The sequence below is a fragment of the Rhizobium sp. NZLR8 genome, assembly GCF_019685025.1.
GTDB lineage: Bacteria > Pseudomonadota > Alphaproteobacteria > Rhizobiales > Rhizobiaceae > Rhizobium.
Genome location: NZ_JABDVY010000025.1, coordinates 1 through 48,789 on the forward strand (window position 1 = coordinate 1; position 48,789 = coordinate 48,789).

The 48,789-nt window shown below is 61.3% G+C and carries 48 protein-coding genes and 1 tRNA gene; 23 read left to right on the forward strand and 26 right to left on the reverse strand.

Annotation, left to right across the window (positions count from 1 at the left end; all coding sequences use genetic code 11):
• Positions 1-479 precede the first annotated feature (479 nt).
• A complete protein-coding gene (locus HJB89_RS32135) occupies positions 480-2,420 on the forward strand; it encodes a M23 family metallopeptidase (protein ID WP_164007964.1) in 1,941 nt (646 codons plus the stop codon).
• A 103-nt stretch (positions 2,421-2,523) separates the two neighbouring features.
• Here HJB89_RS32135 and clpB read toward each other — a convergent pair whose 3' ends face one another.
• From clpB to HJB89_RS32170, 7 genes are all read right to left on the reverse strand, one after another.
• The gene (gene clpB, locus HJB89_RS32140) at positions 2,524-5,124 is read right to left on the reverse strand and encodes an ATP-dependent chaperone ClpB (protein WP_221150988.1); all 2,601 of its coding nucleotides are present in this window, start codon (positions 5,122-5,124) and stop codon (positions 2,524-2,526) included.
• 250 nt (positions 5,125-5,374) lie between these two features.
• Positions 5,375-6,121, reverse strand: a complete 747-nt coding sequence (locus HJB89_RS32145; RefSeq protein WP_221150989.1) for a DUF4167 domain-containing protein — start codon at positions 6,119-6,121, stop codon at positions 5,375-5,377.
• 342 nt (positions 6,122-6,463) lie between these two features.
• Positions 6,464-7,324 carry a peptide chain release factor N(5)-glutamine methyltransferase gene (gene prmC, locus HJB89_RS32150; RefSeq protein WP_221133181.1) on the reverse strand — a complete coding sequence of 287 codons (861 nt, stop codon included), beginning with the start codon at positions 7,322-7,324 and terminating at the stop codon, positions 6,464-6,466.
• Entirely contained in the window at positions 7,321-8,400 is a 1,080-nt protein-coding gene (gene prfA / locus HJB89_RS32155; protein WP_221133182.1) for a peptide chain release factor 1, read from the reverse strand. Before prfA ends, prmC begins: the two co-directional genes overlap by 4 nt.
• 29 nt (positions 8,401-8,429) lie before the next feature.
• Entirely contained in the window at positions 8,430-10,697 is a 2,268-nt protein-coding gene (gene ptsP / locus HJB89_RS32160) for a phosphoenolpyruvate--protein phosphotransferase (protein WP_207581948.1), read from the reverse strand.
• 89 nt (positions 10,698-10,786) lie between these two features.
• Positions 10,787-12,061 (reverse strand): aspartate kinase, encoded by a 1,275-nt coding sequence (locus tag HJB89_RS32165; RefSeq protein WP_003566987.1) that lies wholly within the window; start codon positions 12,059-12,061, stop codon positions 10,787-10,789.
• Positions 12,062-12,355: 294 nt separating this feature from the next.
• Positions 12,356-13,255, reverse strand: coding sequence for a LysR family transcriptional regulator (locus tag HJB89_RS32170; protein ID WP_207581949.1), 900 nt, complete (start codon positions 13,253-13,255; stop codon positions 12,356-12,358).
• A gap of 178 nt (positions 13,256-13,433) precedes the next feature.
• Between HJB89_RS32170 and HJB89_RS32175 the strand changes: the two genes are divergently transcribed.
• The 6 genes from HJB89_RS32175 to ubiG all read left to right on the forward strand — a co-directional run bounded on the left by HJB89_RS32175 (position 13,434) and on the right by ubiG (position 18,366).
• Positions 13,434-14,180 (forward strand): SDR family NAD(P)-dependent oxidoreductase, encoded by a 747-nt coding sequence (locus HJB89_RS32175; RefSeq protein ID WP_221150990.1) that lies wholly within the window; start codon positions 13,434-13,436, stop codon positions 14,178-14,180.
• Positions 14,181-14,244: 64 nt separating this feature from the next.
• Positions 14,245-15,093 carry an alpha/beta fold hydrolase gene (locus HJB89_RS32180; protein WP_221150991.1) on the forward strand — a complete coding sequence of 283 codons (849 nt, stop codon included), beginning with the start codon at positions 14,245-14,247 and terminating at the stop codon, positions 15,091-15,093.
• Positions 15,094-15,211: 118 nt separating this feature from the next.
• Complete coding sequence (locus HJB89_RS32185) at positions 15,212-15,958, forward strand: SDR family oxidoreductase (protein WP_221133184.1); 747 nt, start codon at positions 15,212-15,214, stop codon at positions 15,956-15,958.
• A gap of 35 nt (positions 15,959-15,993) precedes the next feature.
• Positions 15,994-16,626: a glutathione S-transferase family protein gene (locus HJB89_RS32190; RefSeq protein ID WP_221133185.1), complete on the forward strand. Its 633-nt coding sequence runs from the start codon at positions 15,994-15,996 to the stop codon at positions 16,624-16,626.
• A 403-nt stretch (positions 16,627-17,029) separates the two neighbouring features.
• Positions 17,030-17,554 (forward strand): amidase, encoded by a 525-nt coding sequence (locus tag HJB89_RS32195; protein WP_259672169.1) that lies wholly within the window; start codon positions 17,030-17,032, stop codon positions 17,552-17,554.
• A gap of 65 nt (positions 17,555-17,619) precedes the next feature.
• Complete coding sequence (gene ubiG, locus HJB89_RS32200; protein ID WP_221150992.1) at positions 17,620-18,366, forward strand: bifunctional 2-polyprenyl-6-hydroxyphenol methylase/3-demethylubiquinol 3-O-methyltransferase UbiG; 747 nt, start codon at positions 17,620-17,622, stop codon at positions 18,364-18,366.
• An 18-nt stretch (positions 18,367-18,384) separates the two neighbouring features.
• On the opposite strand, the gene HJB89_RS32205 is transcribed toward ubiG, so the two are convergent.
• Genes HJB89_RS32205 through HJB89_RS32225 form a run of 5 tightly spaced genes read right to left on the reverse strand, consistent with a single transcriptional unit; the run spans position 18,385 to position 21,323 of the window.
• Positions 18,385-18,963, reverse strand: coding sequence for a DUF3291 domain-containing protein (locus HJB89_RS32205; protein WP_221133187.1), 579 nt, complete (start codon positions 18,961-18,963; stop codon positions 18,385-18,387).
• A gap of 1 nt (position 18,964) precedes the next feature.
• A complete protein-coding gene (locus HJB89_RS32210; RefSeq protein ID WP_207581957.1) occupies positions 18,965-19,393 on the reverse strand; it encodes a DUF1178 family protein in 429 nt (142 codons plus the stop codon).
• Positions 19,390-20,247 carry a carbon-nitrogen hydrolase family protein gene (locus tag HJB89_RS32215; RefSeq protein WP_221133189.1) on the reverse strand — a complete coding sequence of 286 codons (858 nt, stop codon included), beginning with the start codon at positions 20,245-20,247 and terminating at the stop codon, positions 19,390-19,392. The genes HJB89_RS32210 and HJB89_RS32215 overlap by 4 nt, the downstream gene beginning before the upstream one ends.
• 10 nt (positions 20,248-20,257) lie before the next feature.
• The gene (gene grxC, locus HJB89_RS32220; protein ID WP_221150993.1) at positions 20,258-20,515 is read right to left on the reverse strand and encodes a glutaredoxin 3; all 258 of its coding nucleotides are present in this window, start codon (positions 20,513-20,515) and stop codon (positions 20,258-20,260) included.
• A 31-nt stretch (positions 20,516-20,546) separates the two neighbouring features.
• Positions 20,547-21,323, reverse strand: a complete 777-nt coding sequence (locus HJB89_RS32225) for a ComF family protein (protein ID WP_221133191.1) — start codon at positions 21,321-21,323, stop codon at positions 20,547-20,549.
• A 182-nt stretch (positions 21,324-21,505) separates the two neighbouring features.
• Between HJB89_RS32225 and HJB89_RS32230 the strand changes: the two genes are divergently transcribed.
• Positions 21,506-22,390, forward strand: a complete 885-nt coding sequence (locus HJB89_RS32230) for a methyltransferase domain-containing protein (protein WP_221133198.1) — start codon at positions 21,506-21,508, stop codon at positions 22,388-22,390.
• A gap of 14 nt (positions 22,391-22,404) precedes the next feature.
• Here the strand turns inward: HJB89_RS32230 and HJB89_RS32235 are convergent, their stop codons facing one another.
• The 6 genes from HJB89_RS32235 to HJB89_RS32260 form a co-directional block, all read right to left on the reverse strand.
• Complete coding sequence (locus HJB89_RS32235; protein ID WP_207581961.1) at positions 22,405-22,572, reverse strand: Flp family type IVb pilin; 168 nt, start codon at positions 22,570-22,572, stop codon at positions 22,405-22,407.
• A gap of 70 nt (positions 22,573-22,642) precedes the next feature.
• Positions 22,643-22,960 (reverse strand): hypothetical protein, encoded by a 318-nt coding sequence (locus HJB89_RS32240; protein ID WP_207581962.1) that lies wholly within the window; start codon positions 22,958-22,960, stop codon positions 22,643-22,645.
• A 228-nt stretch (positions 22,961-23,188) separates the two neighbouring features.
• A complete protein-coding gene (gene mutT / locus HJB89_RS32245; RefSeq protein WP_007632760.1) occupies positions 23,189-23,602 on the reverse strand; it encodes an 8-oxo-dGTP diphosphatase MutT in 414 nt (137 codons plus the stop codon).
• Complete coding sequence (locus tag HJB89_RS32250; RefSeq protein WP_207581963.1) at positions 23,599-24,405, reverse strand: N-acetyltransferase; 807 nt, start codon at positions 24,403-24,405, stop codon at positions 23,599-23,601. Before HJB89_RS32250 ends, mutT begins: the two co-directional genes overlap by 4 nt.
• Positions 24,386-25,627 (reverse strand): bifunctional glutamate N-acetyltransferase/amino-acid acetyltransferase ArgJ, encoded by a 1,242-nt coding sequence (gene argJ / locus HJB89_RS32255; RefSeq protein ID WP_221151002.1) that lies wholly within the window; start codon positions 25,625-25,627, stop codon positions 24,386-24,388. The genes HJB89_RS32250 and argJ overlap by 20 nt, the downstream gene beginning before the upstream one ends.
• A 114-nt stretch (positions 25,628-25,741) precedes the next feature.
• A complete protein-coding gene (locus HJB89_RS32260; protein ID WP_221150994.1) occupies positions 25,742-26,623 on the reverse strand; it encodes a peptidylprolyl isomerase in 882 nt (293 codons plus the stop codon).
• A gap of 245 nt (positions 26,624-26,868) precedes the next feature.
• Here HJB89_RS32260 and secA point away from each other — a divergent pair, with 245 nt between their 5' ends.
• The 3 genes from secA to HJB89_RS32275 all read left to right on the forward strand — a co-directional run bounded on the left by secA (position 26,869) and on the right by HJB89_RS32275 (position 32,459).
• Positions 26,869-29,586 carry a preprotein translocase subunit SecA gene (secA, locus tag HJB89_RS32265; RefSeq protein ID WP_221150995.1) on the forward strand — a complete coding sequence of 906 codons (2,718 nt, stop codon included), beginning with the start codon at positions 26,869-26,871 and terminating at the stop codon, positions 29,584-29,586.
• Between the two features lie 179 nt (positions 29,587-29,765).
• Positions 29,766-31,181: an oligosaccharide flippase family protein gene (locus HJB89_RS32270; protein ID WP_221150996.1), complete on the forward strand. Its 1,416-nt coding sequence runs from the start codon at positions 29,766-29,768 to the stop codon at positions 31,179-31,181.
• Positions 31,182-32,459, forward strand: a complete 1,278-nt coding sequence (locus tag HJB89_RS32275) for a GNAT family N-acetyltransferase (RefSeq protein WP_221150997.1) — start codon at positions 31,182-31,184, stop codon at positions 32,457-32,459.
• Between the two features lie 58 nt (positions 32,460-32,517).
• On the opposite strand, the gene HJB89_RS32280 is transcribed toward HJB89_RS32275, so the two are convergent.
• Positions 32,518-34,149 carry an AMP-binding protein gene (locus HJB89_RS32280; protein ID WP_207581968.1) on the reverse strand — a complete coding sequence of 544 codons (1,632 nt, stop codon included), beginning with the start codon at positions 34,147-34,149 and terminating at the stop codon, positions 32,518-32,520.
• A 250-nt stretch (positions 34,150-34,399) separates the two neighbouring features.
• Here HJB89_RS32280 and HJB89_RS32285 point away from each other — a divergent pair, with 250 nt between their 5' ends.
• The gene (locus HJB89_RS32285) at positions 34,400-35,380 is read left to right on the forward strand and encodes an aldo/keto reductase (protein WP_207581969.1); all 981 of its coding nucleotides are present in this window, start codon (positions 34,400-34,402) and stop codon (positions 35,378-35,380) included.
• Between the two features lie 86 nt (positions 35,381-35,466).
• On the opposite strand, the gene HJB89_RS32290 is transcribed toward HJB89_RS32285, so the two are convergent.
• Positions 35,467-36,045: a TetR/AcrR family transcriptional regulator gene (locus HJB89_RS32290; protein WP_221150998.1), complete on the reverse strand. Its 579-nt coding sequence runs from the start codon at positions 36,043-36,045 to the stop codon at positions 35,467-35,469.
• A 129-nt stretch (positions 36,046-36,174) separates the two neighbouring features.
• On the opposite strand from HJB89_RS32290, the gene HJB89_RS32295 reads away from it, so the two are divergent.
• On the forward strand, positions 36,175-37,470 hold the full coding sequence (locus HJB89_RS32295) for an MFS transporter (RefSeq protein ID WP_221117840.1): 1,296 nt from the start codon (positions 36,175-36,177) through the stop codon (positions 37,468-37,470).
• 124 nt (positions 37,471-37,594) lie between these two features.
• A tRNA-Leu gene (locus tag HJB89_RS32300) sits at positions 37,595-37,679 on the forward strand.
• A 185-nt stretch (positions 37,680-37,864) separates the two neighbouring features.
• On the opposite strand, the gene HJB89_RS32305 is transcribed toward HJB89_RS32300, so the two are convergent.
• Together HJB89_RS32305 and HJB89_RS32310 are read right to left on the reverse strand one after the other, a co-directional pair.
• A complete protein-coding gene (locus HJB89_RS32305; RefSeq protein ID WP_097622071.1) occupies positions 37,865-38,152 on the reverse strand; it encodes a hypothetical protein in 288 nt (95 codons plus the stop codon).
• 168 nt (positions 38,153-38,320) lie between these two features.
• A complete protein-coding gene (locus HJB89_RS32310) occupies positions 38,321-38,605 on the reverse strand; it encodes a hypothetical protein (RefSeq protein WP_207581972.1) in 285 nt (94 codons plus the stop codon).
• Positions 38,606-38,805: 200 nt separating this feature from the next.
• Between HJB89_RS32310 and HJB89_RS32315 the strand changes: the two genes are divergently transcribed.
• On the forward strand, positions 38,806-40,554 hold the full coding sequence (locus tag HJB89_RS32315; protein WP_207581973.1) for a cation:proton antiporter: 1,749 nt from the start codon (positions 38,806-38,808) through the stop codon (positions 40,552-40,554).
• A 38-nt stretch (positions 40,555-40,592) separates the two neighbouring features.
• On the opposite strand, the gene HJB89_RS32320 is transcribed toward HJB89_RS32315, so the two are convergent.
• Positions 40,593-40,883: a hypothetical protein gene (locus HJB89_RS32320; RefSeq protein ID WP_221150999.1), complete on the reverse strand. Its 291-nt coding sequence runs from the start codon at positions 40,881-40,883 to the stop codon at positions 40,593-40,595.
• 253 nt (positions 40,884-41,136) lie between these two features.
• On the opposite strand from HJB89_RS32320, the gene HJB89_RS32325 reads away from it, so the two are divergent.
• Complete coding sequence (locus HJB89_RS32325; RefSeq protein ID WP_207581975.1) at positions 41,137-41,727, forward strand: YqaA family protein; 591 nt, start codon at positions 41,137-41,139, stop codon at positions 41,725-41,727.
• A gap of 73 nt (positions 41,728-41,800) precedes the next feature.
• Positions 41,801-42,316: a disulfide bond formation protein B gene (locus HJB89_RS32330; RefSeq protein WP_207581976.1), complete on the forward strand. Its 516-nt coding sequence runs from the start codon at positions 41,801-41,803 to the stop codon at positions 42,314-42,316.
• On the opposite strand, the gene HJB89_RS32335 is transcribed toward HJB89_RS32330, so the two are convergent.
• Together HJB89_RS32335 and HJB89_RS32340 are read right to left on the reverse strand one after the other, a co-directional pair.
• Positions 42,317-42,874 carry an HNH endonuclease gene (locus HJB89_RS32335; protein ID WP_007632738.1) on the reverse strand — a complete coding sequence of 186 codons (558 nt, stop codon included), beginning with the start codon at positions 42,872-42,874 and terminating at the stop codon, positions 42,317-42,319.
• Between the two features lie 111 nt (positions 42,875-42,985).
• Positions 42,986-43,678, reverse strand: coding sequence for a DNA-3-methyladenine glycosylase (locus HJB89_RS32340; protein ID WP_221151000.1), 693 nt, complete (start codon positions 43,676-43,678; stop codon positions 42,986-42,988).
• Between HJB89_RS32340 and gluQRS the strand changes: the two genes are divergently transcribed.
• Positions 43,677-44,558 (forward strand): tRNA glutamyl-Q(34) synthetase GluQRS, encoded by an 882-nt coding sequence (gluQRS, locus tag HJB89_RS32345; RefSeq protein ID WP_207581978.1) that lies wholly within the window; start codon positions 43,677-43,679, stop codon positions 44,556-44,558. The two genes, HJB89_RS32340 and gluQRS, sit on opposite strands and share 2 nt — an antisense overlap.
• Here gluQRS and HJB89_RS32350 read toward each other — a convergent pair.
• Positions 44,523-45,446, reverse strand: coding sequence for a YihY/virulence factor BrkB family protein (locus HJB89_RS32350; RefSeq protein WP_207581979.1), 924 nt, complete (start codon positions 45,444-45,446; stop codon positions 44,523-44,525). The genes gluQRS and HJB89_RS32350 overlap by 36 nt on opposite strands.
• A gap of 76 nt (positions 45,447-45,522) precedes the next feature.
• On the opposite strand from HJB89_RS32350, the gene HJB89_RS32355 reads away from it, so the two are divergent.
• From HJB89_RS32355 to HJB89_RS32375, 5 genes are all read left to right on the forward strand, one after another.
• Entirely contained in the window at positions 45,523-46,356 is an 834-nt protein-coding gene (locus HJB89_RS32355; protein WP_207581980.1) for an SDR family oxidoreductase, read from the forward strand.
• Positions 46,357-46,370: 14 nt separating this feature from the next.
• The gene (locus HJB89_RS32360) at positions 46,371-46,574 is read left to right on the forward strand and encodes a twin transmembrane helix small protein (protein ID WP_207581981.1); all 204 of its coding nucleotides are present in this window, start codon (positions 46,371-46,373) and stop codon (positions 46,572-46,574) included.
• Between the two features lie 394 nt (positions 46,575-46,968).
• Positions 46,969-47,547 carry a cob(I)yrinic acid a,c-diamide adenosyltransferase gene (locus tag HJB89_RS32365; RefSeq protein WP_207581982.1) on the forward strand — a complete coding sequence of 193 codons (579 nt, stop codon included), beginning with the start codon at positions 46,969-46,971 and terminating at the stop codon, positions 47,545-47,547.
• 32 nt (positions 47,548-47,579) lie between these two features.
• Positions 47,580-48,365, forward strand: a complete 786-nt coding sequence (locus HJB89_RS32370; protein ID WP_221151001.1) for a rhomboid family intramembrane serine protease — start codon at positions 47,580-47,582, stop codon at positions 48,363-48,365.
• Positions 48,366-48,542: 177 nt separating this feature from the next.
• The coding region (locus tag HJB89_RS32375) for an electron transfer flavoprotein subunit beta/FixA family protein (protein ID WP_409201834.1) at positions 48,543-48,789 on the forward strand (247 nt) is incomplete at its 3' end.

Sequence of the window (48,789 nt, forward strand, 5' to 3'; positions counted from 1 at the left end):
GAACACAAACCAGCAATCGCCAATCCGCTTGAGTTTCTTTAGAACGAAAGACTTCGTCGCCAGCAGCGCCGCCGCCCTCGTTCAGTGAGTGGGCTTATAGAACTAACCCTCCCAAACAGTCAACAGCGCTTTTCGAAAAAACTGATTTTTCTTTCAAGCAATTGTTTTTACGGGATAAATTTCAGACCGCATGGAAATGCGGTCGTTTCCCGGATTCCGACCGACCTGCCGCGGCCAGGAAAATGAACCTCTTTCGACTTTTTGGGGGAGGAATGCTTTTTCCACTCCACCGCGCCCCGACATCATCACAATCTGCTGGTCTTAAGAGACACACGATTCACACAGGCAAATGCAGGCAGACTGCCTTTCCCGGTGCGATTTGACTTCCATGCCTATAATATGCACATCTTTCGCCCCAGCCAGGATGGCCGAGAAATGCTTCCAGAGACGTCGAATGTAAGGACGCGGACCCGACTGCCATGATGACGGAGAAAATGATGATCCGCTCGTTGGGCAACGAGCCTCCGCTTCTGGCCGACGGCAGGCGTGCGCCCGACCGCCGCGAGGTTTCCTTGCGCTGGCTCTCGGGCACGTTCCTCACCGGCATTACATCCTCCGTTCTGATGGGCGTCGCGCTTTTTGCCGCTCTTGACGGCCGCCAGCAACTGGCGATCCCCGCCGAGGCCTATGCAAGTGCTGCCGCGGACGCGCACGAGGATACGACAGTGGTGCGCGGCGGAAGGCTGATCGCGCCCGCCATCGCCGCAAAACCTTCCGACCGTGCCATCATGGAAGTTTCGACCGTCGTCCACGATGGCGAGAAAGAGGTCGTTCGTCGCCAGCCTTTCGCGCATGTGAAGATGACGCTGGCCGCCAACCATGTGGCGACCGAGGACTATCCCGACTTTGATCCCCTGGCGATCTTTTCCGCCGACGAGCCGCAGCCCGCCCCGCAAAGCCGCACTGGCGCGCTTTACGGCTCCGATGTCGAATCCGAAGTCAGCCTAAAGACCATTTCCTTCCCGACCGGCAAGAGCAGCATGAAGATGGCGTCCGGCCTGTCGCTCGAAGAGGTCGAAGAAAACGTGCGTTCCAATGGCTCGGTGCTGACTGATGGCAACACGCAGCTTGCAGCCCTTTATTACGTCGATCCACGCCGCTTCTCCAATGAGGATGCCGATGTCGATCTGACCGCCGGCCTGTCGGCTCGCGTGCTCGAACAGAACATGACCGTTTCCGCATCGGAATCGATCACGCCGCAGACCGAGGAGTTCGCCGACGACATCCTGCCCGTCCGCGTCGATACGCCGATCGCCAAGGCGCTGACGGATTCCGGCTATCCGCAGCAATATGCCGATGGCATTGCCGGGTTTATCTCACAGCAACTGGGTTCCGCCGATCTCGACAAGGGCGACGTGCTGCGGATCGGCATCATTCAGAAGGGCGAGCAGGCAAAGATCATTCGAGCCAGCGTCTATCGCGGCACGCGCCATCTCGTCACCGTGGCCGTCGACGACAAGGGCAGATACGTGCCCGGAAGCGAGCCGCCGATGCTGGATGCCATCGCCACCGCCTTCGATGACAATTCATTCGCGCCGCCACCCGGCCAGAACCTGCCGCGCGTCTATGACGGCATCTATCGCGCGGCCCTGTCCTACGGCATGACCAAGGATATGACGGCGCTGATCATCAAGCTGCTCGCCAGCAATGTCGATTTCCAGGCGCAGTTGAGGTCGACCGATAGTCTCGAGGCCTTCTTCTCCGTCGCCGACAGCGCCGGCCAGGCGACCGAGGATTCCGAACTGCTCTACGTCAACGCTCGTTTCGGCGATACGCAGACGCGCTTCTACCGCTTCCAGGACCCCGATGACGGCACGGTCGACTATTTCGACGAGAACGGCAAGAGCATCCGCCAGTTCCTGCTGCGCAACCCAGTTCCGAACGGCATCTTCAAATCGGGCTTCGGCATGCGCCGTCACCCGATCCTCGGTTTCGCCCGCATGCACACCGGTGTCGACTGGGCGGCCCCCCGCGGTACGGCAATCATCGCCGCCGGCAACGGCACTGTTGAAAAAGCCGGCTGGGATTCCGGCGGTTACGGCAACCAGACGATCATCCGCCATGCCAACGGCTATGAATCCTCCTACAATCACCAGAGCGCCATCGCCAAGGGCGTTATCCCCGGCGCCAAGATTCGTCAGGGTCAGGTGATCGGCTGGGTCGGCACGACGGGCGAGTCCACCGGACCGCACCTGCACTACGAGCTGATCGTCAACGGCACCAAGGTCGATCCCTTGCGCATCCGTCTGCCGGGCGGCAAATCGCTGCAGGGCGAAGCGCTGGCCAAGTTTGAGGACGAGCGCAAGCGTATCGATACGCTGCTGAACAATCAGACGGCAGATCAGGTGGCGAGCAAGTAATCGCCGCTATAGCCGGCAAGCTGATGAACCGTTCAGTCGTTTCGCCCCCGCCAAACAGAAATGGCGGCCAAAGCCGCCATTCTCATTCATCCGGAGAAACGGCTTAGGCCGCTTCGCTCACCGTCTGCCGCGTCCTGAACTGCAGCCGGTCCGAACCGCTCGTCACCTTCACCGTCGACCCATCAGGCACCTGGCCCGACAGGATCTGCTCGGCCAGCGGATCCTGCACGAATTTCTGGATCACCCGCTTCAACGGCCTTGCGCCGTAGACCGGATCGTAACCCTTATTCGCCAGCCAGTGGCGCGCTTCCTCGTCAAGGTCGATGACGATCTTGCGTTCGGACAGCAGCACCACCAGCCGCTTCAGCTGGATATCGACGATCGCGCCCATCTCCTCACGCTTCAGCCGGTGGAACAGAATGATCTCATCGATGCGGTTCAGGAATTCCGGCCGGAAATGCCCGCGCACAACCTCCATCACCTCCTCGCGAACCGTATCGCTGTCGTCACCGTCCTTGAGCTGCGTCAGATATTCGGCGCCGAGGTTCGAGGTCATGATGATCATCGTGTTGCGGAAATCGACGGTCCGCCCCTGGCCGTCCGTCAGGCGTCCGTCATCCAGCACCTGCAGCAGGATGTTGAAGACGTCTGGATGCGCCTTTTCGATCTCATCGAACAGCACGACCTGATACGGCCGGCGGCGCACGGCCTCCGTCAGCGCCCCGCCTTCGTCATAACCGACATAGCCCGGAGGCGCACCGATCATCCGGGCAACGGAGTGCTTCTCCATATATTCCGACATGTCCATGCGCACCATCGCCGTTTCGTCGTCGAAGAGGAAGCGGGCGAGCGCCTTGGTGAGCTCCGTTTTACCGACGCCGGTTGGGCCGAGGAAAATGAACGAGCCGATCGGCCGGTTCGGATCCTGCAGACCGGCGCGGGCGCGGCGCACAGCGCGCGACACCGCCTGAACCGCATCGCCCTGGCCGATTACCGATTTCGCCAGTTCATCCTCCATCCGAAGCAGCTTGTCGCGTTCGCCCTCCAGCATCCTGTCGACCGGAATGCCGGTCCAGCGGGAAACGACATGGGCGATATTGTCGGGGATAACAACCTCCTGCACCATCGCGCCGCGTTCGCCATCCTGCCTCTCAGCATCGACCAGCTGCTTTTCCAGATCCGGGATGACACCGTAGGTCAACTCGCCGGCGCGCTGGAATTCACCCTTGCGCTGGGCAATCGCCAGTTCGTTGCGGGCATCGTCGAGCTGCTTCTTGAGATCGGCGGCAAGGCCGAGCTTCTGCTTTTCCGCCTGCCAGCGGGCCGTCAGCGCATCGGCTTCCTCTTCGAGGCCGGTCAGTTCGGTCTCCAGCCGCTTCAGCCGGTCGGCCGAGGCAACGTCGGTTTCCTTCTTCAGTGCCTCGCGCTCGATCTTCAGCTGGATGATGCGGCGGTCGAGTTCGTCGAGTTCTTCCGGCTTGGAATCCACCTGCATGCGCAACCGCGCCGCCGCCTCGTCCATCAGGTCGATCGCCTTGTCGGGCAGGAAACGATCGGTGATATAGCGGTTGGAAAGCGTCGCAGCCGCCACCAGCGCGGCATCGGCGATGCGCACCTTGTGATGCTGCTCGTATTTTTCCTTCAGGCCGCGCAGGATCGAGATCGTGTCTTCGACCGTCGGCTCGTCGACGACAACAGGCTGGAAGCGCCGAGCAAGCGCCGGGTCTTTTTCGACATGTTTGCGATATTCGTCGAGCGTGGTCGCGCCGACGCAATGCAGCTCACCGCGGGCAAGAGCGGGCTTCAGAAGGTTGGACGCGTCCATTGCCCCATCGGCCTTGCCGGCGCCGACCAGCGTGTGCATCTCATCGATGAACAGGATGATCTCGCCGTTCTCAGCTTGCACCTCGTTGAGCACGGCCTTCAGCCGCTCCTCGAATTCGCCGCGGTATTTTGCACCGGCAATCAGCGCGCCCATATCGAGCGCCATCAGCTTCTTGTCCTTCAGCGATTCCGGCACGTCACCGTTGACGATGCGCAACGCCAGACCCTCGACGATCGCGGTCTTGCCGACACCGGGTTCGCCGATCAGCACAGGATTGTTCTTTGTGCGGCGCGAAAGCACCTGAATGGTGCGGCGGATTTCGTCGTCGCGGCCGATCACCGGGTCGAGCTTGCCGTCGCGGGCTTCGGCGGTGAGATCACGTGCGAACTTCTTCAGCGAATCGAAACCCTGCTCCGCATTGGAAGAATCCGCCGTCCGGCCCTTGCGGATGTCGTTGATGACCTGGTTCAGGCCCTGGGCCGTCACGCCTGCGTTTTTCAGTGTCGAAAACGTCGAGGCCGAGGATTCGATCGCCAGCGCCTGCAGCAGGCGCTCGACGGTGACGAAGCTGTCGCCGGCCTTCTTCGCCGCCTCTTCGGCGGTCGAGAGCACCTTGGCGAGCGGCTGCGCCAGATAGATATTGCCGTTACCGCCGGAAATTTTCGGCAGTTTGGCCAGCGCTGCGTCATTGGCGAGGCGTGCAGCCTTGGCATCGCCGCCGGCGCGCTCGATTAGCGACGCCGCCATGCCCTGATCGTCGTCGAGCAGCACTTTCAGCACATGTTCGGGCGTGAATTGCTGGTGACCCTGCGCCAGCGCATAGGTCTGCGCCGACTGAATGAAGCCGCGCACCCGCTCGGAGTATTTCTCGATATTCATATTCTACCTCCATGGATCGCCCTGCCCTGACGAGGCGCAGACCGATGATTGAGATCGACCCCCTGAAAAGGCAGGCCGCGCTTGGCCCATCTCAGATTTGGGCGAAGCAGTCGAGGAGAATATGGTACCCTGTTCTGCGAGTTTAAAGAGCCGACAAAACGAAAATCCCCGGCGCGAAGCCGGGGATTTTCGTCGCAATTCTAACAGATGGCATGAACCTCATACTCCCCCTGAAGGAGAAGCGAAATCCTCATTCCGATGCGGCGTCAGCCAGTACCGGCGCCTCGCCAGAGGAACCCTCGCCCTCAGCGGCTGCTTCGCCTTCAGCGCCGCGACGCGGGCGACGGGGACGGCTGCCGGTGCTGCGACGGCGGGGCTGGCGCGGCTGACCGCCGGAGCCTTCCTCATCCATGGCGACCTCGGCCGGAATGCCTTCGATCTCCGGCTGCGGGCCGGTTCCGTCGATCACCTCGGGCTGGGGTGCCGGTGCAGCCGCCGGGGCAGGCGCCGGTTGCGGCTGTGCCTGCGGCCGGTGCTGCTGCCTGCTCTGCGGCGGCTGGACGATAACGACATCGTCGCCGTCATTGTCGTTGTTATCCATATCGTCGCCGTCGCGATCCGCACCGTCCCGATCAGAACCATCGCGATCATATTCGCCGCGATCGTCGCGCTGGAAGCGTTCCTGCATCTGCGCCTGGGCGCTGGCGATGATACGATAGTAATGTTCGGCGTGCTGGAGATAGTTCTCGGCAATCACGCGGTCGCCGGAGCTTTGGGCGTCGCGGCCGAGCTGTGCGTATTTTTCGGCGATATGCTGAGCAGTACCGCGAATCTTCACATCGGGGCCGGAACTGTCATAGGTCCGGGTCAGCGGATTGCCGCCCTTGCGGCTGAAATTGTTGTTATTGTTATTGTTATTGTTACTTCCGCCGCCGCCACCGCCGTTATTGTTGTTACCACGCCCTCGACCGCGCTTGTTCTGCTGTCCTGGCCTCATAGATCGTTCACCTGAATTCTCTGTTTATGATGGATACATGGCACCAACCGCCATGACCGAAAAGCGGGTCAGGACCTTTGTGCCGCGAGCATACCGCGCCTTTGCGCCGACCTGCCGCTTGGTTTTCAAGTCAGATTGACTGATTCACGCATTGGGTCGTGTTCAACCGTTGAAACTCTCGTTTAAAAGAGCGGACCCCCGAGGCAAACCAAGTACCGAACGAATCTCGTTCATTCCTATCTGCCCAACACGTGACCGCAACCTATATTGCTTCCCGTGGAAATCCAAGCCTTTTCTTCGCAATAACAATAATGTCCTGTTCAATGCAGCAATTATCGCCAGTCACGCGAGCGCGAACACGAGCACTCTATCATTCTGACCATAATCTTTTACGGATTTGAGGCATTTGAAGCCTTTCGCTTCAAAAATCGCCGTCACATCGTTTCGCTGATCGTAGCCGATTTCGAGTCCGACGACCGCATCGGGCCTCATGAACCTTGCGGCATCTTTGGCGATCGCGCGGTAGGCGTCAAGCCCATCCGGGCCGCCATCCAGTGCCGCAACCGGATCAAATTTCGTCACTTCGGGAGCAAGATCGTGAATGACATTGGAAGCAATATAGGGCGGATTTGAGACAATCGCATGAAACCAACCCTGGATGCTCTCGAACCATCTCGACTGTACGGCTTGGAAACGATCCTGTAATCCGTTTCTTTCTGCATTCGATGTTGCCGTCCGAAGTGCATCCGCCGAAATATCGCTGCCGATACCTGACGCTTCAGGACATTCGCTCAAAAGCGCAAGGCATATCGCCCCCGTCCCGGTTCCCATATCAAGAATATGGAGATGGTCTTGCGCCTCTGCAAGGTCATTCAGATAGGCAAGCACCGTATCGACCAGGATTTCCGTATCCGGTCGCGGTTCCAGCGTTTCCACTGAGAGCCGAAGCGGCAGGCCATAGAACTCCCGCTCGCCGAGAATGCGATGCACCGGCTCATGACCGAGCCGCCGCTGCACCGCCTTGAAAATCACCTCGGCCTGCTCAGAAGAAAGCCGCTCGGACGATCGCGTCAAAAGCTCGGTCGGCGATAGCTTCAGAAGGCCCGCGACAAGCAACCGCGCATCGGTCGCCGGGTCGGCGACACCTGCTTCGATGAAGCGGCGGCGCGCTTCGGCAAGCGTATCGGCGACCGTCGAGCTCATTGTTGCTCGCCGAGTTGTGCCAGCTGGCTTGCCTGGTAATCGGCCATCAGCGCATCCACCACCTCCTCGATCTCACCTTCCATCATCCGGTCGAGCTTGTAGAGCGTCAGATTAATACGGTGGTCGGTAATGCGACCCTGCGGGAAATTATAGGTTCGGATGCGTTCCGAGCGGTCGCCGGAGCCGACCTGGCTCTTGCGGTCGGCCGAGCGCTCGCTGTCGGCCCTCTGCCGCTCGGCATCGTAGAGCCTGGAGCGCAGCACCTGCATCGCCTTGGCGCGATTCTGGTGCTGCGATTTTTCCGAGCTGGTGACGACGATACCGCTCGGCAGATGGGTGATACGCACCGCGGAGTCCGTTGTATTGACGTGCTGGCCACCGGCACCCGAAGAGCGCATCGTGTCGATGCGGATATCCTCCTGGCGGATCTCGATGTCGATCTCCTCGGCCTCCGGCAGCACAGCCACCGTTGCGGCCGACGTATGGATGCGCCCGCCCGCCTCGGTCTCCGGCACACGCTGCACACGATGCACGCCGGATTCGAATTTCAGCTTGGCGAACACGCCCCGGCCGGTGATCGTCGCGATGATTTCCTTGTAGCCGCCGGCTTCGCCCTCGCTCGCCGAGAGCACCTCAACCTTCCAGCCTTTCTCCGCCGCAAAACGCTCGTACATGCGAAAGAGATCGCCGGCAAAAAGGGCCGCTTCAGAGCCGCCTGTGCCGGCGCGGATTTCGAGGATGGCGCTCTTCTCGTCAGCCGCATCCTTCGGCAGCAGCAGGATCTGCATCTCCTGCTCAAGCGCCTCGATCTGCTCTTTCACCTCGGGCAGCTCCAGCTCCGCAAGGTCGCGCATTTCGCGGTCGACCGACTTGTCTTCGAGCAGCGTTTCGAGATCGGCAAGCTCGGCGATCGCCCTCTCATAGGCGCGGATCTTCGTCACGACGGGCTGCAGCTCGGAATATTCGGATGCGAGCTTCACATAGACATCGGCAGCCGGGCCGGCCGACATGCGCGCTTCGATCTCGCCGAAACGGCGTTCCAGCTCGCGCATCTTTTCAACGGGAAGCTTCGCCACCCTTCACTCCGATTCTTCTTAGTCTCTGTCTAAAGGGGAATATTGTGGCTTTCGGCGAAGCGGGCAAGCACCTCGCGCATCGGCATCATGGCGTGGATATCGTCCAGCACCTCGTCCATCGCCTTGGTCAGCGCCCCGACATCGAGCCCGAGCAGCATTGCCTTCACCGGCCCGATCGAGGCCGGCGACATCGAGATCGAACGGAAGCCGATGCCGAGCAGCGCCATCGCCGAGATCGGTTTGCTGGCAAGCTCGCCGCAGAGCGTTACCGGCGTCTTGTTCCGGTCCGCGCCGCGCACGATATCGCGCAGAATGCGCAAAAACGGTTTGCCGAGCGGATCGAAGCGGTCCGAGACCCGCGCATTGCCACGATCGACCGCCATCGAAAACTGGAAGAGGTCGTTCGAACCGACCGAGACGAAATCGACCGCCTCCATCAGTTCATCGAGCTGCCAAAGCAGTGCAGGCACCTCCAGCATCGCGCCGAATTGCAGCTTGCGCGGCAGCCCGTGGCCGAAGCGCGAGAGATGCTGCACTTCCTTCTGCAACAGCTCGCGCACGATCTTCAGCTCGGAAACCTCGGTCACCATCGGCACCATCAACTTCAGCTCGGTGTCTGCCGATGCCTTCAACAGAGCGCGCAGCTGGGTACGCAACAGTCCCGGCCGGTCGAGCGACAGCCGGATGGCGCGCCAGCCGAGTGCGGGATTTTCTTCCTCATGGCCGCGGAAATACGGCACGACCTTGTCGCCGCCGATATCAAGCGTACGGAAGGTGACGGCGCGGCCCGCCGCCTGTTTTATCACATTGCGATAGAACTGTTCCTGCTCGTCCGCCTTCGGCATGGTGGAGGCGATCATGAACTGCAGTTCGGTGCGGAAGAGGCCGATGCCCTCGGCACCCGATTCCGAAAGCTGCGGCAGGTCGACCAGCAGCCCCGCATTCATCATCAACCCAATCCGCTGCCCATCCTTGGTCACCGGCTCGACGGCGCGCAGCGCCCGGAACTGTTCCTGCCGCCTGGCGCGGAAGCGAACCTTTTCCTCGTAGGAACGCCGGTGATCGGCCATCGGTCGCAGATGTACATGTCCCTCGTCGGCGTCGATGATCACGGCATCGCCGTTCTCGGCGAGCGCCACCACACCGGCTGCCTGGCCGATGACCGGAATACCCATGGCGCGCGCAACGATCACCACGTGGCTTGTCACCGCGCCTTCTTCCAGCACCAGCCCGCGCACATTGGCCCGCGGATAATCGAGCAGCTCCGCCGCGCCCATGGCACGCGCCAGGACGACCGCATCGTTGGGGAAACCTTCGGCAGTCGTCCGCCCGGTATACCCCGTCAATTGTCTGAGCAGCCGGTTCGCCAGATCCTCGAAATCATGCATGCGTTCGCGCAGATAGGGGTCGGTCAACCGCATCATCCGGGCTTTGGTGTCGCTCTGCACCTTCTCGACCGCCGCTTCCGCCGTCAGGCCGTTGCGGATCGCCTCCTCGAGCTTGCGCACCCAGCCCTGGTCATGCGCGAACATGCGATAGGTCTCGAGCACCTCTCGATGTTCGCCCTCCATCGAGACATCGCGACGCGACAGCATGTCGTCGATCGAGATCCGCAGCGAGCCCATGGCTTCGGCCAGCCGCCGGATTTCCTTCTCGGCATCCTCGTTCAACAAATTGGTGACGACGATGCGCGGCTCGTGCAGCACGACGTAACCGAGGCCGATGCCGTCATTATACGTGTCGCCGTCGACGGTCACTGAACGCGTCAGGTCAAGTTCGAGGCCCGGCTTGGTGATCTTCTTCAGCTCGCCGGTGGCGATCATCTCGGCCAGCACCATCGCCGTCGTCTCGAGCGCTTCCAGCTCTTCCTCGCGATAGTTGCGGCTCGCCTTGTTCTGCACGACGAGAACGCCAAGCGAGCGCCCGGTCCTGAGGATCGGCACGCCGAGGAAGGAATGGTAAATCTCTTCGCCCGTTTCCGGCAGGTAGCGGAAAGCAGGGTGCGACTGCGCATCGGAAAGGTTCAGCGGCTGGGCCGAGGCGGCGATCGTGCCGACCAGGCCTTGCCCCATTTTCAGTTGCGCCAGGTGCACGGCCTCACGGTTGAGGCCTTCGGTCGCATAGAGTTCGAGCACGCCGTCGGCCCGCAGCACGTAAACGGAGCACACCTCCGCCACCATGTTGCCGGCGATCTGGCGGACGATCCGGTCAAGACGATCCTGCGGCTCCAGCGGCTCCGCCATCAACTCGCGCAGCCGCCTGAGCAGCACGCGCGGACCGCCGGAAAGGTCTCTCATGGCGTCTCAAGCTCCCGAAACAACGCACTCAGTCCCGGCGGGCCGGCCTTCGTCTCCTCAACCTGAAGGGGCAGGCCGCCCACTGGGAATCAATTCTTATCCAGACCGTAGCAGGAATGCAAAGTCCTGACAGCGAGTTCTGCATAGGGACCGTCGATCAGGATGGAAATCTTGATCTCGGAGGTCGTGATCGCCTTGATGTTGATGCCTTTTTCGGCAAGTGCACGAAATGCGGTAGCCGCAACGCCGGCGTGACTGCGCATGCCGATGCCGATGACCGACACTTTCACCAGCCCCGATTCGTTCTGCACGACATCGTAGCCGATCTTCTCCTTATGGTCGCCGAGCACCTTGATTGCCTTCTCGACGTCACCTGACGGTACGGTGAAGGTCATGTCGGTCTTCGACCCGTCCTCGGAGATATTCTGGACGATCATGTCGACATTGATATGGGATTCCGCGAGCGGCCCGAAGATCGCCGCGGAAACGCCCGGCCTATCGGCTAGACGGCGAAGCGAGATCTGAGCCTCATCCTTGGCATAGGCGATGCCGGTGACTACTTCCTGTTCCACGATTTCATCCTCGTCACAAATCAGCGTTCCGGGCGGGTTTAGCAGATCGCCCATGCCCGGAGCATCGGGATCTTCGAATGACGAGCGCACGAAGGTGCGCACCTTGTGCACCATGGCAAGCTCGACCGAGCGCACCTGCAGCACCTTGGCGCCGAGCGATGCCATCTCGAGCATTTCCTCGAAGGCGATCTTCTTCAGCCTGCGCGCCTTCGGCACGATGCGCGGGTCGGTCGTGTAAACGCCGTCGACATCGGTATAGATATCGCAACGATCCGCCTTGACAGCTGCCGCGATTGCGACGGCCGACGTATCCGATCCGCCGCGTCCGAGCGTCGCGAGGCGGTTGTCTGGTCCCAGTCCCTGGAAGCCGGCAATGACGGCAACCTGCCCCTCGCCCATCCGTTTGACGATGTCGGAACCGTCGATTTCCATGATGCGCGCCGCGCCATGCGCATTGTCGGTGCGGATCGGGATCTGCCACCCCTGCCAGGAGCGCGCATTGATATCCATCGCCTGCAATGCGATCGCCAGCAACCCGGAGGTCACCTGCTCGCCGGAGGCGACCACCGCATCATATTCCCGCGCATCGTAAAACGGCGAATTGGCGCCGATCACCTTCGGCATGCCCTGGACCCAGCCGACCAGTTCATTGGTCTTGCCGGACATGGCCGACACCACAACCGCCACCTCGTGGCCGGCATCGACTTCGCGTTTTACATGGCGGGCGACGTTCTTGATGCGGTCCAGGTCAGCGACGGACGTGCCGCCGAATTTCATTACGATGCGTGCCATATGCCTCTACCACGACTGGCGCCGGGAAAGCGGAAAACCGGACCCGGCATCACGAAAGCTCTGGGGCAGACCGCTTGGCCAGAGAGCCGGGCTCCCGACTTCCGGAACCGCTCAAAAAGCCTAGGTCCCCAAGGCCCCAAGTTGCGGCGTCTCTTAGCGAGTTTGGCAGGGGGAGGCAAGCGCGCGCGATAAAAGCAATTACCCAACTTTGCGTCAAAAGCTGTCCCTGACTACCCGTCACGTTGCCCGCGGAGGTCCCGGCACGTAGGATTGAGAAAACAGATCGCAGGACTCTCATTTCACCTTGTCGGAAAAACGCTCGATCATATCGTCCACACGCGACAGGAAGAGCTTGAGCAATGGCGAGCTGTTTGCCTTGTGATACCCCACCATCAGATCGATTGTCGGCGCCTCGCCGATGAGCGGGCGGCTGATGACCGACCAGGATAGGAAGTTCTCGGCATAGGCGGGAAGCAGCGCGACGCCGCGGGTGGACGCGACAAGCGACACGCCCATGGCGAAATTGTCGATCAGGTGCTTCGGCGCGATCTTGAGACCGAGCCGATCGAAATAGTCGTTGATGACGCCGCGGAGTATATGCGGCGTATCGGACATCCCGATGAAAGTCTCGCTGGCAAGATCCATGGGATCGATCGCCTTGCATGCGGCAAGGCGATGGTCGCTTGGCAGGATCACCACCAGCGGTTCTCTTGCGATGACGACATATTCGATATCCGGCTTCGGTTCGCGGCGCAGAAAGGCGATATCGAGTTTTCCGCGCTGGAGTTCATCGGCAAGCTGCGGCGAATACTGGCTCGAGACCCTGATCTCGATGTTGGGCAGCTCGTCCCGAAGAATTCTCGTGGCATGAGGGAGCCAATCCACCTCCTGTCCCGTCAGAAAGCCGATGGAGAACACCGGTTTGCTAGGCTCTGCAGCGCGCCGCGCCGCCTCCACCGCAGCTTCCGCCTGAGCAATCGCCTGACGTGCATGCTCCAGAAAGGCAAGCCCGGCTGCCGTCGCCTCCACACCCCGCGCGCTACGCGTCAGCAGCGGAACGCCGACCTCGTATTCGAGATCCCTGATTTGACGGCTGAGCGAAGGCTGTGCCGTGTGCAGCCGTTGTTCAGCGGCAAGCGTCAGGCTGCCTTCTTCGACGACGGCGACAAAATAGCGAAGATGCCGGAGTTCCATCTTTACCTCCATGCCTGGAAGGCATGGCTACCAACTTACAAAGTCTTTTTCATCGGCGCAAGAAGCGCCTAGATCTTTGCTCAACGGAAACGATCACGGAAACAAAATCAGACGACAAAATCTGCGCCTGTTTTGATCGATCTTTCGGAAAAACAATGACTTTCAACGGATTAATATCATGTCTACCCCCGTCGTTCTTATCACAGGCGCGCTGACCGGCATCGGTCGAGCCGCTGCAGTAGCACTGGCCAAGGAAGGTAACCGAGTTGTCGTTTCCGGCCGCAATGAGGAAGCAGGCCATGCCTTGGAAACCGAGCTTCGCTCGCTAGGCGCTGAAGCCGAGTTCATCCGCGCGGATGTTCGCGACGATGACGATGTCCGCAAGCTGGTGGATCAGACGATCGAACGCTTCGGTCGGTTGGATGCAGCGGTCAACAACGCCGGCACCGAAGGCAAGCCGGGCGCCGTGACCGAACAGACCGCTGAGAGCTATGGAGCGACCTTCGATACCAACGTGCTCGGTACGCTGCTTTCGATGAAGCACGAGTTGCGCGTCATGCAGGCGCAGGGCCGCGGCAGTATCATTAATATCTCGTCGACCTATGGTCATGAAGGAGCCGCCGGCGCGTCCGTTTACGTCGGCAGCAAGCATGCGGTCGAAGGCATGACCAAGTCGGCGGCGCTCGAAGTCGCCGCGACCGGCGTTCGTGTCAATGCCGTGGCACCTGGCCCGACTGAGACGGGCATGCTGAACCGCTTCACCGGCACACCGGAGAACAAGGCTGCACTGCTTTCTGGCGTGCCGCTTGGCCGTATCGGTCAGCCGGAAGAGATGGCCCATGCCATCGCCCTTCTTGCTTCCGACAAAGCTTCGTTCATCACCGGCCAGATCGTCACGGTCGATGGCGGCAAGACTGCTGGTTAATGCCGAACTCAAGGGCGGCCCCTGGCCGCCCGCATCCTCCAAACCCCAGCAAAGGATGAATACGATGTTTACCCACCAGACCGCCCCGACCGAATTCGTCGACGCCAACGGTATCCGCTTCGCCTATCGCCGCTTTGGCAATAAAGACGGCATTCCGCTCGTCTTCAATATGCACTTCACCGGTACGATGGATCATTGGGATCCACTGGTAACCGATGGTTTGGCAAGGAATCGCGAGGTGATCCTGTTCAACAATGCCGGCATATCAAGCACCTCTGGCGAAGTGCCAACTTCAATCGAAGAAATGGCCATCAACGCCGCAGTCTTCATCAAGGCGCTTGGGCTGACTGAGGTCGACGTTCTCGGCTTCTCGCTCGGCGGACTTGTCGCACAGGAACTGGCGATCGCAGAACCGTTGCTCGTGCGCCGGCTGATCCTCGTCGGTACCGGTCCGCGCAGCGGTGAAGGCATGACAACATTGACGCCCGAGGCCCAACAGATCTTCGGCGCAAGTTATGCGGATCCGGATAATCTCTGGCTTGGCGTCTTTTTCACACCTTCCGAGAAAAGCCAGACGGCCGGCCGCGAATATCTGAAGCGCTTCCGTCTACGCAGCGAGGGTCGTGATCCGGACGTCAGCGACAAGGTAGCATCGGCCCAGATCGCAGCACTTGGCAAGTGGGGCGCTCCTCGCGAGAATCCCTTCGACTATCTCAAGGCGATCCATCAGCCGACGCTGGTCGTGAATGGAGGACACGACGTGATCATCTATACCGTCAACTCCTTCATCCTGCAGCAACACATCCCGAACGCGCAGCTCATCATCTACCCCGATGCGAACCACGGCTCGCAGTATCAGTATCCCGAGCTCTTCGTCGCGCACGCATCTCATTTCCTCGATGCACTGAAGTAACCGACCCAAACCGGCGCAATCCAGCGCTCCGACAAGCCCAGCCGACACCCAGCACGCGACTACCGGCCGATCGACCATGCGCGGATCATCCTGAATTCTAACTCGAAAGGAGACCTTCGTGCCCAATCTTTCAGGTAAAACCGCCCTCGTCACTGGTGCCTCGCGCGGCATCGGCCGCGCCAGCGCCCGGGCGCTGGCCAAGGCAGGCGCACAGGTGCTCGTCCACTACGCTAGCAGCCCGGCAGAAGCCGACGCTGTTGTCGCCGAGATCCGCGCAACCGGCGGCCGCGCCGAAAAAATTGGTGCCGACCTTTCGGCAGTAGACGGACCGCACAAGCTCGCCAGGCAGACCCGCGACATTATCGGCGGGCGACTTGACATTCTGGTGGCAAACGCCGGCGTCTCGAAAGCCGCGACAATCGAGGACATGACGGTCGAAGACTTCGACGGTCTCTACGCCGTCAATGTCCGGGCGCCTTTCTTCCTCGTGCAGCAGCTGCGGCCGGTGATGTGCACCGACAGCAGTGTCATCTTCGTCTCCTCGCTCGCGGCGCATGCCTCGGTCGGCACGCTTTCGGCCTATGCCGCGACGAAGGGCGCAATCGATACACTGGTCAAGCATTTTGCCTCGGCGCTCGGCCCGCATGGCATCCGAGTCAATGCCGTTGCCCCCGGCGTCGTCGAGACCGACATGTCGAACTTCACCAAGACGGATGCCGGCCGGGATTTCACGCTCGGCATGCAGGCGCTGAAGCGCATCGCCCAACCGGACGATATTGCCGGCGCCATCGTCTTCCTCGCTTCCGACGATGCCCGGTGGATCACCGGCGACACACTCCGCGTCGACGGCGGATCGAAACTGTAAACGCTCATCCATCTCAATCCTTCAAGGACAGGACAATGAAACTCTATCAATCCAAGGGTTCGCCCAATTCTCGCCGCGTGCGGATACTGATCGCCGAAAAGGGCCTCGACGTCGAACTGGTCGCTATCGACCTGGGCGCCAAGGAGCAATTCTCCGATAGCTACCGGGCGGTCAACCCGCGCGTGGTGGTGCCGACCCTCGTGCTCGATGACGGCACGGCGATCGGCGAGGTTCCCGCCATCCAGCGTTATCTCGACGAGGCATATCCTGATGTGCCGCTGCTCGGTACGACGCCGAAGGAAAAAGCGATCATTGCCATGTGGGATCGGCGGGTAGAGGCGGAAGGCTTCGCCTCCACAATGGAAGCGATCCGCAACACCGTGCCAGGACTGAAGGACCGCGCCATTGCTGGCCCGCATGATTACGAACAGATCCCTGCCCTCATCGACCGTAGCAGGAAACGTCTCGCCAATTTCTACGGCGATCTCGAAATGCGCCTAAAAGACGTCCCCTTTGTTGCCGGCAATGCCTTCTCGGTGGCCGATATCACGGCACTGGTGACCGTGGATTTCGCTACAAACGCAATCTCCGCGCCAATCCCTGCTGAGACGACGGCATTGAAGGCCTGGTACGACAAGATCGCCAACCGGCCAGCGGCAACTGCTTGATGCCCGTAAGCGACGGTAGCAAGCATTGCGACCGTCGCATACGCTTCTCCTGCCCCTGCAACTCGGATCTCCTCTGGGAACAGGGCCGCACCGCTCGCTCCGCATAACCTCTTGGGGTTATGTTCGATCCGTCCGCCTTCCTTCGTCATTTGTTCACAAAAACAAAATGCAGGCGAAGACTTGCGCGGAGCAGCTATATCGAACCCTGCTTTGGCAGCTTTCGCCATGAAGATAACCATAACTCTTCGCGGAGGCGGAACATGACTGACACTGTAAAACTCGACCGTGCGCTCGGACTCTGGTCCGGACCTCGGCTACTACCACGTTGAGCCGCAAGTGCAGCGCGTCGTCCTCGACGCGGTCGGCGAATTGCGTCTCGCCGGCGATTGTCGACGAGGTTCCGATGCCCTGGACGCGCGCGGTCAACGACGAATGGCTCGACCTCTGGTGCGTCTTCATGTCCGCCTTCTTCGGCGAGACGATCGAAAGATATCGCAACAATATAGATGCCGCTGTCGTTACGATGATCGAGCGCGGCATGGCGATGAACGCCACTGCCTACAAGCGGGTGGAACTGCTGCGCACTTCGATGTGGCGCGACATGGCCAGGCTTTTCGAGAGTTACGACGCCCTGCTCTGCCCGACCTGCGCCATCACCGCCCCGCCAGTCCACGAGACCGACGACGATTATGTCTCGACGCTTACAGATGGCCGCTTCAAGGGCCTCGACATGACCTGTCCCTTCAATATGCTGCCGCAGCTTCCGGCCCTCTCGCTGCCCGTCGGCCTTGCCGCCGATGAGCTCCCCGTCGGGCTGCAGATTGTCGGCCGCCGTTTCGGCGACGAACATGTACTTTCCCATGGTGCTGCGCTGGAGGCACGCCTAATCGCAACCGGCATCACCCCAACGCGTCTGCCGCCACCCTGAACCGTGCCCCTTGACTTATGCCCCCGATCGTCCGACTTCACTTGGGACGAACGAAGGAGAGGACGATGACGGAAACCGCCAGAAGCACGATCGACCAGACCGAGGTGGACCGCTTCTCGGCAATGGCGGCGGAATGGTGGAGCCCGACCGGCAAGTTCAAGCCGCTGCACAAATTCAACCCCGTCCGCCTCACCTATATAAGAGACAAGGCCTGCGAGAATTTCGGCCGTGATCCGAAAAGCGCCCGCCCGTTCGACGGCCTGCGCGTACTCGATATCGGCTGCGGCGGCGGTCTGTTGTCTGAACCGGTCGCCCGCATGGGCGCCTCAGTCACCGGCGCCGATCCGTCCGAGAAGAATATCGGCATCGCCTCGACCCATGCCAGGGCTTCCGGCGTTTCGGTCGACTATCGCGCCGTCACCGCCGAGGAGCTGGCAGACGCCGGCGAAACCTTCGACATCGTCTTGAACATGGAAGTGGTCGAACACGTTGCCGACGTCGAGTTCTTCATGACCACCTGCGCAAAAATGGTCCGTCCCGGCGGCCTGATCTTCGTTGCCACCATCAACCGCACGATGAAGGCGGCAGCGCTTGCCATTTTCGCCGCCGAGAACGTTCTACGCTGGCTGCCGCGGGGCACCCACCAATACGAGAAACTGGTGCGCCCGGAAGAGCTGGAAAAGCCGCTGGCGGCAAGCGGCCTCGAAATCACCGACCGCACCGGCGTCTTCTTCAATCCGCTGTCGAATCAGTGGAGCCTGTCCAGGGATATGGACGTGAATTATATGCTGCTGGCGAAGCGACCCGCATAGCTCCACCGATAATAAGCGCTACACTTTCAGCGTTCGGACGCAGGCAAGCAGATCCTTTTGAGTTTCTGCATTGCGAGCGGCAAGTTCCCTGACCCGGTCGCGATCGATTGTCGTCTCCGCTCCGCCAGGCCCGTAAGCCTGCTTGAACGTAAAGGCGCGAGGGCTTTGCCCGTGATCGGCAAGATATTCGAGGTGTTCGACACCCTCCTGCCAATCGGGCCGGTGATGCCCCGACACCCACCACAGAACCAGCGGCGGCCATGTCTGTGTCACATTCCAGTTGCGCGCGTGTTTCAGCGCCTCGGCATGCACGCCGTTATAGGTAAAGGCCATCAGGCACTCGATGTCGGCCCAGAGCGAAAGGGAGGAGGGCGCGGACGTAAAACCGCTGCCTTCGATATAACGGGGAAAGACTTGAACGCCCCAGCTTCTGGCTCCGGGATAACCGGGATAACCGGAGCGTCCGATAAAGCCGCAGGCACGGCCGGCGGCTTCGAAATTCAAGGGCTCGCGGAGAACGAAGCCTTCGACCGTTTCGCTTTCGGCAGGCGCGATGTGCAGGCCGAAATTGTAGAGGGCAAGACGCGCGGACTGCATTTCAGTTCACATCTTCAGGTAAAACCGGAATGGCGGCGATCTCGATGCCCTCTTCGAGCAGCGCCTGCGCCTCGTCGACCGTCGCCTGGCCGATGATGCCGCGGGCATCCGCCTCGCCATAATGGATCTTGCGGGCTTCCTCGGGAAACTGCGTGCCGACGTCCTCGGAATTGGCCTTGACCGCGGCGACCGCCTCTTTGAGCTTTTGCAGCGCCTCCTGACGCAGGGCATCCATCGCCAGCGTCTGCCTCTCGTCCTTCTTCCGCGCCGTCGACACCGAGGGCGCCATCAGGAGCTTGGAGACGGCGGCGGAATGACAGACCGGACAGGTCAGGAAACCGGTCGCGACCTGACGATCGAAATCGGCACTTTCCGAAAACCAGCCTTCGAATTCATGGGCATTGTCGCAAGTGAGGGAATAGCGGATCAAGCGGCGACGCCTCCGGCGACTGCTCCCGCAATCTTCTCGACCGAGAACTCCCGGCCGTTCCTCAGATTCGGGATCTTGTCATGCGCAGCCTTGACCGCGCCGGGATCGATGTCGGCGATGATGACCGCCTCCCCTGTGGCGCCGGCCGACGCCAGCACCGTGCCCCAGGGATCGACGATCATCGAATGGCCGAAGGTCTCGCGCCCGTCCTCGTGCCGGCCGGCCTGCGCGGCGGCGATGACAAAGACACCGTTCTCGATCGCGCGTGCCCTGAGCAGTATCTCCCAATGCGCTTCGCCGGTCTGCTTGGTAAAGGCGGCGGGAACTGTCATCACCTCGGCGCCGGCAACCGCCTGGGCGCGGAAGAGTGCTGGAAAGCGCACATCGTAGCAGATCGCAAAGCCCACTTCGGCAAAGGGCAGCGACAGGACGCGCGCCTCCGAGCCAGCCGTATAGGCAGCACTTTCACGCCAGCTCTCGCCATTGTCGAGGTCGACGTCGAACATGTGGATCTTGTCGTAGCGATTGCGGATCCTGCCGTCGGGGCCGAACAGGAAACCGCGATTGGCGATCTTGCCGTCGGAAAGCGCGATCGCCGTCGAGCCGACATGCATGTGGATGCCGAGTTCCCGGGCGAGCTCGGAGCCGGTCTTGACGATGATGTCATGCGTCTCGTCTGCGAGCACCGCACGCGCCGCCGCGCGGTCGCGCTGCAGCATGCCGGTCATCTCAGGCGTCTGCACATAGGTCGCGCCTTGGGCGGCGGCCTCGCGCACCAGCCGCGCCATGGCGGCGGCATTCTTCACCGGATCGACCCCGGAACACATCTGGACGGCGGCGGCCTTGAAGCTCATCGGTTCGTCCTCAGGCCGCCAGCATCGGATCGAGCTTGCCGGCCCGATCGAGCGCAAACAGATCGTCGCAACCGCCGACATGATCGCCGCCGATGAAGATCTGCGGGAAGGTGGTACGCCCGTTCGACTTGCCGATCATCTCCTGGCGAAGGTCCGGTGAATATGTCGCATCGTGCTCGACGTAGTCGACACCCTTTTCTTCGAGAAGGGACTTGGCGCGGGTGCAAAAACCGCAGAACTGCCGCGTATAGATGGTGACGGGTATCATAATCTCTCCAGACCGATGCCGGGTATTTCTGTCATATAGGCTCGGACAACGCCCTTGCAAAGGTCAAAACCGTTATCTCGGCCGCGCCCGCCTTGCGCAGCGTCCGGCTTGCCGCAGCCACCGTCGCCCCTGTTGTATAGACGTCGTCGACGAGGACGATGCGCTTGCCGAAAATGTCGTTTTCGCAACCTTTGGCAATCGCGAAAGCGCCCCTGACATTGCCTTCGCGCGCCTTCGCGCCAAGGCCAACCTGCTGGCTGGTGCGCTTGACGCGCACAAGTGTGGCGGCAAGAAGCGGCTTACCCGAGAGCCTTGCCATATGGCGGGCAAGTTCGGCTGCCTGGTTGAATTTGCGCGCCAGCATACGGGTGCGGTGCAGCGGCACCGGGATCAGCGCATCGCAGCTTTCGACCGTCCCGTCGGAAGCGCGCAGCATCCAGGCAGCCATCATCGGCGCCAGATCGGTGCGGTCGCGATATTTCAACCCATGCACGAGATCGCGAACCGCATGGTCGTGGGTCGCAGCCGAGCGCAGCCGATCGAAGGGCGGCGGGTGGGCAATCGCCTCGGCGCTGAGGATGCCGGTGCCGAGATCATGCGAGAAGGGAATGCCGAGCACCTCGCAATAGGGCCGTTCGATGAAGCGGATGCCGGACCAGCATTTCGCACACAGCCCGCGATGGCCGCCGGTCGAAATGCCGCAGACGGAACAGGCGGGGGGATAGAGAAAATCTGCAAGCACGGAAAACGGCCGCAAGAGCTGCGCCCGCAAGAACTCCGTCCGTGTTTTGCCATCGATCGGCCTCATGCGGCTGAGACTAAAGCATGTCGCGCAAAAGTGTGCAGCGGTTTTTGCGTCAACGACATGCCTAAAAACAAAGAGCTAAAGCGCATGGAGCGAATCTGAAAGATCGCGACGCGCTTTAGCGCGTTCTTCCAGAAAGGAAAATCGTCTTGCTGCGTCAGCGCCACAGGATTAATGACATCGTCATGGAATCGATCTTCGACAGAGCCCTGATCGCCGCACATCGTCATCGCGCGCTCGCGAATAACGACCCGAAAGCCGCCTTCCTGCTCGACATTGCCGCTGAGGAAATGGCGGAAAGGCTTGCTGTTATCGAGCGGACCTTCGAGACCGCCGTCGAACTGCATGGCGCAACTGGAGCCGCCGCCCGTGCCGCGCTGGCGACCGGCAAGATCGGCACGATGATGCGCGTCGAGAGCGAGAAGGCCTATGCGAGCCCAGGCGAAACCTTGATCGAGGCGCCGCTTGAGGACGTGCCGCTCCAGCCGCAATCGGCCAATCTCATCCTTGCTCCGCTCAGCCTGCATCTGACCAACGATACGCCAGGCGTCTTCATCCAGATCCGTCGCGCTCTAAAGCCGGACGGCCTATTCCTGGCGGCTATCCCCGGTGCCAGCACGCTGCAGGAACTGCGCGACGTGCTGCTGGCCACCGAGGTCGAGATGACAGGCGGCGCAAGCCCGCGTGTCATCCCCTTCGCCGATGTGCGCGATGTCGGCAGCCTCTTGCAGCGCGCCGGCTTCGCGCTGCCGGTGATCGACGCGGAAAACTACACGGTACGATATGATTCGCTATTTCCGCTGATGCGGGATCTGAGAGCCATGGGCATGAGCAATCCGCTTGCAGCCCGGGGCCGGGTGCCGCTGACGCGCGCCTTCTTCCTGCGTGCAGCCGAGATCTATGCCGAGCGCTATTCCGATCCCGACGGGCGCATCCGCGCGACCTTCTCGATCATCTATGTCTCGGGATGGGCGCCGCACGAGAGCCAGCAAAAGCCGCTGAAGCCGGGTTCAGCCAAGGCACGCCTTGCCGATGCGCTGAAGGTGGACGAGCACAAGCTCAGCCAGTGACAGCGACGGTCTCTTCAATTTGTGATCATACCGTTGTTGATCACGTTGAAGACATTCTGAAGGGCGCCGGTGAAGAACCCGAGACCCGAGACGAGAGCGCCGCAAATGAGCGCGGCGATCAGACCGTACTCGATGGCCGTCGCACCTCTGTTATCTGCAAGAAATGCTTTCAAAAGATGCATGACCCCAACCCTTGGCGCGAACTGACAGCAAACGACCATTCCACGACCATCGGGCGATGGCCGGCATTTTTCAGCAACCGGCGCCGACGCCATAGCCCTGGACGACGCAGACCGAGCCGGGCGTATCCTGGAGGACGCTGCGGCGGATCGTATAACGCTTGCCGCTTTCGCTCTTCGGGATCGATCCGGTTGTCATCGTGTCGAATTCAAGCGGCGCGCTGGCAAAGACGCTCTTCTTCGAGGAATCCGCAAGCATCGGCGTCAGGATAAGCGTCAGGGCGACCACCGCCGTGCCGAACAGAAGGGCGATATTAAGCGCACCCGTCCTGCGCGAGGCAGACGAAACCCGTTCCTTTTCCCGGACAGCTTTCCAGAAATCATCGTCCATGACGTCAAGCCTTTTAATACACGCACGCCAGATGCTTGATTGAGGCCGATCTTTGGCAGAAGGTGTTAAATGATCCATTAATATCCACAGCCGAAAATGGCCCGGCATGATAATAATCAGGTAACGCTAATACATATCATCGGGAAATTTGCAGCGGTTCCGGGGAGGCATCATGCAAAAGACAAAGACTAAAGCGCATCATCCGAATCCGGATCGGCGTGATGCGCTTTAAAGTAAATCCTGCAGCATTGGGATGAGCGGCTCGTCGGCCGGCGGCATCGGGTAATCGCGTAGCGCCTGCGGACGCACCCATTTCAGTGCTTGACCCTCGCGGCCCTGGGGAATGCCCTCGTAACGCCGGCAGATATAAAGCGGCATCAAAAGGTGGAAGGTTTCGTAAGAGTGGCTGGCGAAAGTCAGCGGTGCCAGGCAGGCGATCTTGGTGTTGATGCCGAGCTCCTCTTCGAGCTCCCGCACCAACGTTTCCTCCGGCGTCTCGCCGGGCTCGACCTTGCCGCCGGGAAACTCCCACAACCCGGCAAGCGACTTTCCCTCGGGGCGCTGTGCCAATAGGATACGCCCATCGGCATCGATCAGCGCACAGGCGACGACCAGCAATATCTTCCGGCCGGCATCGCTCATCGCGGCTCCTGCTGCCAATAGCAATAATGATAAGCGTCGCGAAAACCGAGGCGTTCATAGAGTGCGATGGCCGGACGGTTGGACAACTTCACCTGCAGCCAGGCCGATCGGGCGCTGCGCATGCGCGCCCAGCGCAGCGCCGAGGTCAGGATCTCGGTGCCCAGTCCCTCGCGCCGCCGCGTTTCGGAGACCGAAAGCGACATGATGCCGGCAAGGTCGTTGTCCTGAACGCAGAGCACGGTCGCCAGCGGGCCGTCCGCCGCATTCTCGATCATGAACAGGCCGGACGGCGGCTTGATCGCCGAAATGATCTCGGCAAGCGCCGGCTTCAAGTTCAGTGGCGCCCGGTCGACGGCGAGGTTGGCGTCGACGAACCGGCCGATATCATGGGTCGGCAGGTGATCGAGCGTATCCGGCAGCTCGGCCTCGGCAAGGTCGCAGGTCATCACCACCGTCTCGTCGAACCGCGTCCAGCTCTGCGCGCGCAGAAGCTCGATCAGCACCGGCGAAGCAAGCGGCGTCTGGCGGATGACGGCGGCGCGGCCATAGGCCTCGAACTTCCGGCTCGCCTTTTCCAGGCGGATTTCGACGTCGCGATGGTCCGAGGGATCGAGCGGCACGATCGAATTCAGCCGGTTGGACGGATGGCCGGCCGTCAGCCGCACCTGCCAGCTGCCGTCATATTGCACGGACGCCGCCGGCCAGGCCCGGAAGCCGACGGCCTCCAGCCTGCGCACCAGCGGCAGATTGTGTGAAGAGATGGATGCCTGCACCAAAGAACGATCAGCTCCGATAGTCGCCATTGATCGCAACATATTCCTTGGTGAGGTCGCAGGTCCAGACGGTTGCCGAACCAGTGCCGAGTCCAATGTCAACTTTGACGGGGATATCCTGCGCCTTCATGACCTTCGAGGCGGCCTCCTCGGAATAATCGGGATCGCGCTCGCCATTGACCGCGACCCTGATGTCGCCGAACCAGATGGCCAGCCGGTCGCGGTCGGCCATCTCGCCCGATTTGCCGACCGCCATGACGATGCGGCCCCAATTGGCGTCTTCGCCGGCGGCCGCCGTCTTGACCAGCGGCGAATTGGCGATCGACAGTCCGATGCGCTTGGCTGCGGCATCGCTCTCGGCGCCCGTCACGATGATTTCGAGCATCTTGGTGGCGCCCTCGCCGTCCCGCACCACCTGCAGCGACAGATCCTTCAGCACGTCGTTGAGTGCGGCCCGGAATGCTGCAAGGCGCGGGTCGTCGGCACTTTCGATACGGGCCTGGCCGTCCTTGGCCGCAGCACCCGTCGCAAACAGCATCAGCGTGTCGGAGGTGGAAGTGTCGCTGTCGACGGTCATGGAATTGAAGGTCGGGCCGACGCCATCGGACAGAAGCACTTGCAGCGCCTCGGGCGCGATGTCGGCATCGGTGACGACGAAGGAAAGCATCGTCGCCATATCGGGCGCGATCATGCCGGCGCCCTTGGCAATGCCGTTGATCGTCACGACGACGCCGCCGATCTCGGCGCTGCGGGTCGAAACTTTTGGATAGGTGTCGGTCGTCATGATCGCCTTGGCGGCCTCGAACCAGAAATCGCCGGTCGCTTCGACCTGCATCCGCTCCAGAACGCCTGAGAATTTGGTGGCGTCGAGCGGCTCGCCGATGACGCCGGTCGAGGCCAGATAGACTTCGTTTTCGGCGCAGCCGACTGCAGCGGCAGCCGACTTCGCCGTCAGTGCGGTCGCCTGGCGGCCCTTCAGGCCGGTGAAGGCATTGGCATTGCCGGAATTGACGACGACGGCGCGGGCACTGCCATGCGGCAGATTGGCCCGGCAGAAATCGACCGGCGCCGACGGGCACTTCGAACGGGTGAAGACGCCCGCAACGGCCGCCGGCTTGTCAAAGACCATCATCAGCACGTCGGTGCGGTCCTTGTACTTGATGCCGGCGGAAGCCGTCGCCATGCGCACGCCGCGCAGCGGCGGCATCGAGACGAAGGATTTCGGAGCGAGCGGAGAGACGGAACCGGACATGATGAAACCTGCCAATGGGCATTTCCAGGCGAATGGAAACCGGTTCGCCGTCCGGAAATGCAACAACAACAATGATATTAAAGGGCCCGGAAAAACCGGGCCCTGATGCGAATATTACTGCTTCGGCGCCGGCGCGACGGGATCACTGCCCGGCTCCGGCTGCTTGTTGGCCTGATCGTAACCCTTGCGCAGCGTCTCGTCGGTGATTTCGATCTTGGCGGAGGCCTTCGCCTTATTCAGAAGTTCAAGATACTTGTCGCGCATGACGAGCTGACGAACCTGATCCTGCACCTGCTCGAAGGGCGGCGGCGCGGCGTCGCGTTGATCCTCGACCTTGATGACGTGATAGCCGAAATCGGTCTTGACGGGCGTCTTGGAATAGGTGCCCTTCTCCAGCGCGAAGGCCGCGTCCTCGAATTCCTTGACCATCCGGCCGCGCGAGAAATAACCGAGATCGCCGCCTTCCGACTTGTTCGGATCGGTGGACTTTTCCTTGGCGAGTTCGGCGAAATCCTTGCCGGCGTCGAGCTGCTTGATGATGTCCTTGGCTTCGTCCTCGGTCTTGACGAGGATATGACGGGCGTGAACTTCCTCCTGCTTCGGCAGAGCAGCGACTTCCTTGTCGTAGCGAGCCTTGACTTCTTCAGGCGTCACGATGTCGACGACATGCTTCTTGAAGTAGGCGTTGTGCAGCTCGCGGTCGGTGAGATACTGCATGCGCTTCTTGAATTCGTCGGTCTGATCGAGCTTCTCGGCCGCAGCGTCGGCGGCGAGCAGCTTCACGTCGATGGCGGCGGAAAGGGCTGCGACCTTCTTTTGGTCATCGGGAAGCTGCGCCAGCTGCGGGTCGAGATTGGCGACGGCGAGGTCGAGTTCCGACTGGTGAATCTCCAGCGTGCCGACCTTGGCGATGACGGCATCATCGGCATAGGCCGGGGCCTGGAGTGCAACAAAAGTTGCAAACGCCAGTACGGCAAGTTTGTTGGTGCTCAACATGAAATACCCTTCACAGTTACATCGCCGGTTTCAGCATCGCCTGAATCGGCCCAAAATAGCCATCAACACCGGATTGTGGCCTTTCTGTATCCGCCAAATCCGTTGACATCATTCGACCCCCCTCTTATCTGTCACGCAACCTCGCGTCCAGAACAGTTTCCGGGCGTTTTAGCCGCGCGCCTGATTTTCGGCTGGGCCGCGAACAACAAACGTCGGGGATGAATATTTGAGAAAGGACCAGTCATATGGTCAGCTTTGGCGGTCTAGCCCGCAAGTTGTTTGGATCTTCCAATGACCGCCGCGTGCGGTCTTTCCAACCGAACGTCACTGCCATCAACTCTATCGAAGAGAAGACCCAGGCCCTGACGGACGAGCAGCTCACGGCAAAGACCGTAGAGTTTCGTGCGCTGCTTGCCGAGGGCAAGACGCTCGACGACATTCTGATCCCGGCCTTTGCCGTCGTGCGCGAAGCCTCGCGCCGCGTTCTCGGCCTGCGGCCTTTTGACGTACAGCTGGTCGGCGGCATGATCCTGCATTCGAATGCGATCGCCGAAATGAAGACCGGCGAAGGCAAGACCCTCGTCGCCACCCTGCCGGTCTATCTGAACGCGCTTTCCGGCAAGGGCGTGCACGTCGTCACCGTCAACGATTACCTCGCCCAGCGCGATGCCGCGACCATGGGCCGCGTCTACAGCTTCCTCGGCATGACCACCGGCGTCATCGTCCACGGCCTCTCCGACGAGGAACGTCACGCGGCCTATGCCTGCGACATCACTTACGCCACCAACAACGAACTCGGCTTCGATTATCTGCGCGATAACATGAAGTACGAGAAGAACCAGATGGTCCAGCGCGGCCACAACTTCGCGATCGTCGACGAAGTGGACTCGATCCTCGTCGACGAGGCGCGCACGCCGCTGATCATCTCCGGTCCGCTCGACGACCGCTCCGAACTCTATAATACGATCGACGCCTACATTCCGATGCTGGTGCCTAGCGATTACGAGATCGACGAGAAGCAGCGCTCGGCCAACTTCTCGGAAGAGGGCACCGAGAAGCTGGAAAACCTGCTTCGTCAGGCCGGCCTCTTGAAGGGCAACGCACTCTACGACATCGAGAACGTCGCGATCGTCCACCACGTCAACAACGCGCTGAAGGCCCACAAGCTGTTCCAGCGCGATAAGGACTATATCGTCCGCAACGACGAAGTCGTCATCATCGACGAGTTCACCGGCCGCATGATGCCGGGCCGCCGCTATTCGGAAGGTCAGCACCAGGCGCTCGAAGCCAAGGAAAGGGTGCAGATCCAGCCGGAAAACCAGACGCTGGCCTCGATCACCTTCCAGAACTATTTCCGCATGTATGCCAAGCTCGCCGGCATGACCGGTACAGCGCAGACGGAAGCGGAAGAATTCGCCAACATCTATAATCTCGATGTCATCGAGGTTCCGACCAACCTGCCGATCCAGCGCCTCGACGAGGACGACGAGGTCTACCGGACCTTTGACGAGAAGTTCAAGGCGATCATCGAGGAGATCCTCGACGCCCACAAGCGCGGCCAGCCGGTACTGGTCGGCACCACCTCGATCGAAAAATCCGAACTGCTCGCCGAACGCCTGCGCAATCAGGGCTTCGACGACTTCAAGGTATTGAACGCCCGCTATCACGAGCAGGAAGCCTATATCGTCGCACAGGCCGGCGTGCCGGGTGCCATCACGATCGCCACCAATATGGCCGGCCGCGGTACCGACATTCAGCTCGGCGGCAACCTCGACATGCGCATCGAGCGCGAACTCGGCGAAGTCGAAGCCGGTCCCGAGCGCGACGCCCGGATCCAGGCAATCGTCGAGGAAATCAAGGAACTTAAGCAGAAGGCGCTCGCCGCCGGCGGTCTCTACGTCATCGCCACCGAACGCCATGAAAGCCGCCGCATCGACAACCAGCTGCGCGGCCGCTCCGGCCGTCAGGGCGACCCCGGCCGCTCGAAATTCTACCTCTCGCTTCAGGACGACCTGATGCGCATCTTCGGCTCCGACCGCATGGACAGCATGCTGACCAAGCTCGGGCTCAAGGAGGGCGAGGCGATCGTCCATCCGTGGATCAACAAGGCCCTGGAGCGCGCCCAGAAGAAGGTCGAAGCCCGCAACTTCGATATCCGTAAGAACCTGTTGAAGTACGACGACGTTCTCAACGATCAGCGCAAGGTGATCTTCGAGCAGCGCCTCGAACTGATGGAATCGACCAATATTTCCGAAACCGTTTCCGACATGCGTCGTGAGGTGATCGAGGATCTGGTCGAAAAGCACATCCCCGAGCGCGCTTATGCCGAGCAATGGGATGCAGCTGGCCTGAAGACCGGTGCCTTGAACATCCTTAATCTCGACCTGCCGGTTGAAGATTGGGTGAAGGAAGAAGGCATTGGCGAAGACGATATCCGCGAGCGCCTGACGGAAGCCACCAACGCCGCCTTCACGGAAAAGGCCGAGCGTTTCGGCGACGACATCATGCATTATGTCGAACGCTCGGTGGTCATGCAGACGCTCGATCATCTCTGGCGCGAGCACATCGTCAATCTCGACCATCTGCGCTCCGTCATCGGCTTCCGCGGCTATGCCCAGCGCGATCCGCTGCAGGAATACAAGTCGGAAGCCTTCGAGCTGTTCACCGCGCTGCTGAACAATCTGCGCGAGGCGGTGACCGCACAGCTGATGCGCGTCGAGCTGGTGCAGCAGGCCCCTGTCGAGCCCGAACCGCCGTTGATGCAGGCCCACCACCTGGATCCGACGACCGGCGAGGACGATTTCGCCCCGGCGATCTACCAGGCATCGGAAGTCCTCGTTTCTCCCGAGAACCGCAATCCTGATGACCCGGCCACCTGGGGCAAAGTCGGCCGCAACGAGACCTGCCCCTGCGGTTCCGGCAAGAAATACAAGCATTGCCACGGCGCCTTCGAACAGGTCTGAGGCAAGCCGCAAAGACTGCGAAAATGCCGCCTTCGGGCGGCATTTTCTTTTCTGCGGCAGCGCCGGAAAACCGGAATTACAGTGTCGGGCGGCAAGCCCGATCCGGAACCGTTTCTTAACCCTGTTCTGTCAAGACTTCGGGACGATTTGCCTGACTTTCAGAGTTTTGCGTGTTCATCATGGCGGTCATAGAAACAGCGGAGAAAATGCTGCCCGCGGGCCTGCGCCTGATCGGCGGCCGCGCGTTGCGCATGCTTGCAGCCGTGCTCACCGAACGTGGTGAGAAGGCGGCCGCTCAGCGCATGGCGCTGACGGCCTTCACGATTCGCATCCTTAGCGCGGCACTCGCCTTCGTCTCCCAGATCGTGCTTGCCCGGCTGATGGGCGAATATGAATACGGCATCTTCGTTTTCGTCTGGGTACTGGTCGTCGTCTTCGGCGATCTCTCATGCCTTGGTTTCCAAACGGCGATCATCCGCTTCCTGCCGCAATACCGGGCAGCCGGCGCCGTAGAGGAAATCCGCGGCCTCACCGGCACGGCGCGCATCTTTGCACTGCTTTCGGGTACTGCAGTGCTCGCCGCCGGCATGCTCGGGCTGCATTTCTTCGGCGATATGATCCAGGTCTATTATCTCGTCCCGATCTTCCTCGGCCTGCTCGCCATGCCGATGATCGCGCTCGGCGACATTCTGGAAGGCACCTCGCGGGCGAACCACTGGCCGGTGATGGCGCTGAGCCCGGTCTATATTATCCGCCCCATCCTCATCATCGCCTTCATGCTGATTGCCATTGCCAGCGGCGCCGAGCATACGGCCGTCACCGCGATGCAGGCAGCACTCGCCGCGACCTTCGTCACCGCGCTTGGCCAGTATGCCGCAACGCTCTATCGCCTTCGCCGGCATTATGACAAAGGCCCGCACAAGGTCGATTTCCTCGCCTGGTTCAGCGTCGCTTTTCCGATTTTCCTGATCGAGGGCGTCAGCTTCCTGCTCACCAATTCCGATGTCGTCGTTGTCGGCATTTTCCTCGAGCCGCACGACGTCGCCATCTACTTCGCCGCCGCCAAGACGATGGCGCTGGTGCATTTCATCAATTTCTCGGTCAAGGCGGCCTCCGGCCCGCGCTTCTCCTCGATTATCGCCGAAGGCGACCACGCCCAACTGGCGACCGCCGCTATCGACGCCGCCCGCTGGACCTTCTGGCCGGCGCTCGGTGTTGGACTTGCGGTGCTTGCCGCCGGACATATTCTGCTGTCGCTCTTCGGCGGCGCCTTCACCTCAGGTTTTCTGGTCATGGCGATCCTGCTCGCCGGCATCCTCGCCAAGTCGTTGGTCGGCCCGGCCGAAACGCTGCTGATGATGGCCGGCAGACAGAATATCTGCGTCGCGCTCTACGCCGGCGCGCTGACGGCCAATGTCGGCCTCAACCTTGCTTTGATCCCGCATTACGGCATCGAAGGCACAGCGATCGCCACGGCTTCCGCCATGGCGGTCGAGGCAATCCTGCTGCATCTCGCCGTGCGCCGCACGCTCGGCATCGTCCTTTTCGCCTTCGCCAGCCCCTCCACCGCAACGCCAGAGATGAGAGTTCGATAGATGGTGCGTATTCCTCCCGTTACCGAAAGCACCGACAGCGCTGCCAACCGCATGGTGCATGATCTCGCCGCGCTGCATTTCGAAGCGCCGCGGGCCGAGGCGCGCGCCGAGATCGGACGACCCGGACGCGAGCTCTGCCTCTACCCGGGCAAGCTCGGCTATGAGCTGCAGGAAGAACTCGACTTTCTCTCCCACCGGGCTATGGAACCGAACGTCTTCTTCTCCGGCCGCTTTCTCGCTCCCGCCATGCCGCGGCTCGAAGACCGGCAGGTAAACTTCGCCCTGATCCGCGACTACAATGCCGGCCGCAGCCGCATGCGCTTTCTGATGCCGTTTTCGATCGACAAGCCGGGCTTTGCCGTCGGTCCGTCGATCATCCGCGGCTGGTCGAACAGCTTCGGCCCGCTCGGCACGCCGCTGGTCGACAGCGAGGATGCAGCCGAGACCCTCGACAACCTCTTCGAGGGACTGACCGCGCGCGATCTCAATCTGCCCGGCATACTGGTTCTGCCGGATCTCAGGCTGAACGGCATCTTCGTGCGCATGGTCAAGGCCGTTGCGCTCAGCCGCAATCTTCCCGTCACCGTCACCAATCCCTACTTGCGGCCGATGCTGCAGAGTGACGAAGAGGCGCCGGCCTATCTCGGCCGCACCATCTCTTCCTCGCACATGCGCGAGATGCGCCGCCAGTGGCGTCTGCTGGAGGAACAGGGAACGGCGGTGTATGCCGTCGCCCGCCAGCCCCGCGAAATCCACATCCGTTTCGAGGAATTCCTGGCGATGGAAGCCGGCGGCTGGAAGGGTAAGCGGCGAAGCGCTCTTGTCACCGATCGCTATCATACGGCTTTCGCCCGCGAGGCGGTGTCGAACCTTGCCGCCGTCGACGCCGTGCGTATTCACACGATCGACCTCAACGGCAAGGCGATTGCCGCCATCGTCGTTTTGATGATGGGTGGCGAGGCCTACACCTGGAAGACCGCCTATGACGAGAACTATGCCCGCTATTCGCCGGGCAAGCTATTGATGAGCGAACTCACCGAATGGCATCTCGACGACGCCAATATCGTGCGCTCCGATTCCTGCGCCGTCTCGGATCATCCGATCATGAGCCGCTTCTGGCAGGAGCGCGAGGAGATGGGAACGCTGGTGATCGGCCTGACGCAGAACGGCGACCGCGACATGCGCCAGGTCTCAGCCCAGCTCCACATGTACCGCAGCACCCGCAATATGGCGAAGATGCTGCGCGAGAAGATCATGTCGCTGGCCGGCCGGGGCTAAAGCCCTTTATTTGCATATCGTTCTTCCGGAACCGCTACACACTTCCGGGCGATATGCACTAATCTTCGGCCGCCGCCTTTTCGCGCAGCAGCCGGCGGATCACCTTGCCGGTGGTCGTCAGCGGCAAGGCATCGATGAATTCCACCTCGCGCGGATATTCGTGCATTGAAAGCCGCGTCTTCACCCACTCCCTGATATCGGCGGCCAGCGCTTCGCTTGGATGATGGCCTGGCGACAGAACGATATAGGCCTTGACGATCTCGGTGCGCACCGTATCGGGTTTGCCGACGGCGGCGGCAAGCTGCACGGCGGGATGGCCGATCAGGCAATCCTCGATTTCGGCCGGGCCGATGCGATATCCCGACGAGGTGATGACGTCGTCATCGCGGCCCTCGAAAGTGACGTAACCGTCGGCGTCCTGCCGGCCGATATCGCCGGTAAGCAGCCAGCCTTTGGCGAATTTTCGCGCCGTCGCCGCCGCATCGTCCCAATAGCCGAGGAACATCACGGGATCGGGACTGGCGATAGCGATCTGGCCCGGTTCGCCGACTGGCAAAGCGTCACCCGCTTCGCTGACGATCGCAACGCGATGCCCGGGCACCGCCCGTCCGATGGCGCCCGCCTTGGTGACGCCATGGGCAGCGCTCGAAGCGAGCACGAAATTGCACTCCGTCTGGCCGTAGAATTCGTTGACGGTGATGCCGAGCGTGCGCTGTGCCCATTCATAGGTCTCGCGGCCGAGCGCCTCCCCGGCCGAGCCGATGGTGCGCAGCACCAGATGGTATTTCGAGCGTGGATCCGAAACAGATCGCATCAGCCTCAATGCCGTCGGCGGAATGAAGGCGTTGCGCACCCCCATCTCGGCCATGATCCGATAGGCCATGTCGGCATCGAATTTCTGCGCCGGCGACGAGACGACGGGAACGCCGAGCAGCAGGCTCGGCAGCAGCGCGTTGAGCAGCCCACCCGCCCAGGCCCAGTCGGACGGCGTCCAGACCTTGTCGCCCGCTTTCGGAAAATCCTCATGGGCAAACTGCATGCCGGGAATATGGCCGGGCAGCACACGGTGGCCATGCAGCGCACCCTTCGGCGGCCCCGTCGTTCCCGAAGTGAAGATCATCAATGCGGGATCGTCCGGACCGGTCTTGACGACATCGAAGACGGGAGAATGGCCGTCCACCAATTCGCCGAAGGCGGCTGCATCGGTACTCGCCCCGTCGATGCTGATGAGATGTTTCAGCATCGGCAGCCGATCGCGGATCTGGCGGATGCGTTCGAGACCGAAGCCATTGGTGACGACGGCCACGACGCCTGCCGCCTTCAGCCGGTATTCCAACGCCTCGACGCCGAAGAGCAGCGCCAGCGGCAGCGCGATCGCGCCGCTCTTGTAGATCGCCACATGCGCAATCACCGTCTCGAAGGATTGCGGCAAGAGCAGCGCGACGCGATCGCCACGTTCGATACCAAGCGAAACCAGCGCATTTGCAAAGGCCGAGGAACGGTCGGCGAGCGCGCGATAGGTCAGGGTGCGGTGATGGCCGTCCGGGCTGAAATGTTCGAGGCAGACGCGCTCCGGCGCCCTCGCCGCCCAGTCGTCGCTGACGGCGCGGCCGATATTGAAGCCTTCGGGAATCCGCCACGAGAAATCGCGATAGAGATCGTCGTAGCGATCGTGGGACGGCAGGATCATAGGCGAAATCCGGTGAATGCTGCACCAGCTAACACCTTGTGCTGCAATTGCGCAAGCAGCCGGTCCGGGGCGGCGATGACAGGCCTGGCTTCCGAGCCCATCACGCATTGTTGTGTGCCTGGCAGAACGGTTCTTCGTCGGCCGCCCTGCGACTTTGCCGGTTCCGCGCTAGATCATGGAGGCCATCCCCTGGGGCATGGAATTGGGGGCATCGAATTGGGTGATCAAATTTTAATCGCGGAGTCGTTTCATGGAATACGCAAAATTTGGCAAGACCGGTCTGGAAGTTTCGAAAATCTGCCTGGGCTGCATGACCTTCGGCGATCCCGGCCGCGGCAATCATGCCTGGAGCCTGCGGGAAGAAGAAAGCCGGGCGATGATCAAGCAGGCGATCGACCTCGGCATCAATTTCCTCGACACCGCCAACACCTATTCCAACGGCTCCTCGGAAGAGATCGTCGGCCGTGCTATTAAAGATTTCGCCAAGCGAGAGGACATCGTGCTGGCGACCAAGGTGTTCAATCGCATGCGGCCAGGCCCCAACGGCGCCGGCCTGTCGCGCAAGGCGATCTTCGATGAAATCGACAACAGCCTGCGCCGTCTCGGCACCGACTATGTCGACCTCTATCAGATCCACCGCTTCGATTACACGACGCCGATCGAGGAAACGCTGGAAGCGCTGCACGACGTCGTCAAATCCGGCAAAGCGCGTTATATCGGCGCCTCCTCCATGTATGCGTGGCAATTTGCCAAGGCGCTCTACGTCTCCAGGCTGAACGGCTGGACCGAATTCGTCAGCATGCAGGACCACCTGAACCTGCTCTACCGCGAAGAAGAACGTGAAATGCTGCCGCTCTGCGAAGATCAGAAGATCGCCGTCATCCCCTGGAGCCCGCTTGCCCGCGGCCGACTGACCCGCGACTGGGACGAGGCGACGGCGCGCAGCGAAACCGACGAATTCGGCAAGACGCTCTACACGCAGTCGAGCGATGCAGACCGCAAAATCGTCGAGGCCGTGGCCGAGATCGCCAAGGCTCGCGGCGTCTCCCGCGCCCAGGTCGCAACCGCCTGGATCCTGCAGAAGAGTGCCGTGACCGCCCCGATCATCGGCGCTTCCAAACCGGGCCACCTCAGCGACGCGGTTGCCGCGCTCTCCGTCAAGCTCACCACTGAAGAAATCGCCGCACTGGAAGCACCCTACATCCCGCACGCCGTCGCCGGTTTCAAATAGCCGCCGGCGGGTTTTCAGCCTCAGCGATCAAGGCAGATCCCCTCCGTTTGCGCGGAGGGGAAATCGAAACCATCACCATCCTGAGATTATATCCGACTGCCGGGATCGAGCTGCCGGCGCATCGTCACCAGAAACTGCTCGGCAAGCGCCCTGTCCTCCACCGCGCGCGCCAGAATGACGGCGCCCATCATCGATGAGAGGGTCGTCGCGGCATTGGCGCGGCGTTCTTCTTCGGTCTCGCCGGGAACGATATCGGCGAGTGTGTCGACCAGCACGGACAGCCCGTCGCTGAAGACGGCGTGGACAGCACCGCGGCTGCGGCTCACCTCCTGGATCAGCGTCGCGAAGACGCAGCTGCCGCCCGGATCGTCGACCGTGCGCCAGTGGATATAATGGTCGAGCAGCGATTCCAGCGGCCGATCCGGAGAATCGGCGATATGCTCCTTCCAGCGCGTTTCGACCTTGTCGATCAGCTTACGGCTGACCTCCAGCGCCAGGTCGTCCTTCGAAGCGAAATGACCGTAGAAACCGCCATGCGTCAGCCCCGCCGCCTTCATGATGTCGGCGACGCCGACCCCGTCGAAACCGTTCTCGCGGAAGAGCACGCCGGCAACGCCCAGGATTTTCTCTCGGTTTTCGGCAAACTTCTCGCGGCTCACCCGCATTTTTCATCTCCAGAAATAGTCGCTTGACAAAATATATGACGTCCATCATCAATAGGCAACAAATATGATGGCCATCATGTAAATCGATCTTGCATTTTCCCCAAGCTGAATTCGAACGGAATCTCGCCCATGGTTTCCACAGCCCTTGCCTCCTCTCTTGCCCGGCGTAACATCCACTACGGCTGGGTCGTCGCTGCCGCAACCTTTCTCACCATGCTGGTCACCGCAGGCGCCATGGGCGCACCTGGCGTTCTCATCAAGCCGCTGCAGGACGAGTTCGGCTGGGAGACGTCGCAGATCTCCTCAGCCCTTGCCATCCGCCTGATCCTTTTCGGTTTCATGGGCCCGTTCGCCGCCGCCTTCATGAATTATTTCGGCGTGCGCAAGGTCATCGTTTTCGCCCTCACCCTGATCGGCGCTGGCTTCATCGGTTCGCTGTTCATGACCACGCTGTGGCAGCTGCTGCTGCTCTGGGGCATTGTCGTCGGCTTCGGCACCGGCCTGACGGCCATGGTACTCGCCGCAACGATCTCCACCCGCTGGTTCACCAAGCATCGTGGCCTCGTCGTCGGCATGCTTTCGGCAAGTTCGGCCACCGGCCAGCTCGTCTTTCTGCCGCTGATGGCGGAGCTGACGCAACGCTATGGCTGGCGCTCGACGGTGTTTTTTGTCTGCGCCATGATCATGGTCGCAGCCCTTGCCGTGCTAGCCTTCATGCGCGACCGGCCGGCCGACCTCAACTTGCCCGCCCTCGGCGAAACCCAGGTAACGCCGCCGCCGGCAAGCACCTCTCTCGGAGTCGCGCTGATGACGCCAATCACAGTGCTCAGAGACATCTCGAAGACGTCGACTTTCTGGATCCTGTTTGCCACCTTCTTCATCTGCGGCCTCAGCACCAATGGCCTAATCCAGACCCATTTCGTCACCCTCTGCGGCGATTTTGGCATCGTGCCGGTGGCCGCCGCCAGTGTGCTGGCCGTCATGGGCATCTTCGATTTCTTCGGCACCATCGGCTCCGGCTGGCTGTCCGACCGCTTCGACAATCGCTGGCTGCTGTTCTTTTATTACGGCTTTCGCGGCCTGTCGCTGCTCTACCTGCCCTTCAGCGATTTCAGCTTTTACGGCCTCTCCATCTTCGCCGTCTTCTACGGCCTCGACTGGATCGCCACCGTGCCGCCGACCGTCAAGATCGCCGCCGACCGCTTCGGCCGCGAAAAGGCCGGCCTCGTCTTCGGCTGGGTCTTCGCCGGCCATCAGCTGGGAGCCGCCACCGCCGCCTATGGCGCCGGCCTCTCGCGCACGGAGCTTTCGAGCTACCTGCCCGCCTTCTTCATCGCCGGCGCCTTCTGCCTGCTGGCATCGATCCTGGCGATCACGCTGAAGAAGTCCGGCCTGACCGCTCCGGCACCCGCGGCGGCCCATTGATATCAAAAGCATCCGGCCTCGAAACGAGGTCGGATCTCTCTACAGGATCAGTTGGATAACTTCGCTTGCCCGTCTTGCGCGTGCAGGCGCTCACATGTTAGACAGCCGCCCGGTCGTATCCGTTGCCCCATTGGCGGAATTGGTAGACGCGCTCGACTCAAAATCGAGTTTCGAAAGAAGTGCTGGTTCGACTCCGGCATGGGGCACCAGCCTACGCTCTATGAGCTTCGGCTCGGCCAGCCGAAGAGAGCAGCTAAGCGGAGGCTGTCGCGCCGCAGTTCCGTCAGGAATGAAGGCGGACTGGTTCGATAGTTCATCCCGAATACAATTGTGTCGTACCTCCGCATCAACAAACTGACGCGGGAGCACGCAACGAATCCGTATCCGAATAAAACTACTTGTTCTTCAACAGCCACATCTTGCCGGCCATGGTGATGCCGTAGACGTCTTTCGAGACATCGTCATCGAGGTGCCGCCGCTCGAGAAAACCAGGCTCCTTCAGCTCACCCAGCGTCTTGGCGGTGACCGATTTGATTTTCTGAGGCCGCTCTTTCCAACGGTCGGTCTTTGCGTAGGTCACCGTCGCGTTCTGATGCGTCCATTTATTGGCTGGCTGAGGGTAAAGGTCTCCATCCCTGGCGAGTTTCAGTGCGGCAATCTGGGACGGCGTAAGCTCAATCATACTAAAAGATCCTGTGCAGGTGTTGTTTGCGCTGGGAATGCGCTTGTACCAAAGGCGTGCTCATAACACCGACGGACGAGTTTCACCACTGCATTGCGATATTCGCGCCACGAAAGGCGAAAACCCGGCTCATTGGAACCGGGCTTCGCCTTCGTCGGGTAATCCTGGTCAATCGCAACGCCGGACCGTCTTGGTAACCTCGCCTTCGTCGGTCTGTCGGGTGACGCTCCTGGTTTCGCAGCCATAGTCGCGATAGCGGCGGTGCTCGCGTTCGCGCACCGCACCGAAAGTGACGCCACGCTCGCTGATGGTGATGCCGGGTCGTACCCGCTCATGACGATAGCCGTCGTCATAGGAACGCTCCCGGACATAGACGCTGTCGGCGAGAACAGGCGCTGCAAACGAGCAGGCGGCAAGGGCCGCTACCGTACAATTCAGGATGATCTTCCGCATGTCGTTTCTCCTTTCTTGATGAAAGAGCAACGAGACAAGAGACAAGTGGTTCCAACATCGCCGGAGGCCCGACCTTGCGGCAGACGAGTTCCGGGCCTCACGGGCAAGACCGCAAACAAGGGCAGCGCACCCAAATCAACTGTTTAATTCCGCTTGCACTTCGTACAGAGTGGCCGCCGCAATCACAGGAAGGGTCAGACGTGCATCAGGAAGTAGGGCTCATCGCGACGGTTGCCGTCAGTTTCGTTTTCGCGGCGGTCCTGGGGTATGCTGCTGACCGGCTTCGGCTGCCGCCGCTGGTCGGCTACCTGATGGCCGGTATCCTGATGGGGCCGTTCACGCCGGGCTTCGTCGCCGATACCGCCCTTGCCGGTCAACTCGCCGAAATGGGCGTCATCCTTCTGATGTTCGGCGTCGGCCTGCATTTTTCCGCCTCCGACCTGCTGGCCGTGCGTGGCATCGCCGTGCCGGGCGCGATCGGGCGCATCATCCTCGCCACCCTCATGGGCATCGGCCTTTGCAAACTCTGGGGCTGGAGCCTCGGTGCCGGCATCGTCCTGGGCCTGAGCCTGTCTGTGGCGAGCACCGTCGTTCTGCTGAAGGCGCTGGAGGAGCGCAATCTCGTCAACGCGCCGAGCGGGCGCGTCGCCGTTGGCTGGCTGATCGTCGAGGATCTGGTGATGGTGCTGGCGCTAGTGCTGCTGCCGGCCCTTGCAGAACTTCTGGGTGGCAATGCCGTCGCTACGGCCAACCACGGCCTCGGCGAGCTTTCCCTGGTGCTGACGATCGGCCTGACGCTGCTGAAGGTTATGGGTTTCGCCGCCATGGCGATCTTCCTCGGCCCGCGCATCGTGCCCTGGCTGCTGACGATGGTCGCCCGCACCGGCTCGCGCGAACTCTTCACGCTGACGGTACTGGCGATCGCCCTCGGCATCGCCTTCGGCTCGGCGGCGATCTTCGGCGTCTCCTTCGCGCTCGGCGCCTTTTTTGCCGGCGTCGTCATGAGCGAATCCCAGCTCAGCCACAGGGCAGCGGCCGACTCGCTGCCGTTGCAGAATGCCTTCTCCGTGCTGTTCTTCGTCTCCGTCGGCATGCTCTTCGACCCATCGATCCTGGTGCGCCAGCCGCTGGCGGTGATCGGCGCGCTGGCGCTCATCATCCTCGGCAAGGGCATCATCACCTTCACGATCGTCATGCTGCTGCGATATCCGATCGGCCTGGGGCTGACCTTGGCCGGCGGCCTTGCCCAGATCGGCGAATTCTCCTTCATCCTCGCCGGCCTCGGTGTCTCGCTTGGGCTGCTGCCGCATGAGGGCCAGGATCTGATCCTTGCTGCGGCAATCCTGTCGATCACACTCAATCCCATCGTAATCTTCGCGACCGACGGGCTGAAGAAATATATCCATTCGAAATGGCCCTCCCTTTGGGAAAGCTACGGCAGGAAGAGGCAGAAGGCGCTCGGCAAGGAACTGGAAAAAATCAAGGCGCTCGGTGAGGAGCGCGAACGCGAGCATCAACTGAAGATGCAGCAGCTGATCGAGACTTTCCCGCTATTCTCTGAGGTCGACGAAGACGCGCAAGAGGAACTGCTGCTGCTCTTCAAGGCGAAATCCGCGCCGCCCGGCGAGCGCGTCATCCGCCGCGGCGATCGCGGCGACGGCATGTATTTTATCTCATCGGGAGCGGTGGAAGTCCGCCTCGCCAGTGGCGCGATCCGCCTGGAGCCCGGTGCCTTTTTCGGCGAAATGGCGCTTCTGACCGGCGGACGGCGCACTGCCGACGTCATTGCCGTCGACTTCTGCCAGTTCGAGGTGCTCGAGCGGCGCGACTTCAACATGTTCATGGCGCGTCATCCCAATTTGCGCGCCGCAGTCAGCGAAATGGCCCAGAAACGCACGGAGATGAACGACCAGCGTCAGCAATGGGAAAAATCGATGGATCTCTCATGACGCAACATGGGCGCATGTCTCGGCGATAGCACGATTGCTCAGCCTGCCGGCCAATAGCCATCGGCGCGGAAATCCTCCGGGATCGGATCGAGTCGCGACAAGCTCTCGGCCGCAAAATCGATCTGCAGCGACAGGTATTGAAGAGACGCCAGCATCGGCACGCCGGTCGCGAACTCCCGGATGCGCGAGAGATGATAGCCGCTGGCACTCAACCGCCGCGCCGCCTCCCGGCGCACGTCGTCTCGGCTCGGCCCGCGGCCCTCTTCGAACCGCTCAACCATGTGCACGGCCTGCCCGCGGCCGCCTTCAATCACTTTGAACATGCTCATGCCACCCTGCAGTCGCCCCAATTCGGCTGGAGCATGATGTCTTAAGAAAACCGCCCACAGTTTTCGGTATCATGCTCTGAGACAGCTTGCCGGAGAATCGCCGATTCGCCATCCCGTGAAATCTTGGGAGAGGCGCCGATGCCCCACATCACGAAAATTTTTGGACAGGGGTGGCACGAAGGACACGGGCAAGCATTTACAGCGCCGCACACGCCCCCTAAAGCTTTTCGCACTGCAACAGGAAGGGAACGGAATGCTCCGCAGACTTTACGACTGGACCATGTCTTTGGCCTCGCGCAAATCGGCCGAAGTCTGGCTCGCCGTCATCGCCTTCGTCGAAAGCTCCATCTTTCTCGTCCCCGCCGATGTGCTTTTCCTGCCGATGGCGCTTGCCAAGCCGGAGCGCTCCTATCGCTACGCGTTGATCGCGACCATCGCTTCCGTGCTCGGCGGCATCGCCGGCTGGGCGCTCGGCTATTACGCCTATGAGACGGTGGCCCGGCCGGTTCTCGAATTCTACGGCAAGCTCGACGCCTTCGAGCAGATGAAAGCCTATGTCACCTACGAGACGATCCTGCTGCTGCTTGTCACATCAGGTGTTGCGCATCTGCCGCCGATCAAGATCGTCACAATCCTGTCCGGCGTCATTCACGTCAATCTGGGCCTTTTCATTGTTTCGGCGATCGTTGCGCGCGGGGCGCGTTTCCTCTTCCTCGCCTGGCTGCTGCGCCGCTACGGCGAACCGATCCGGGACTTCATCGAGAAGCGCCTCGGCCAGATCGTCGGCTTCGGTGCAACTGCCGTGATCGTTTTATACATCGCCTACCGCTACCTCGCTCACTAGAACATAAGGTTGTCCGAAAACCGCTCGCGCTTTTCGGCATCGTGCCACTAAGCCAACTTCGCGGAGTTCCGCCATGACTGCCACTTCCTCGCCGCTCGCCCGCCCCGGGTTTGTCTATTCCATATTGCTCGCCATCGGCATGGCGGCCGCGGTCGGCACGGCGCTTGGTTTCCAATATATCGGCGGCTACATTCCCTGCGCACTCTGCCTGCTGCAGCGCCAGCCTTATTATTACGCCATCCCGATCGCCATCCTCGCAGCGATTTCGGAACTCGTCGGCCTGCCGAACTGGATCACCCGCGCGCTCATTCTTGCCGCCGGCATGCTAATGCTGGTCACCGCGGGCATGGGCGTCTATCACGCCGGCGTCGAATGGCATTTCTGGGCCGGCCCGGCCACCTGCTCGACGACGGCCAGCAGCATGACGACCAATGCCGGCGATCTGCTCGGCGAACTCAACACGATCAAGGGCCCATCCTGCACCGATGCAGCACTCAGGGTGCTCGGCCTGTCTTTTGCGGGCTGGAACGTGATTGCCGGAATTCTGCTCGCAGCCTTCGCCTTCGCAGGCGTTCGCAAAGCCGCTTGATCAAGGCTGCAGTTCGGTATCCCAGTAGAGATAGTCGAGCCAGCTGTCATGCAGATAGTTTGGCGGGAACAGCCTGCCGTTATTGTGCAGATCCTGCACCGTCGGCTGATAGGGCTTCTGCGACGGGAACATGCTTGCCTGCTTGGGAAGCTTGCTGCCCTTGCGCAGATTGCAGGGCGAACAGGCTGCCACGACATTCTCCCAGGTGGTCTCGCCGCCATGGGCGCGCGGGATGACGTGGTCGAAGGTCAGATCGTCATGGGCGCCGCAATACTGGCATTCGAACCGGTCGCGCAGGAACACGTTGAACCGGGTGAAAGCGGGATTGCGGGACGGCTGAACGTAGGTCTTGAGACACACGACACTCGGAAGCCGCATCGAGAAACTCGGCGAGGAAACCGAATGCTCGTATTCCGCGATGATGTTCACGCGGTCGAGAAATACCGCCTTGATCGCGTCCTGCCAGGACCACAGCGACAAGGGATAATAACTCAGTGGCCGGAAGTCAGCGTTCAGGACGAGCGCTGGCAGGGCCTGTGGGGAGACTGCAATCGTCAAGGGACTCTCCTGATCGATTCGGCATCTGCACCTGTATATTAGGCCGGTTGTTACAGGATTGTGAAGTCCAATAAATTCAGAGGATAAAGGCAATTTGAAGAGTGTTGCCGATCAGCTGGTCGGCACCATGTCGCGGCGCGTTTTCGCGGCGTAATAGGCCCAGAAAAGCCGGGCCGCCACGGAGCGCCACGGCGACCAGGGTTCCGCCAAGGCAGCCAGAGCCTTTGCTTCAGGCCGGGCCGCGAGACCGAATGCCGCGCCGACGGCATTCTGAAGCGCGACATCGCCGGCCGGAAAGACATCGGCATGGCCGCCGCAGAACATCAGATAGACCTCCGCCGTCCACGGACCGACGCCCTTCAGCGCGGTGAGTTCGCCAAGCGCTTCTTCAGGCGGCATCAGGCAGAGCCCGGAAAGATCGAGGCGGCCGGAGGCAACGGCTTCGGCGATCCGCGACAGGGTCTCAGCCTTGGCGCGTGACAGGCCGAATTCACGCCAGGCCTCGGCGTGAAGCAGCGCATAGCCCTCGGCGGTCAAAAGACCGTCCGCCGGCAGCATGCGCCGCCAGATCGCCTCGGCACTGGCGCGCGATACCATTTGTGAGACGATGATATGGGCAAGGCCGGCAAAATCCGGTTCGCGCAACCGCAGCGGAACGGGCCCTGCATCCACCGCGATCGGCACAAGGCGTGGATCGACACGAAGCAGTGCTTCGAGCCCCCGGCTGACGTCGTCTTCGTTGCGGATGATCTGCACATCGCCTCGCAGTGGTTCAAAACCTAAATCCATGGCAGAAGAAAGCATGACCACGAGCGAGCGTCAAAAACCTGTCTTTCGTTTTGCGCCGAGTCCCAACGGACAGTTGCATCTCGGCCATGCCCTCTCGGCTCTCCTGAACCGCGACATGGCGGCGATCGCGCGTGGGCGCCTGCTGCTGCGCATCGAGGATATCGACCAGGCGCGCTGCACTCCAGAGTTCGAGGCCGGCATCCTGAGCGATCTCGACTGGCTTGATATCGGCTGGGAAAGCCCGGTGCGGCGCCAGTCGGAACATTTCCCCGAATATCAGGCAGTACTGCACGCGCTGATCGAGCGCGGCCTGGTCTATCCGGCCTTCCTGACCCGAGGCGAGGTGAAGGCGCGCGTCGCTGCCTATGAGGCGGCCGGTGAATCCTGGCCGCGCGATCCCGACGGCACGCCACACTATCCCGCAAACGATCGCGAGCGCCCGGAAGACGAGTGGCGGGAAATGCTGACCTCGGGAAAGAAACATGCCTGGCGGCTCGATATGCGCAAGGCGCTGGACCTGATCGGCGAACTGCTGTTCTGGACCGAAACCGGCGACGGCAGATCGGGCGAGATCGCCGCCGACCCCGAAGTCTGGGGCGATGTCATCCTGTCGCGCTCGGACGCCCCGTCGAGCTATCATCTTTCAGTCGTCGTCGACGATGCGCTGCAGGGCGTCACCCACGTCGTGCGCGGCCTCGACCTCTTCCCCGCGACATCGGTGCACCGGCTGCTGCAGGTGTTGCTCGACCTGCCGCAACCGATCTATCACCATCACCGTCTCATTCTCGATGCGGCCGGCCGCAAGCTTTCGAAAAGCGACGGCGACAGCGGGCTTGGCGAATTGCGCGCCCGCGGCATGTCATGGGCCGATATTCGCCGCCTTGTCGGGCTCTGATGCCCGTTCGGCACGCTCTCTGCCGACGATCGAAAGCGTGTGGGAGAACATCCGGAAGACGCGGAATTTGATCAGCGCTGCATTGATCTCCGCCCCGATGATGAAGATGACGCCGATCATGTAGAGGAAGATCAGCACGATCATGACCGAGGCGAGGCCGGCATAGGTTGCGGTATAATTGGCGAAGGTCGCCAGGTAATAGGCAAAGATCAGCGCGCCGGCGAGCCAGAGAAGCAGGGTCAGCAGCACGCCCGGGATGACATCAAAGACCCGCCGCTTGCCTGCCGGCAACCAGAGATGCATGACCAGCAATCCGACCGTCAGAACCACCAGCGTGCCGTAAATGCGCCAGCTGAAGACGATGTCGAGCGTGTCGGCAAACAGCGGAAACCAGTTCCTGGCATAATCGAGCGCCAGCGGCACGGCGACCAGCAGGATGCTGATCGCCGCAAAGATGATCACCGCGATCAGCACATAGCCGAGGCTCGCGAGTCGGGTGAAATACCACGGTCTCGTCTCCTGCACCCGGTAGGCGCGGTTGAGCGAGATGCGCAGCGCCTCGACGCCGTTCGAGGCGAAATAGGCGGCCGCCAGCACCGAGATCGTCAGCAGCCCGCCGCGCGGAATTGTCAACACCTGCAGCACCTGGTCGGCGAGCGGCTTGGCAATCGCCTCGGGCCAGGTGTCGAAGATCAGATGGATGGCGGTCGAGGAAAATTGATCGGCGCCGAGGAAGCTTGCAAGCGCCGTGCCGAAGATCAGGAAGGGGAAAACCGCAAGCAGGCTGGACAGCGCCACATGGCTCGCCATGGCAAAGCCGTCGTCCTCGATCATATGACAGATCGCGTCGTAGACCACGTCGTAGATCGTGCGCAGCGCCTTCGGCATTCCGTCTCCGGCTTTCCAGATTGTATCCTCTGGCCGAATATGGGAAACGAGTCCCATTTTGTACAGGAATCATTCCATGGCGGGAGAGCGTACCATCGTCGTGACCGGATGCTCGTCCGGCATCGGCGCTCATTGCGTGCGGGCTCTGAAAGCCGATGGCTGGCGCGTCTTTGCGACGGTGCGCAAGGCGGAAGACCTGCCGGGGCTGGAGGCAGACGGCATTGAAGCCTTGCTGATGGACTATGCCAGGTCCGAGACGATTTCGGAGCTGGTCGACGCGGTCCTGGAACGCAGCGGCGGCCGCATCGACGCGCTTTTCAACAATGGCGCCTACGGCCAGCCGGGCGCCGTCGAAGATCTTTCGACGGCCGCGTTGCGCGCCCAGTTCGAGGCGAATTTCTTTGGCTGGCACGAACTGACGCGGCAGATCATCCCGGCGATGCGCAAACGCCGAGAGGGGCGGATCGTGCAGTGCTCGTCGATCCTCGGCGTCGTGCCCTATCGCTATCGCGGCGCCTACACCGCTTCCAAATTCGCGCTCGAAGGCCTCAGCATCACCTTGCGCATGGAGCTACAGGGCAGTGGCATCCATGTGAGCCTGATCGAGCCGGGACCGATCGCCACGCGTTTCACCGCCAACGCGCTCGCAAAGATCAAGGAGCATATCGACCTTGAGAATTCGCAGCACGCGGCCGACTATGTCAAGCAACTGGCAAGACTTAATGGATCTGGCCCGGTCAGCCGCCATAAGCTTGGCCCGGAAGCAGTCTATTCCGTATTGAAACACGCATTGAACTCGAAAAATCCAAGGCCACATTATCCTGTAACGACTCCGGCCAAGCAGGGCATGTTCCTGAAGCGGCTGCTTCCGGCAGACCTCTTCTACCGCCTGATGCGCTGGACGGACTGAGAAAGCTGAATGCCATGTCCACGGTCACCTATATCCTTGCGATCATCGTCATGGGCGCCGTCGCCCTCGTCCTGATCCGCGGCCTCTTCAATATGATGAAGGGCGGCGATGCCAACCGTTCCAACAAGCTGATGCAGCTTCGCGTCCTGCTACAGGCAATCGCCGTCGTCCTGATCATGGTGACGCTCTGGCTGACCGGTGGTGGCCGGCCGACGTGACCGGGCAATCTAACGACAGAGGGATAAAATTGGGTACTATCGTCTCCTCGAACTCCCTCATTCCTGTGCTCGTCACAGGAATCCAGCCACCGCGCGTCCGCGCGGTGAATAACAAAATCAGACGTTCAAAAGCCTCTCCCGCGCCCAAAGACTTGGGCGCGGTGGATTCCTGTGACGAGCACAGGAATGAGGGAGGTGAGGCCATGCACGACGCGGTGGTTCTGTACGCAGCGGCAAATTTTGCGACAATGCCAACTCCACCTTCCGTCACCCCAGGCCTTGAGCCGAGGATCCGTGCCACGACTGCTAGTGAATGCCATGTGGATGCTCGGGTTAAGCCCGAGCATGACGAAGGGTGGAGTGGTTCAGCCTTCCCACCAATAGGCGGTGCGGCATGGTAAAACTCAACAAGATCTACACCAAAACCGGCGATGACGGCACCACAGGGCTGGTTTCCGGGCCGCGCCGGACAAAGGACGATCTCCGCGTCGAGGCCTATGGCACGATCGACGAAGCCAATTCCGCCATCGGCCTGGCGCGACTGCACACGGCCGGCTTGCCCGAGCTCGACGCTATGCTGATGTCGATCCAGAACGACCTCTTCGATCTCGGCGCCGATCTCGCCACACCCGATACCGGCGAGCCGCCGGCCTACGAACCGCTGCGGATCGTCGAGGCGCAGGTCGACCGCGTGGAACGCGAAATCGACCAGTTGAATGCCGGCCTGGAACCGCTGAAATCCTTCATCCTGCCGGGCGGCAGCCCGGCCGCCGCACATCTGCATCTTGCCCGGACGATTGCGCGGCGCGCCGAACGTTTGATGGTGGCGCTTGCCCGCACCGACGGTGAAATCGTCAGCGAGGCAGCGATGAAATATGTCAATCGGCTCTCCGATTTCTTCTTCGTCGCCGCGCGTCATGCAAATGATCGCGGCCATGCGGATGTGCTTTGGGTTCCGGGAAAAAACAGATAGGCTTGCCGCGGTCGCGATCGCCGGGGGGCCTTATGTTCATACCTTTTCACGACGCCAATACGCTGAAATATATCAAGGTTCAGTGGGTGACGCTCTCACTGATCGCATTGAATGTCGCGGTCTGGCTTGTGACCAGTCTGGAGAGCGAGCAGGCCGCCCAGGCGACGACCGTCGGGCTCGGCTATATCCCGGCGATCGCCTTCGGTGACGCGGTGCTGGCGCAGGGGCTGGAAATCGTGCCGGAACCGCTGACCTACCTCACCTATGCCTTCGTCCATTCCGGCTTCTGGCATCTGGCGTCCAACATGATTTTTCTCTGGGTCTTTGGCGACAATGTCGAGGACGCGATGGGACACTTGCGCTTCCTGATTTTCTACGTCGTCTGTGCAGCCGCCGGCGCGCTCTGCCACGGTCTGCTGGCCATGGCCTCGCAGGCACCGCTGGTTGGAGCCTCGGGGGCGATCTCCGGCGTCGTCGCCGCCTATGTCATGCTGCATCCGCGCGTCAAGGTCTGGGTGCTGGTATTCTTCCGTTTGCCCCTGCCCTTGCCTGCCTTCATCCCGCTGCTTTTGTGGATCGGCCAGCAGTTCTTCATGCTGGCGATCGCACCGGATGGCGATGTTTCCTGGGGCGCGCATGTCGGCGGCATCCTTGCCGGGGCTCTTCTGATCCTGGTGTTGCGCCGACCCGGTGTACCGCTGTTCGACCGGGAGATCGTCACGCCCCGCGCCGTGAGAAGCGATCCTGGCGCCGGCCCTGCCATCGCCGCCGACACGGATGGGCGCACAGCGCAGCGCCTTCCCTGGGGCCGACGCTGACAACAATATTGACGTGAACGTAAACGTTCATATATTGCCCGGCGAATCGTCTACCGGCGGCATAGAAGCGTTGTATTTGGAGGAAAAGCGCGTATCGATGTCGCCATTCGACAATCGGAGCGGCGCGCGAGCGGGCATTTTCGTTGAAGCCAGTTTCCCGTGAAGGAAGGACCCCCCATGAAGATTCTCGTACCCGTCAAACGGGTCGTCGACTACAACGTCAAGATCCGGGTGAAGCCGGACGGCACGGGTGTCGAGCTTGCCAATGTGAAGATGTCGATGAACCCGTTCGACGAAATCTCGGTGGAAGAGGCGCTGCGGCTGAAGGAAGCCGGCAGGTGCGAGGAAGTGATCGTCGTCTCGATCGGTCCGGCCAAGGCCGAAGAGACGCTGAGGACCGCCCTTGCCATGGGCGCCGACCGGG

Excerpts from the sequence above, each read along its gene's own strand:
- HJB89_RS32135 (WP_164007964.1), top strand. The coding sequence starts at position 480 with ATGATGACGGAGAAAATGATGATCCGCTCGTTGGGCAACGAGCCTCCG.
- clpB (WP_221150988.1), bottom strand. The coding sequence starts at position 5,124 with ATGAATATCGAGAAATACTCCGAGCGGGTGCGCGGCTTCATTCAGTCG.
- HJB89_RS32145 (WP_221150989.1), bottom strand. The coding sequence starts at position 6,121 with ATGAGGCCAGGACAGCAGAACAAGCGCGGTCGAGGGCGTGGTAACAAC.
- prmC (WP_221133181.1), bottom strand. The coding sequence starts at position 7,324 with ATGAGCTCGACGGTCGCCGATACGCTTGCCGAAGCGCGCCGCCGCTTC.
- ptsP (WP_207581948.1), bottom strand. The coding sequence starts at position 10,697 with ATGAGAGACCTTTCCGGCGGTCCGCGCGTGCTGCTCAGGCGGCTGCGC.
- HJB89_RS32165 (WP_003566987.1), bottom strand. The coding sequence starts at position 12,061 with ATGGCACGCATCGTAATGAAATTCGGCGGCACGTCCGTCGCTGACCTG.
- HJB89_RS32170 (WP_207581949.1), bottom strand. The coding sequence starts at position 13,255 with ATGGAACTCCGGCATCTTCGCTATTTTGTCGCCGTCGTCGAAGAAGGC.
- HJB89_RS32175 (WP_221150990.1), top strand. The coding sequence starts at position 13,434 with ATGTCTACCCCCGTCGTTCTTATCACAGGCGCGCTGACCGGCATCGGT.
- HJB89_RS32180 (WP_221150991.1), top strand. The coding sequence starts at position 14,245 with ATGTTTACCCACCAGACCGCCCCGACCGAATTCGTCGACGCCAACGGT.
- HJB89_RS32190 (WP_221133185.1), top strand. The coding sequence starts at position 15,994 with ATGAAACTCTATCAATCCAAGGGTTCGCCCAATTCTCGCCGCGTGCGG.
- HJB89_RS32195 (WP_259672169.1), top strand. The coding sequence starts at position 17,030 with ATGCCCTGGACGCGCGCGGTCAACGACGAATGGCTCGACCTCTGGTGC.
- ubiG (WP_221150992.1), top strand. The coding sequence starts at position 17,620 with ATGACGGAAACCGCCAGAAGCACGATCGACCAGACCGAGGTGGACCGC.
- HJB89_RS32205 (WP_221133187.1), bottom strand. The coding sequence starts at position 18,963 with ATGCAGTCCGCGCGTCTTGCCCTCTACAATTTCGGCCTGCACATCGCG.
- HJB89_RS32215 (WP_221133189.1), bottom strand. The coding sequence starts at position 20,247 with ATGAGCTTCAAGGCCGCCGCCGTCCAGATGTGTTCCGGGGTCGATCCG.
- grxC (WP_221150993.1), bottom strand. The coding sequence starts at position 20,515 with ATGATACCCGTCACCATCTATACGCGGCAGTTCTGCGGTTTTTGCACC.
- HJB89_RS32225 (WP_221133191.1), bottom strand. The coding sequence starts at position 21,323 with ATGAGGCCGATCGATGGCAAAACACGGACGGAGTTCTTGCGGGCGCAG.
- HJB89_RS32230 (WP_221133198.1), top strand. The coding sequence starts at position 21,506 with ATGGAATCGATCTTCGACAGAGCCCTGATCGCCGCACATCGTCATCGC.
- HJB89_RS32235 (WP_207581961.1), bottom strand. The coding sequence starts at position 22,572 with ATGCATCTTTTGAAAGCATTTCTTGCAGATAACAGAGGTGCGACGGCC.
- HJB89_RS32240 (WP_207581962.1), bottom strand. The coding sequence starts at position 22,960 with ATGGACGATGATTTCTGGAAAGCTGTCCGGGAAAAGGAACGGGTTTCG.
- mutT (WP_007632760.1), bottom strand. The coding sequence starts at position 23,602 with ATGAGCGATGCCGGCCGGAAGATATTGCTGGTCGTCGCCTGTGCGCTG.
- HJB89_RS32250 (WP_207581963.1), bottom strand. The coding sequence starts at position 24,405 with ATGGCGACTATCGGAGCTGATCGTTCTTTGGTGCAGGCATCCATCTCT.
- argJ (WP_221151002.1), bottom strand. The coding sequence starts at position 25,627 with ATGTCCGGTTCCGTCTCTCCGCTCGCTCCGAAATCCTTCGTCTCGATG.
- HJB89_RS32260 (WP_221150994.1), bottom strand. The coding sequence starts at position 26,623 with ATGTTGAGCACCAACAAACTTGCCGTACTGGCGTTTGCAACTTTTGTT.
- secA (WP_221150995.1), top strand. The coding sequence starts at position 26,869 with ATGGTCAGCTTTGGCGGTCTAGCCCGCAAGTTGTTTGGATCTTCCAAT.
- HJB89_RS32270 (WP_221150996.1), top strand. The coding sequence starts at position 29,766 with ATGGCGGTCATAGAAACAGCGGAGAAAATGCTGCCCGCGGGCCTGCGC.
- HJB89_RS32275 (WP_221150997.1), top strand. The coding sequence starts at position 31,182 with ATGGTGCGTATTCCTCCCGTTACCGAAAGCACCGACAGCGCTGCCAAC.
- HJB89_RS32280 (WP_207581968.1), bottom strand. The coding sequence starts at position 34,149 with ATGATCCTGCCGTCCCACGATCGCTACGACGATCTCTATCGCGATTTC.
- HJB89_RS32285 (WP_207581969.1), top strand. The coding sequence starts at position 34,400 with ATGGAATACGCAAAATTTGGCAAGACCGGTCTGGAAGTTTCGAAAATC.
- HJB89_RS32290 (WP_221150998.1), bottom strand. The coding sequence starts at position 36,045 with ATGCGGGTGAGCCGCGAGAAGTTTGCCGAAAACCGAGAGAAAATCCTG.
- HJB89_RS32295 (WP_221117840.1), top strand. The coding sequence starts at position 36,175 with ATGGTTTCCACAGCCCTTGCCTCCTCTCTTGCCCGGCGTAACATCCAC.
- HJB89_RS32305 (WP_097622071.1), bottom strand. The coding sequence starts at position 38,152 with ATGATTGAGCTTACGCCGTCCCAGATTGCCGCACTGAAACTCGCCAGG.
- HJB89_RS32310 (WP_207581972.1), bottom strand. The coding sequence starts at position 38,605 with ATGCGGAAGATCATCCTGAATTGTACGGTAGCGGCCCTTGCCGCCTGC.
- HJB89_RS32320 (WP_221150999.1), bottom strand. The coding sequence starts at position 40,883 with ATGAGCATGTTCAAAGTGATTGAAGGCGGCCGCGGGCAGGCCGTGCAC.
- HJB89_RS32325 (WP_207581975.1), top strand. The coding sequence starts at position 41,137 with ATGCTCCGCAGACTTTACGACTGGACCATGTCTTTGGCCTCGCGCAAA.
- HJB89_RS32330 (WP_207581976.1), top strand. The coding sequence starts at position 41,801 with ATGACTGCCACTTCCTCGCCGCTCGCCCGCCCCGGGTTTGTCTATTCC.
- gluQRS (WP_207581978.1), top strand. The coding sequence starts at position 43,677 with ATGACCACGAGCGAGCGTCAAAAACCTGTCTTTCGTTTTGCGCCGAGT.
- HJB89_RS32340 (WP_221151000.1), bottom strand. The coding sequence starts at position 43,678 with ATGCTTTCTTCTGCCATGGATTTAGGTTTTGAACCACTGCGAGGCGAT.
- HJB89_RS32350 (WP_207581979.1), bottom strand. The coding sequence starts at position 45,446 with ATGCCGAAGGCGCTGCGCACGATCTACGACGTGGTCTACGACGCGATC.
- HJB89_RS32355 (WP_207581980.1), top strand. The coding sequence starts at position 45,523 with ATGGCGGGAGAGCGTACCATCGTCGTGACCGGATGCTCGTCCGGCATC.
- HJB89_RS32360 (WP_207581981.1), top strand. The coding sequence starts at position 46,371 with ATGTCCACGGTCACCTATATCCTTGCGATCATCGTCATGGGCGCCGTC.
- HJB89_RS32365 (WP_207581982.1), top strand. The coding sequence starts at position 46,969 with ATGGTAAAACTCAACAAGATCTACACCAAAACCGGCGATGACGGCACC.
- HJB89_RS32370 (WP_221151001.1), top strand. The coding sequence starts at position 47,580 with ATGTTCATACCTTTTCACGACGCCAATACGCTGAAATATATCAAGGTT.